The following is a 56592-nucleotide window of genomic DNA, read 5'->3' as shown; positions in this document are numbered from 1 at the left end:
GACGAACCCTCCCCAGCATCCGCCAATCGAATTGCCGCCTGGTTTCAGGCTGAGGGAAATGCCGCGTCCTAGCGCAATGTATCCACGCGGCTACTGGAAAATTGAGAACACTCAAGAGAGGCAATCGATCCCTCAACGATGAAGCCGCCTTCCAACGTCACAAGTGCGCAAGCGCGTTCAAGGACACATGTGGAATACCCAGAGTCATCGGCGAGGACAGATTCGTCGCCAGCTGAGACCGGTCAGAGATCTCGACCATCCACTCCCGCTGAACAGCGTGAAGACCAAGCCGCCGGTGTCCAAGAGGTCCCCGATAAGTAGCGCAACCGTGCGAGCAAGGAAGCTCAGTCGGCGCCGGAACGGTCTGACCCCAGTAGTGGGCACAACTCAGATCATGGCCACTCACATGACCGCGGGAGCAAGAAGACGAAGAAACAAAAGACAAGCAAGAAGCACCGCAAAGGACAGAAGTGACGAACTGCAGCCGTGTTAGTCGAACGACGCAGATTCGCGCACAATTTGATAGACCTGCCACGATCGCGGGTTTACATGCCTTCGAGTGTCTCGACCATGAGGCTCGGCCTAGCATAGACTTGATCGAGGATATTGGTGAGCGGCGACTCATTTCAATGATGCAATTAGACCGTGGGCGGGTGTGATGTTTGGTATTTCTTCTGACGAAAATTTCGATTTTCTTATCGGGAAACTGCTGCGACAGATGTGCTTTGGTGAAAACGAATTAGTTCTCCGATTTGATGATCCGACCATCGATCTCAAAGCGGTTTCTGACGCGCCCGATATTGCATGCGTCATCGAGGCTGATATCGAGATCATCACCCACGTTCGTGGGAGCAGATTAGCAGAAAGTGCGCTCTCGCTTGCCGGTGATCTCGTAAACCTGCTGGGCAAACATATCCTTGATGTAGAGACCAAACCTCGCGCCCTGTCCCTAAAGTTCGATAATGAGTACACGCTAGTACTGCACGATTCGGAAGATCATTACGAATCTTTCAATATCCAATATGGCGAACGCACGATCGTAGTCTGAGTAGTCCAGAGCCTTGATGCACGATCGCCCGCATCTTAGGTTCGGTTGGGTACGGATGTCACCGCATTCGTGCGGCCCCGGCCCATACTGTGATGCCAGCGGACACCGACGGCTACGTGGCGATCAACCGCGCCACCCCCGACGCCGAGAGGGTCAGCATGCCTGGAGGGACTGATCATTGATCGATCGAGAAGGCGTTGAACATGAATTCACGGGTTCGCGCGGTGAATCGTGTCGGCGCATGGCCTTCAACCTGCCGCTAGAGGACGATGATCCAGAGCACCCGTGGCCTCCGTACGCGGTTGAGACCATGTGGGTTGAAGCGCTGGGCGAGAATCGCTACCGGATCGACAACATTTTTCGTCAAACCTCTCGCCGTAAATGACATAGTGCGAGGACACCCCGGCGACCCCAATAGCGCCGTGGTTTGGTTTTCGGATCGACTCGAATGGTCACGGCGTTTGACAGTGCGCATCATCTTCTTTTCTGGTGAAGAACAAATATTGAACGCGCTGGTTGAGATGGGCTGTTGTTATGAGAGATTGCGCCAGATTGTCGCGGTCGATATCCCCGCCGGTTCAGTGGTCGATCATGTCCATGCATTTCTGTCGGACAAGCAGGCTAGCGGGGAGCTGGATCTTGAAGAAGCATGTCTACCTGACCGCTTACTGCACTAGTAAGGAAGGAGTTCTCCCACATGGCTCGCACACACTTGCACCAAGCGGCAGTCCGGGGAACTCAGGACAGTGTCCACGACACGATAGGCGAAGGTTACGACGTCAACGAACCCGACGCCGACGGACTCACCCCTCTGCACATGGCCGCCATCAACAACAATTACGGTGCTGCCAAGATCCTTCTCGAAGCCGGTGCTGGCGTCGATCCCCAAGACAAATGGGGCAATACGCCGCTCAATCGAGCTGTCTTCGAGGAGGACACGGACGATCTTGTGCGGCTTCTCGTCGACTACGGGTCAAATACCACCCTCGAGAATTACCACGGACACAGTCCCTTGAGCGAAGCTGAGCGCTACGGCAAGGCGGATTGCTTGTCCATGTTCAAAACGCCACGTAGCAATCAAACTCGCCTATGGCGTGCCATCACAACCCTGTCGAGAAGACAGTCGAGCAAGCTCACCGTGCCTAGTTCTGGACACGAGGTTGATCGTTTCCTGGTCGGCGACGGGGCTTGGCGCGCGGTTACTGCACGCGCAGCCCGGCGACCAAGAGTGCCACCAGTTGCTGAGCGTCGTAGCGATCGTCCCCATCGGGGCCCGCGCACAGGTTTCCGATACCGCGCAGCATGCCGTAGGCGTTGATGCCCGGACGGATCTCACCGGCGTCTTCGGCTGCGGCCAGTAACGCTGTGCCCACGAGAAGCAAACGCTCCAAGAAGGAGGCGTGCAGTGCCTCGAAGCGGGCGTTGCCCGATTGCAGTGCAGCGGCCAGTCCGTGTTTGGTGACCAGGAACTCGACGAACATGTCGATCCATTGCACGAGCGCGTCGTAGCCGGCCGTGCCGGTACGTCCCGTTCAGGAATCCGCGCAGCGTGCCCACTAGCCAAATGCTCGACACGGGAAGGCTGCTGGACCTAGGGGTCACGATGGAAGTTCATCGAAGAAGGGGGCTAGAAAGAAAGAGAGGCAGAAAGAGCAAAGCGAACCACCCGAAGCCCAGCAGCAAGTAAACAAGCACGTTCCGAACAGAAAGGATGCTGGTCCAACATGCCCGATGCCCGTATCGACATCCTCACCGAGGTCGCCGGCGTGGCCACACCTCCGCAGGGAGCCCTATCCATGCTGTTCAAAGTCGATACCGACGAACATCATTCGTGGCCCCCGGCGGATTGGGAGGCGTTGTGGGTGCGACCTGAATCTCACGGCCAAGGGTATCGAGTCCTCAGCACTCCTCTGCTTGTCTTCGGGATCGCGGTTGATGACATCGTTCTGGGTACCGCTGGTTCCGACGGCAACATGATCTTCGACCGCAAGGTCGAGTCGGGAGGACACTCCACCATCCGCATTTTCATTGACCATCAGGACGAGGAAGACGTAATCAGTCGCCGTATCGCAGCCATCATCGATGAAGTGCAAGCTGCGGGGTGCGTGGTGCGGCGCACTGGTTGGAATCTGGTCGTCGCCGTCGACATTCCCACCCTCGATGCCTACGAGCACGTCTACGACGACTGTCTCATTCCCCGAGGCGAAGCAGGCGAACTCACCGTCGAATCGGCCTGCATGACTTTCGACACCTAGGAACAACGAGCGTCTCGCATCTTCACCTGCCGGAATCCGCTGTCCGCCAGGTTCACTGAAGCCGCGGCCTCCGCGAGACGCCATGACGTTGCTAGATTCGAAGCGGGGGTTCCAATCGCCGGGGAGAGCGTATGTCTGACGCTGGTTGCAGGTGCATCGGCTGTGTCGATTACGGGAACCGCGACGCGTACGACGATGTCGACCGCAAGCTCATTGCTCACGTGGAGCGTCACGGTCACAGCTGCATCGGGATCGGACCGACCAATCCAGATGATCCGCCGCCGTACGTGTTCACTGCGGGACTGTGGCATTCGCACCGCCAGCCCGAGTTGGCGGTCTACGGTGTCGGCCGCATTAAGGCGATGGTAGACATCCTCAATGTGCTCGCCGATCGGGCGCAGGCCAGCGGTCTGCCGTTGCGCCCCAACGACAGGTTGCCGAATCTCATGATCGGGCTGGGCGACATCGAGCCGCAGGACTACTGGCTCAGGCTGATGCCGATCCATCCGAGCTGGTACGCCAGCCAATAAGAAGCACCGCAAAGGCCAGAAGTAGGCACAACACCACCAAGATCGGCAGCAGCACCAGCAGTGGGTGGCGATCCTCGACGATGCTGGGATCATCCCAGAGTTGGGAGGTGCTTGCATCGGTGTGACTCGATCAGGCTGGATGGACATCGATAGACAACGCCGAGGAGAGTTTTATATGAGCGGGGATTACCGGGAAGTCACGCACCCTCTAACTACGCAGATGCTTGCACCGCTCCCCGAAGACTGCCTCGGCATTCTCTTTGACCAGCCGCTCGCTGATGAGGAATACCGTGAGCTAGCTGCATTGCTGGAACGTCACCCGGGTAAGGAACTGTATGCGCTGCAACTTGCATCAGCTACGAACCCCATCGCCGATCTCAGGTTTCTACAGTATTTCCCTAGCCTGCAACACTTTTCATGCAACCTGCACCTACTGGAATCTTTCGAAGGCATCCAATCCCTGCGCAAACTAAAGAAATTGATGGTCTTTCGCCCCGATCGGAAGCTATCCGCAGCGCCCCTCAGCGACTTGATCACGCTGCGCCAGTTGTGGTTGGACGGAAGCTACTCCGACCTGGCGGCACTGAACTACCTTAACGCTGTTACGTACATCAAAATGGGGTACGCCGGGAAACTGTCCGATCTGTCCTTCCTGCCGCCCTCAGTCACCAAGTTCTCGATGAACCTTGGCAGCACCACTAATATCGACGCCCTGGGTGCACTGCCCAACCTGACCTGGCTCGCCTTCCACAAAGTCCGCAGTCTGGCCAACCTCACCCCGCTAGCCAAAGCCACCAGCCTGCAGTACCTCTACCTCGCCGGCCTCACCTCAGTAACCGAGCTGTTCGACATGTCAGCACTGACACACCTCGCAGAGCTACATGTCCATGACCTCGCTCACCTGCGTGAGCTGCACCCAGTCCTCACCGCCCCCAACCTTCGCAAGCTCTCGGTCACCGATCTGCCCGCATTACAGACCAACTCCTGGCATGAAACCTGCACCGGCTGGCTCGCCCAAGGAAAACCGCCCTTCTGGGAATAACCCAAGCAACCGCCCGTTACTTCCCGGAACTGCTTCCTGGTGGCCTTTTCGAGGTCGGGCTCATCAGCGGTTCACGTGAGGTATGCGGCTGGCTCGCACAGCGCGGGCTTCTGCGCTGTCCAAGGATTCGCCGAGGTAGGAGCTAGGTAGTGACGACGTCGTGGGCGGCGCGGTCCGCGTCGGCGCTCACGGACTACAAGCAGTCGAGGATGACCTCGAACCGGGGGCTTGGCAGACGATGTACTCGAGGGTGGCCCGCGGTGGGGTTGGTGTTGGATAGAAGATAACGCCAAGCCACACGAAGACCGCGGGTTCAGTGCGCACGGATGCAGCGCGCTCTAATTCGATTGCCAAGTCTTGTTTTTCGAAGTCTACTGGCACTACTGCAAATTGCGAGCTCGGCGTACTTGAGCTCTCGCAACCTACGGACGGGTGCTTGGGTCGATGCCGAGGTTCATCGCTAAGAGAACAGGTTCACTGCTCTCGGACGGTTAAGCCGATACAGTCCAAAATCCTTGGTGCTGAACGAGTCCGAATGCCTGGGCGCAGGCGCCCCAAAGGGCCTTCACCCTGAAGCAGCGACTCTGGTGCAAGGTATCGAGTTGTCCGCACCGTTCGGAGGTGATCGCCGAAGCGCATTCGGCGTCGTCGGTGATGGCATACATGGCGTCAAACAGTTGCGGGCGCGTCCCGTCGCTCCTGAGTCAGAAGTAGAAGCGCAGGCTGCCGATTCTCCTCAGTCTGAACAGCATTGACGCAATGGCAGCGGCGTGTCACAATCCGGCCATGTTCGATCGGCAGATCTATCGAGACCCTCCGGTCGCCCTGACCCAGGCCCAGCTTTGGGCGGCCGAGCGCGCCGCCGAGCGCGCTGCCCGCGCTGCTCGTCGATCGCTGCGCACCGCTCGCAGCCAGTACCGTCGTTATCGGTCCAAGGCTGCCGAAACATATCTGGACTGGCCGCGCTGGCACGCTGCCTACCTGCGCGAGTATCGAAAAAGTGGCGCGTTGGGCGGTGGAACGAACGACTCCTTCTCAAGCTACGGTGGCGGTTACCTGCTGTCGTGAGCGTCGCAACACTCGTAGTGGGTGCGATGCCGTGCCGGTCAGCCTGGGACGACAGATGCCAGAGCGCAACGGTGGCTCCGATGCAGAAGGCGCCGTGAAGATCGCGAAGTAGCGCAGAACCCGGCTGGACCGAGTGCTCACGGCTAGGGTGGCTTCCATATCGATAATTCGCTCTGCTTCAACAGCTTTGACATGAAACTCCTATCACCGGAGCCCAAGACCGCTTCGATAATTGCCTGAATCGTGGCTGCAACATCTGCCCCGTCGTCAGCGAGTACCAGTATGCGGGTGCATACCTGCGGCCGGACAGGCATGGGAGGAGTCTCGCTCAGCTGCGGCGACTACTTCCACATCTTGCGGCCTCAACGCCGGTAGACTTGCCGCACAATCGCAGTAGCACGACTGTGCCCATATCCAGTCGCTACCGCGAAAACCTTCTTGCCCGCCCCGTTAGTGGGCTCACCGAGCAACTGCGCACACAGGCAGTTTCGTAGGTTGTCCAGTCATCCAAATGCAGTGTTGGACTGATCTTTTCATGGGTTCACCCATGAAACGGCGCGCTTAGTGCGCGTCGAAGCCGGGTCTTCCCGGATTTTTTGTGCCCGGCCTCGGTCGGGCACTTTCTGTTGGTACACCTCGCAAGGAGGTCAATATGGTGGTCTTGGGCGCGTGGAATCTGGTCTGGATTCTGCCTGTGCTGGTGATGGTCTACCAAGCGGTGTTCTGCCGGCGCGATGAGCCGTCGGAACGCATCGTGGCCATCCTCGGTGGGTTCGCCGGGATCGTGGGCGCTGTCGCGGCTGCGCTTCGCGAGTGGTTCCGGTAGCCACCCTGGAATGAGCGTCCTTTCCGCCGGGAGAAACCTGCCGATGCCGCCGTAACCGCCTGCGCGCCGGACGGCCCCGTCAGCGGGCCCTACGCGCATACCAGGCTGGCTTTCGCCTCGCAGTCGTCGAATCTCGATTTCGACGCGCGAGGCTTTTTCATGCCCAGACACGGCCAGGCCACTCATCTGCGCGGTCACACAGGCCGTCACGTGGCGGACCAGCGGCCAGTCGTGGGCGCCTACTGCATCACTGGGCGGACCCATGTACCGAGCCGGGCATCGAGGCAGTGACCGGACCCAGGCTCTTCCGACACCAGAGGACGCCAGTCCTGCGCCGGATGCGGCCCCACCGTCCAGATCATTCCACGGCGTACCCAATCAATGATACCTGCAGTAGTCGGGCGGAGGCCTGAGGGAGTGTCTCGTTTGGTAGAGAACTTGGACGGCTCATTTCTTGTCTTGTTTGGTGGGCCGTTGTGGTTGCTCGATCGAGGGGCCGGGTCGGTGGGTCGAGGTTCTTCGGGCTAGCGCATGAAATGTTGCTTGACGTGCGGTGATGACGGCCGAGTCAGGTAAATGCGTCTTTGTGATCCCGCTGCTTATGGCCGTCCTTTCTGGGTTGACATCCGCCGACAATCGCACTGCCAATCGGCAGGGATTTGTAGCTGTGGGCTAGATCACCGTTCGGTTTCAGGGTTGGTTTTCGACTACACCTTGCAGATGCTCGTCGTAGCTGGCGGGTCGTGTTGATCTAGGTTAGGGAGTTTGGGGTCGTGGGGGATTTTCTGCCGGGTGATCGGCTGTGGTGGGGTGTCGGTCGGTGGTGGCAGGTCAGCTTCGCGTTGATTGTCACGGTGGCGCTCACCGCGGGTGGGGTGCACTGGCTGGCCCAGCGTGATCGGTCCGGCGCCAGCCAGGCCGCATCGCCCGTGTCATCCGCTCAGGACTTCGCCAACGCCGCGTTGGCCGCATTCGGTGGGTCGACCACCGTCAGCGCGACCGACTCGGCGCTGACCGCTGGGCAGCGTTCGGCGGGCCTGCCGGCCGACCCGGTTGCTGGCCTGACCTCGAACACCCCGGCGGGGCCGGTGCAGGTGGTGCTGCCCGGAGGTTTGGGATCTGCTCAGCACACCTCCGGTGGGCAGGCGGTCTACCCCGATACCGGTGCCGGGTTCGACATGCTGGCCGAGAACACCGGCACCGGCACCCGCACGGTGGCCCGCATCAACACTCCTGCTGGGGTGCGGATGGTCACCACCTTCGTACGCACTCCGGCCGATACGGTGATGCTGGCCCACACCAACGGCTACCTGACCATCAACCGCGCCACCCCGACCGCTGAGACCGTCGGCATGTTCTCTCCGGCCGAAACCCGCGACGCCACAGGAAGACTCGTCCCGTCGTCGTATGTGGTCAAGAAGGTTGCCCCGCAGCTGTATGCGTTGGCCGAGGTCATCGATCCACGCCCCGACACCGCCTGGCCGGTCTATGTGGACCCGCCCCTGCATGTCGGCAGCCTGGGTGGGGCGCCGCTGCCCGCCGGATTGTTCGACTCGATCACCTCTACGGTCAGTTCGGTCACCGACACGGTGGCTTCAGCGGCGTCGACGGCACTGTCGGCGACCGTGTCCGGCGCCAAGGCCGTGGGCACATTTGTCAAAGAAAACCCGCTCGAATCGGCGATGTTGGTCGGTGGGGTCGCGCTGGCTTTGACTGGTGTGGGCGGGCCCGCCAGTGCGGCCATGATCGCGTCGGCCACGGTCAATTTGACCTCGGCCGGGCTCGATATCGCGGCCGCGGCCATGCCCGACAACCAAACCTTGGCCAACGTCGCGACCGGGTTCGGCATCGCAAGCGCCCTGACACCTCAGGGTGCAGCCAAGAACGTCGTCAAAGAAGGCGCTGAGTTGGCCGCCGAACAACTCGCCAAGCACGCTGATGACCTCACCCACGCCGCCGCGGGCTTCGTGGATGTCGCCAAGGCCGCCCCGACCCCACCGACGCAACTTGTTGAGGACATCACGGCGAAGGCACCGGTGCCCGGCGTAGATGCGCCGAAAGCGCCCAACGCTCCACCCGTCAAGACCCCGCGCGATGTCCCGCCGGGGCACACGCTCGATTGCGGATGTGTCACCCAGCACCCTGCCGGTGTGTACGACGAGACCAAAATGGGCGGGCAGGGGCCCTTCATCGATCACTACGAGGCCGGGATTCTCGACCAGCCCAGCCCTTTCACGATCGCCGACGAGGCGACGCAGCTCGCCAATCGCACCGAAGCCATGAAAGGCTACCCGCTACGTTCAGGCTTCGCCCGCGATGAAAAACCCCTCGCTATGAGCGCTGATCGCGGTACCGGCCGTCCGGCCGTCCGCTACTTGAATCCGAAAGCCTCCAGCTACGAAGGCAACATCTGGTCAAACCTGCGCCAGAAGTACCAACTCAAGCCCGGTGACCGTGCTGAGATCGTCTTCAGGGATCGCTCCGGACAGATCAGCTGCCGCAGCTGCGCCCAACGCGACCTCCTCAACCGGCAGCCACAGCTACGGCCGTCCAGCCCCGCCCAACAGCGCGCCCTTGATCAGCAACGGGTGACTACGGTGACTAACCGTCAGCGCCTTACCGCCGTTCAGAAAGCGGGCACGATCTCCGCTCGCGAGAACCGCACTCACGACGACCAAGGATCATCGGCACACAAAAACCGCGATCAGAAGAAGAAAAAGAAGAAGAGCAGCCAGCACCACCCCAAACCCCACTGAACCGGAAAGGACGACACAAATGGCAGGGATGACCGGGAATGAACTCCTCGCCCAGGCCACCATGATCCCGACCTACCATCAAGTGCGTTTCGCCGCGCTGGGCTCGAGGACCGTTCCTGAATTCGATGATGATGCCGACGACTACCTTGCTGATGAATCCAGCATCCACGTCTACACCTTCGCCGATGACCAGGACGAGCACGCCGATCGCACCGTCGATATCCGCGTCTACCGAGGCACCGACACCGCCGGGCTGGGGCGACTCATCTTTGACGCCGCGCTGAAATTTCTTCAACCCGAATTGACATTCGGCAGCGCCCTGGAGACCGAGGACTCCCACCACCACGTGCCACTCAGCCGAGCAGGATCGATACCCATACGCGTGCTCACACGAGAATCCCAGCCTGGCAACGGCACTGATGAAATCAATATCCTCATCGACGATAGCTAGATGGCATGGGTGCTGACTTTCTCTAGAAACGAGACAGGCTCAGGGGAAGCCTCCCCCGTTGCATCGCCCCAGGTGGCGTTGTCTCATATCTCGTCTCACACCGCGTGTCTCGCATCTGCTTTGTCACTGCCAGGTGAGACAGTCGATGAATGACAGCCACCCTCGGCTGCGCCCGGATCAACACCACCCACCAGGACCTCACCGCCCAACAACAAACCGTCGGCGAGCGAGTTTTCACCGACGAACTCTCTCGAGCGGTCGGCACCGCCCGCCCCGGTCTCGCTGCGCTGCTCGAATACTCCCGGACCAGCGACTCCGTTGTGGTGGTCGCCATTGACCGCCTCAGACGCTCCACTGCCGAAGTCACTCGCACCATCGCCGACCTCGACAAGCGAGAAGTTGTGCTGCGCGCCCGCCGCGAGGGGATCAACGCCGCCACCCCCGCCGGCCGTGCTGTCGCAGCCATCATGGCCACCCTGGCTGAACTCGAACTCGGCCGAGAGCGACGCGCCGCATCACGTGAAGCCCGCCGCTCGCCCAACCTGCCAGCCACGAAGCCGCCGAGGCTCAGCGCCGCACGCCAGGAGCAGCTGTGTCGGCCAGCGGCCACCGGCGAACCGGTCGCCGAGCTTCCTACCGCATTCCGCATCGAGCGTGCGACCGCGTACCGATACTTGAGCCGGGAGCGCGCCACGTGAACGAGAGCTCGCCGCGGTCGACGCCAGGTGATGACCCCCGCATCGAGCTCATGAGCAAGGTTGCAAGGCTCGAATCCCGGTATGCCGATCAAGTGGACAAGACCGAGGCCACCTGGATGAGAGTGGTCCACGCAGCACTTGAGCGGTGGCGCACCTCGTGGCAGGAGCAGACGTCGACACCGACGTTAAATCCTGAGCTGAGCAGGAAGTTTCGGGTCTGCTTTCCGCTGGCCGCTCATGCGCTGAACCACGTCGAGGCCGCGGTAGCGCTCCAATCGTCATCACCCTGGGTGGCCATGTCATCCGTTCGGATCGCGTTCGAGCACGCGCTTACTGCGCAGTGGGTCCTGTGGACCAAAGACGGCGAGGACCTGCTTGCACAACAGATGGCACTGCAAGACCACCGACGATCGAGCGAGTTCGTTGACGCGGTCGTGCGAGCTGCCGCTGACACACCCGACCTGGCTGAGTCCGCTGCCCTGGCTGAGGAATTCGTTGAGTTTCTCGGCCAGAAGCCAGTCTCGGACTGGTCGGTCTTCAACCTTTGCGAGAGATTTTCATCCACTCGCTTGCTCTACGGGATTTACCGCGATCTCACGCAGGCAGTCCATCCGTCGTATGGACTCGTCCGCGCGCACTTTGACATCACGCCTCCCCCGGAAGTTGTCGTAGGTCCCATAAACCCGTTCGGAGCGAAACTGGATGCGCCCGAGTTGATTCGCGGCATGGCTGTTTCAAGCCTTTGGGCACTCTACGTCCTCGAAATATCGAAAGTGGAACATCCGGACGCTGTGGAGGTGCTCCGCTTAGGCGAAGAAGCCGGGTTGCCCGTTGACCTACGCGCCAGCGATCTCCAACCACACCTCCAGCCCGACTACGAGGCAGTCTTCATGTCAACTAACCGGCGACACCAGCCCACTCAGGATTGACTCGGCCGGTACTACAGGACCCGGCTGGCAGCCACCGCATTAAAGGACTACTTGCACCGAAAATTACTCAGGGAGAGTCTGATTCGCTAGTTCGGAGTTCACTCGTCGGCCACTATGTGGTCGATGGGGAACGAACGAAGCAAGTCGCTGACCGACCACATCGGTAGCGTCGACGGACAGTTCGGGAACGTCACCGAAATCGGTACCGCCCCCGGGAAGAGTGCCAGCAACGTGGAAATGAAGGTGAGGGATAGCCTGGTGAGCGGCGACACCATTGTTCTGCCACACAGCCACGCCCGGCCTTTTATGCGCGCTGTCGATAGTAATAGCGGCATCACGTACAGCGACCATCATTGCCTCAGCCTCTCCGTCAAATAAGTGCAGAAGCGAAGGGACGTGACGGTTGGGGAGAACGAGGAGGTGACCGATCCCACGTTGTTCTCGGGTGACGAGCACGGCGACCTGATCTTCTCTCCATAGCACCGTGTAGGGCCTACGGCCTGAGAGATAATCGCAGAACGCGCAGTCGTCACCCCCGGGTAGTTCGATGGCCGACTCACGGCGGATCATGAGGGCCTCAGAGAGTTTAGAAACGCCTGAATCTCAAGGTGATCGAGGGCGTCGTACTCGACCGGGGGTGCAACAATTATCAACTCGTCGCAGACCTTTGAGGTGCGGGAGGCAAGCATGAACGATAGTGCAATGAACCGTACCGAGTCCGCGGCAGGGAGAACGGGAGACAGCTTGGATTGACCTCCCCCGATCATGGGCACGCATACACGCCCGCCATTGCTATTGGCGCGTACCGCTTTCCACAGTTCACTCAGACTGTTCCATACCCCATCGGTGGTGGAGGAGGCGGTGCTTCCCTTGTCCATCAGCGTGTACGCCACAAGAAAGTACCTAACTGCGTTGGTGCGCAACGTGATTGTGGTGCCCAACGGGTACCGGGTGGTTTTCCCTTTCTTACCCTCCACCTCACCAGCGGGCAGAACGTGGGCCAACTCCTGGTCAATATCTGCGTCGAGTTGTCCGACATCGCCACCATAAACGCGCTGCAGGAATTGTCCTTGAACGCTCTTGGGGGCGATGTATGGGGCGGCGGTGTCGAAGGTGTCGCTAACACCGATGATCAGGTGAGCATCCTGTTGCTCGAATAGGTCCCCGCGAATCAGCTTGATCGTGGTGGCGGGCGCTTGATAGCTAGTTTCGACCGGCCGCGGCCACGCTCGCACGACCCCGTAGACGACGGCGGCAACCAGGGCGGGCCATATGAGCCACCCGCGACCGATGAAGAGATCGGGGATGAAGAGCGCCACCGCGCTGGCAATGGCGGCTAGGGCACCGAACAGCGCAAATGCTTGGGTGAGAAGAATTTTCCAGAAGCGCCGTGTACGGATGTCGCGACGCACCGACCCCATCACAAACCGAGCTCGGCGTAAATATGCTCTTTGTAGTAGTGCGGCCCAGTGGCATCACTAGATGCGAACTTAGGGGCATAGTTGTCGAGCGCGTACTTGATGATCGCCGCCTGGAACGCTACCGACAGGGTGTAGTAGTCCGCATCCAGCAGCGGCGTGGGAATGAAGTTGCGGTCGACGTTGCGGTCCCCGTCGAGATTGGCCACCACGACAGGCAAGTTGAACTCCGCCATCACCTTGACCTCGTGGGCAAGGAACGAGGTGCCGTCCGAGCCCTTCTTCTTCGCATCAGCGCTTCCCAGCAGAACGATCTGCTTCGCATTTTTCAGTCGCTCACGCAGGTTGCGTTTAATGGTCTCAGGCTGGCTGGTATCACGAGATATGTACAGGTCATGCGCATCGAAGAAGTCGAAGTCGATGTTCTTGTTCTCGCGCCACGCTTCCATCAGACGGTAGGACGAGATGTCCTCGCTCGCGAAAGCGACATATGTCTTGTTGCGATAGCTCATGGTTTCCCCCCGGGGCAAACGACGGTGTTATCGCCTCACTCATACCGTGTCCCCCCGACACCGTTGCAGCATTGTGGGGTCGCCTTGCCCTGAAAGCGCCGGAAGGCAGGCCCGCACTGGTGAGCTCCTGCCCGAACCCTTCGGTTTTGGGACGGTCGGTGATTTGAGGAAACTGTTTAGATGCTGTCAACTTTTCAGGCTCTGGCAGTCCTGCTGACTTCAGTCTTGCCCGGCGCACTCTTCACCTTCGAATACGAGCGTGAATACACCAGGGCTGTCTCAGGGGACTCCAGCGAGCGCCTGATCGTCTTCCTGACCACCTCGGCCGTGTTCGCGATGGCATCTGCACCCCTGCTGTATCAGGGATACCGCACGTACATCGTGACCGGCCGCCTCAAGGAAGGGGAACCGTTGCCATGGTGGATCTGGCTCATTGTGGCGGGCTATGTCATCGTTCCGCTGCTCGTGGGTTTCCTCGCCGGGAACGCAGCGCGCGAACGCAGACGCGGATCGCGATTCATCACGGGCCCGCGGCCACACCCGACCGCATGGGATGCGCTCTTTCGGACACCGAAACTTGGCGGCCTGCTACGTCTGACGTTGAAGGACGGAACGCTCATTGTCGGTGAATGGGCCACGGGGGACGCCGGCTCCAAGCTCCCCGACAGCTACGCCTCGGCCTTCCCTCACGCCCAGGATCTCTATCTACGAGAAACCTTCGCAATGAGAGACGACGGGTCTCTTGAGATAGACGCGAACGATGACACCGTTCCGAGAGGCGTCGCCGTACTTATCAGCTGGTCAGAGGTGGCGTACGCTGAATTCGAAGCACTGTAGTAGGTAGGGAGAAGCCGTAGTGACCGAGCGATCGCAGCGTCAGACTGGTCAGCCACGCCCCAGCACCGGCAATCGCGAAGAGCGGTACGGGGGGTATACACCCGGCAAGAGTTCCTCGGAGCTGAGCCGTCCGCAGGGTCTTCGCAACCCGCCCCCTTCGCGTCCCCAGCCGGCGAATCCGCCGCAAAACCAGACCAACAGCCCACCTTCGCAAAGCTGACTGCTTGCATCATATGAGATGGCGCACCCTTGATCTGTGGCCATATGACCACTGGCCTCATCTGTCAGTTCGTGCATCGGGAGTTTTGCTAACCCAGTAAAAGACCCTCAGTCCAGAGGTTTGAGACGCCCAGCGTCTACCCTCGCGTGCCAAGTATCCAGAACAAACTCTGCGACAGTGATCGTTGCGTTCAGCGCCAATCGTGCGTGCCTCGCAAGTGCCACGCTCCGGGTCGACTGCCCATGGCCAATTCCTAGCTCGTTGCGTAGCTCGGCCAACGACTGGATGGTGGTGACGAGCGTACGCAAGATCTGTTGCGAGGACTCACTCCCCTTAGCACTTTGCGGAACCGAATCTGCCTTCAGCTCAAGCAGATCGGCAACGTACCGATAGAGCTGAGGAATGTCGTCCCGCTGCCCGTAGGCCACGCCAGAGTGGTCAAGAATGATCCTGAACAAGCTCTCGACCAGATTCTTCGACGAAGAGATCGCTGCGGCCGGATCTGAGCTGAGATTGTCACGGATGCGTACAAGGTGCTCTTCTAGCACCTCCGGGTCGGTCAGGAGTTCACGTTCGCGGAGCCGAAGGTCCGGGCTTGCGCCGTGAAAGGAGTCGCGACGGCGCCATCCGTAGACAGCATGGCCACTGATCCAGTCAGCTGGGTACAGCTCGTAACCGTCTCTGGCGAGGGCTCCGTTGAAAGAGTTGAGAAGTCTGCCGACCTCCTCCTCATCGGGTCTCACCAACGGGTGCAGCATCTCAGCGAGGAATTGCAGCACGAGTTCGTCATCGCCGTGCTGCAACCCGAAGCGGCTGTCGGTAAACACCCAGTCGTCCGGCCAGTCTTCAGGGTTGTTCACGCGATGCTGCCGGATGTCGCCTACTGCTGACCTGTACCTCGAATCAGTGCTCGGCATTGAGTCCAAGTCGTAAATGCGCGCCAAGAACTCGGGCTCTTCCCAACCGCCCCTCCCACGGCACCTTCGACAGAGTGATCGTGTCAAAGATCCTTCGGCGCGTGACCGGGGTGATGAGCTTCGTCGGCACGCCTGCAACTCCTTAAGCCTGGACCGACTCATCATGGATGTGGAGTGGGTGCGCTTCCACGATTATGGGACTTACGCGACAAAGTCCCCACGGTGTCTGAGGTCGCACCAGCGGTCCGCCTCATCACCAAAACACAGAGGTCACGAACCATTTATGGTTCGTGACCTCTGTGTTCGCAGTTCGTAGAACCGCTCGTGGTGGGCGAAGGGGGACTTGAACCCCCACGTCCCGAAGGACACTGGCACCTGAAGCCAGCGCGTCTGCCATTCCGCCACTCGCCCGAATGACCGCGCAACCGTATCACCACAGCCCCACCGGACCCAAACCGCCAGATCGGAATCAAGATCACGCCCCCTGACCTGCCGCGACCCGATTCTCAGAGTTCTGTTGGTCACGCATCCCAGCACTCGGCCGATAACATGCGTGTGAGCAGTGTGGCCACAGCGACACGCGAACACGCGGGGGCACGGCACGACGACAACAGAAGGGGCGGTGCGATGGGTCTGGCAGACCGTATCGAACGTCGCCTCGAATCGAGTGTCGGCGATGCTTTCGCCCGGGTCTTCGGCGGATCACTCGTTCCGCAAGAGGTCGAAGCGCTGTTACGTCGTGAAGCCGAGGCCCATGCCCGTGAGGTCGGGGGTGGCCGCATTTTGGCCCCCAACGACTACGTCATTACGCTCAGCAACACTGATTACCAGAACGTGAGCGCCGATCCGGAACGGACGTCGTCGACATTTGCCAGACACCTGCAAGGTTTTATTCATGACCAGGGATGGCAAACGTATGGTGATGTGGTCGTCAGGTTCGAGGCCGCATCGACGCTGCACACCGGACAGTTTCGTGCCCGTGGAGCGGTCAACCCTGACTCGTCCACCGGCACGCCTGCCCCACCCCAGCACGACCGCCCGTCCACCGCACAACCAGGAGTACCAGCGATGACCGACAACCCGAGCTACCGCGGCCAGGGACAGGGGCGGCCCGGCGACGAACAGTACGACGAGCGCTACCGCCAGCAGGACGATCGTGGCGGCTACCCGCCCGAGCACGGCGCCCACCCGGACCAGGGTGGCTACCCGCCGCGCCAGGGCGGCTACCCCGACCAGGGTTATCCGCCGCCGGCCCCACCGTCCTACGAGCAGCGTCCGCCGGCCGGCTACGGCCAGCCGCCCGCCGGTTACCCCGACCAGGGCTACCGTCAGCAGCCGCCGGCCGGGTACCCGCAGCCGCCTGCCTCCCCACCGCCCGGCTACGGCGAGTACGACTACGGCCGCCCGCCGGCCCCGCCGCGCCCGGACGAGGGCTACGGACGCCCGCCCGCACCGCAGGCGCCGTCCTACGAGCCGCCGTCCTACCCGGATCAGGGCGGTTACCCCGACCAGGGCTACGGCCGCGATTACGGCCGCCAGGACTACGCCGCGCCCGCCGCACCGCAGGCACCGGACTACGGCCGCTACGGTGAGCCGCCCGCTGCGCCCGGCTACCCGGACACCGGCTATGGCGAGCCCGAGGGCTACGGCCAGGGTTACGGCCAACCGGCCGGAGCGGGCTACGGCCAGGACTACGGACAGGGCTACGGTGCCGAGCCCGCCGGTCCCGCTGCGTACGGCGGCTACGCCGGCGCCGGGGCGACAGTCACGCTGCAGCTCGACGACGGCAGCGGGCGCACCTACCAGCTGCGCGAGGGCGCCAACGTGATCGGCCGCGGGCAGGACGCCCAGTTCCGGCTGCCCGACACCGGGGTGTCCCGGCGTCATCTGGAGATCCGCTGGGACGGTCAGGTCGCGCTGCTGTCGGACCTGAACTCCACCAACGGCACCACGGTGAACAACGCCCCGGTGCAGGAGTGGCAGCTGGCCGACGGCGACGTCATCCGGCTGGGCCACTCCGAGATCATCGTCCGCGTCCACTGAGCGGCGCCGAGCTGGCACTTCGCCCTCGAGCCGATGGGCGCCCCAGTATCGTGACGGTGCCGATGATCGTGAGAGCAGGCGGGGAGGACGTCAGATGCAGGGGCTAGTACTGCAGCTGACACGGGTCGGTTTCCTGTTGCTGCTGTGGTTGTTCATCTGGTCGGTGCTGCGCATCCTGCGCACCGATATCTACGCCCCGACCGGGGCGGTGATGGTGCGCCGCGGACTGGCGCTGCGGGGATCGCTGCTGCCCAACCGGGAGCGGCGCCACATCGCCAGGCACATGGTGGTCACGGAGGGAGCGCTGGCCGGCACCCGGATCACCCTGGGCAGCCAACCGGTGCTGATCGGGCGAGCCGATGACTCGACGCTGGTGCTCACCGACGACTATGCGTCGACACGGCACGCCAGGCTGTCCCCACGGGGCTCGGAATGGTACGTCGAGGACCTAGGATCGACCAACGGTACATACCTTGACAGGGCGAAGGTGACGACGGCGGTAAGGGTTCCGATGGGAACGCCGGTACGAATCGGCAAGACGGTAATCGAGTTGCGGCCGTGACACTAGTTCTACGGTATGCGGCGCGCAGCGACCGCGGGCTGGTGCGCGCGAACAACGAGGACTCGGTGTACGCGGGTGCCCGGCTGTTGGCCTTGGCCGACGGCATGGGCGGTCACGCCGCGGGCGAGGTGGCCTCCCAGCTGGTGATCGCGGCGCTGGCCCACCTCGACGACGACGAGCCGGGCGGTGATCTGCTCAAGAAGCTCAACGACGCGGTGCACGAGGGCAACTCGGCCATCGCCGCGCACGTGGAGGCCGACCCGGAACTGGAGGGCATGGGCACCACGCTCACGGCGATCCTGTTCGCGGGCAGCCGGCTGGGCCTGGTGCACATCGGCGACTCCCGCGGCTACCTACTGCGCGACGGCGAGCTGACCCAGATCACCAAGGACGACACCTTCGTCCAGACCCTGGTGGACGAGGGCCGCATCACCGCCGAGGAGGCCCACAGCCATCCGCAGCGATCACTCATCATGCGCGCCCTCACCGGCCACGAGGTGGAGCCCACCCTGATCGTGCGGGAGGCCCGCGTCGGTGACCGGTATCTGCTGTGTTCGGACGGACTGTCCGACCCGGTCAGCCACGACACCATCCACGAGGCCCTGCAGATACCCGATGTGGTGGACAGCGCAGACCGGCTCATCGAGCTGGCTTTGCGCGGCGGGGGTCCAGACAACGTCACCGTGGTGGTGGCCGACGTCGTCGACTACGACTACGGCCAGACCCAGCCGATCCTGGCCGGGGCGGTGTCCGGGGAGGACGACGACACCCTCCCCCCTAATACCGCGGCGGGGCGGGCATCGGCGTTCAATCCCCGCCGCATCGCCCCGAAAAGGGTTGTGACGCAACAGGAGGAACTCCCAAAAGCACACCGCTCCAAGCGGCGTCTGGTGATAGCGGGAGTCGTGGTGTTGTTGGTCGTGCTGGCCGGCTTGGCGGTCGCACGGGAGATCATCCGCAACAACTACTACGTCGGTGAGCGGGACGGCACCGTTTCGATCATGCGCGGCGTGCAGGGCTCCTTTCTGGGGATGGCCCTGCAGGAACCGTTTCTGGTGGGCTGCCTCAACCCCCGAAACGAGTTGTCGCTGATCAGCTTTGGCCAGTCCAAAGACAACCTGAACTGTGAACTGTTCGGCGTCGACGACATCCGGGAATCCGAACGCGCCCAGGTGACGGCGGGCCTGCCCGCCGGCACCCTGGACGACGCGATCAACCAGATCAACGAATTGGTCCGCAGCTCGCTGCTGCCGATCTGCGCCCCGCCGGCCCCCGCACCGAAGCCGACCCCGAAACCCGCCCCGGCACCGGCAACCCCGGCGCCCACCACGTCGGGGGCAGCAGCGCCCAGCACGACGGGCACCTCACCGGCGCCCGCGCCGACGTCCACCCCGGCGCCGACTCCGACCACCAGCGCGGCTGCCCCGCCGACTCCCGCTGGGTCTCCCACGCCCGGCCCTGCGTCACCCCCGCCCAGTCCCACTGGGTCTCTTCCGCCCACCACTGTGTCTCTCCCGCCCACCACCCAGGCACCGACCGTCACGGCCCTGCCTCCCTCACCGCCGGAGCCGGGCACCACCTGCCGGACGGCGTCATGACCACCGCCCCCCAGTCGCCCGTCGCCGTCACACCGCCGCTGCCCAACCGGCGCAACGCCGAACTGGGATTGCTGGGCTTCGCCGCCGCCATCACCACCGTGGCCCTGCTGATCGTCGAGGCCAACCAAGAGCAGGGCCTGAGCTGGGATCTGCTGCAGTACACGGTGGCCTACCTGGCGCTGTTCGCCGGGGCACACCTGGCCATCCGCCGGTTCGCGCCATACGCCGACCCGCTGCTGCTGCCGGTGGTCGCCCTGCTGAATGGGTTGGGGCTGGTGATGATTCACCGCCTCGACCTGGCCGCGGCACCGATGAACCAGGACAGCCCGACCGCCAACCAGCAGATGTTGTGGACGCTGGTCGGCGTCATCGCGTTCTCGGTGATCGTGATCGCCGTGCCCGACCACCGGGTGCTGGCCCGTTACGGCTACCTCTGCGGACTCACCGGCCTTGCGCTGCTTGTCATTCCGGCGTTGCTACCCGCGCGGTTCTCCGAACAGAACGGCGCCAAGATCTGGATCCAGTTCCCGGGCTTCTCCATCCAGCCCGCGGAGTTCTCCAAGATCCTGCTGCTGATCTTCTTCTCCGCCGTCCTGGTGGACAAACGCGAACTGTTCATCAGCGCCGGAAAGCACGTCCTGGGAATGGATCTGCCGCGCCCGCGCGATCTGGCCCCCCTGCTGGTGGCCTGGATCGCCTCGGTCGGGGTGATGGTGTTCGAGAAGGACCTGGGCACCTCGCTGCTGCTGTACGCGTCGTTTCTGGTGCTGGTCTACGTGGCCACCGGCCGGCTGTCCTGGGTACTCATCGGTCTCGGCTTGTTCGCGGTGGGAAGCGTTGTGGCATACCACCTCTTCGGGCACGTCCGGGTCCGCGTGCAGAACTGGATCGACCCGTTCGCCGATCCGGACGGCGCCGGCTTCCAGATGGTGCAGTCGCTGTTCAGCTTCGCCACCGGCGGCATCTTCGGCACCGGGCTCGGCAACGGCCAGCCGGGCACCGTGCCCGCCGCCTCAACGGATTTCATCATCGCCGCCGTCGGTGAAGAACTCGGCCTGGTCGGGCTGGCCGGCGTGCTGATGCTCTACACGATCGTCGTGATCCGCGGGTTGCGCACCGCGATCGCCGTGCGCGACAGCTTCGGCAAGCTGCTGGCCGCCGGGCTGGCCTCCACGCTGGGCATCCAGCTGTTCATCGTCGTGGGCGGGGTGACCAAGCTGATCCCGCTGACCGGGTTGACCACACCGTGGATGTCCTACGGCGGTTCGTCGTTGGTGGCCAACTACATCCTGCTGGCCATCCTGGTGCGCATCTCGCACGCCGCACGCCGGCCCATCACCACCGGCCGCGGCCCCAACCCGAGCCCGATCGCATCGGCCAGCACCGAGGTGATCTCGAAAGCATGAACACCGCGCTACGCCGCCTGTCCGTCACGATCATGGTGCTGATCGTGCTGCTTCTCGCCAACGCCACCTTCACCCAGGTCTTCGCCGCCGACGCCTACCGCGCCGACCCCCGCAACCAGCGGGTGCTGCTCGATGAATACTCACGCCAGCGCGGCCAGATCTCGGCAGGCGGCCAGCTGCTGGCCTACTCGGTCTCCACCAACGGCCGCTTCCGCTTCCTGCGGGTCTACCCGAACCCGCAGACCTACGCCCCGGTCACCGGCTTCTACTCGCTGCAGTACTCGAGCACCGGTCTGGAACGGGCCGAGGACGCCATCCTCAACGGTTCCGACGAACGGTTGTTCGGGCGGCGGCTGGCCGACTTCTTCACCGGCCGCGATCCCCGCGGCGGCAATGTCTCGACCACCATCAACCCGCAGGTGCAGCAGGCCGCCTGGGACGCCATGCAGCGCGGCTGCGACGGTGCCTGCAAGGGCGCGGTGGTGGCGCTGGAACCGTCCAGCGGCAAGATCCTTGCCATGGTGTCCGCCCCGTCGTACGACCCCAACGAGCTGGCCAGCCATGACGGCAGCGTGCAGTCCGCGGCCTGGCAGCGGCTGCGCGACAACCCGGACAACCCGCTGGTGAACCGCGCCATCTCGGAGACCTACCCGCCGGGGTCGACGTTCAAGGTGATCACCACCGCGGCCGCGCTGCAGGCCGGCACCACCCCGGACACCCCGCTGACGGCGGCCGCCCGCATCCCGCTGCCGAACAGCACCGCAACCCTGGAGAACTACGGCGGGTCCACCTGCGGCAACGGCCCCACCGCGACGCTGCGTGAGGCGTTCGCGCGGTCCTGCAACACCGCCTTCGTCCAGCTCGGCATCGACACCGGCGCCGACCGGCTGCGCGGGGCCGCCCGCGCGTTCGGCCTGGACGATGCGCCGGTCCAGATCCCGCTGCAGGTCGCCGATTCCACCGTCGGTCCGATCGACGACGCCGCCGCGCTGGGCATGTCGAGCATCGGACAGAAGGACGTCGCGATGACACCCTTGCAGAACGCGATGGTGGCGGCCACCATCGCCAATGACGGCGTCACCATGACGCCCTACCTCGTCGATGGCCTCAAGGGCCCTGACCTCTCGAATATCGCCACCACCGCCCCGCAGGAGCTGCGGCGGGCAGTGTCGCCGCAGGTCGCGGCTACACTGACTGATCTGATGGTCGGCGCCGAGCAGGTGACACAGCAGAAGGGAGCCATCGCCGGCGTGCAGATCGCATCGAAGACGGGCACCGCCGAACATGGGACGGATCCCCGCAACACCCCACCCCACGCCTGGTACATCGCGTTCGCCCCGGCACAGGCCCCCAAGGTGGCCGTCGCCGTACTCGTGGAGAATGGTGGGGACCGATTGTCCGCCACCGGCGGCGCGGTGGCCGCCCCGATCGGGCGAGCGACCATCGCCGCTGCTCTGCGGGAGGCATCATGACGGCCCGGGTGGGTGTGACGCTGTCCGGACGCTACCGGCTGCAGCGTCTGATCGCGACCGGCGGCATGGGCCAGGTGTGGGAGGGTTTGGACACCCGGCTCGGCCGCCAGGTGGCCATCAAGGTGCTCAAGGCCGAGTTCTCCACCGACGCCGAGTTCGTCGACCGGTTCCGCGGCGAGGCCCGCACCGTGGCCATGCTCAACCATCCCGGCATCGCCAGCGTCTACGACTACGGCGAGACCGAGCTGGAGGCCGGTGAAGGCCGCACCGCCTATCTGGTGATGGAACTCGTCAACGGCGAGCCGCTGAACTCCGTCATCAAACGCACCGGCCGCTTGTCGCTGCGCCACGCACTGGACATGCTCGAGCAGACCGGTCGCGCCCTGCAGGTCGCGCACACCGCCGGGCTGGTGCACCGCGACGTGAAACCCGGCAACATCCTGATCACCCCGACCGGGCAGGTGAAGCTGACCGACTTCGGAATCGCCAAGGCGGTCGACGCCGCGCCGGTCACCCAGACCGGCATGGTGATGGGCACGGCGCAATACATCGCACCGGAGCAGGCGCTGGGCCGCGACGCCACCGCCGCAAGCGACGTGTACTCGCTGGGAGTCGTTGGCTACGAATCACTTTCGGGCAAGCGGCCGTTCACCGGGGACGGCGCCCTTACCGTCGCGATGAAGCACATCAAGGAGCAGCCCGCCCCGCTGCCGGCCGACCTGCCGCCCAACGTGCGCGAGCTCATCGAGATCACGCTGGCCAAGGAGCCCAACCACCGGTACCGCTCCGGCGGCCCGTTCGCCGACGCCGTCGCGGCGGTGCGCGCCGGCCGGCGCCCGCCCCGGCCCAACCACGCGCCCACCATCGGCCGCGCCACCCCGGCGGCCATCCCGTCGACCACGCAGGTCCGGGCCGCCGCGGCCGCCGAGTACCGGCCACCGGCCACCGCCGCGCGGCCCCGCCCGGCCACCGGCAGCCATCGCACGCCGCCGCCGCGGCGCACCTTCTCACCCGGTCAGCGGGCCCTGCTCTGGGCCGCCGGCGTGCTCGGCGCGCTGGCGATCATCATCGCCGTCTTGATCGTGCTGAATGCGCAGGACAAAAAGGACCGCCCGGTGCAGCAGCAGACGTCGACCAGCACCACCGTCATTCCCGTGCCGCCGTCCTCGCCGCCCAGTGGGTCCCCGTGACCACCCCCCAGCACCTCTCCGACCGCTACGAGCTGGGTGAGATCCTCGGCTTCGGCGGCATGTCGGAGGTTCACATCGCGCGGGATGTGCGCCTGCACCGTGATGTCGCGGTCAAGGTGCTGCGCGCGGACCTGGCGCGCGACCCCAGCTTCTATCTGCGGTTCCGTCGGGAAGCCCAGAACGCGGCCGCGCTGAACCACCCGGCGATCGTGGCCGTCTACGACACCGGTGAGGCCGAGACGCCCAACGGGCCGTTGCCCTACATCGTCATGGAGTACGTCGACGGCGTCACACTGCGCGACATCGTGCACACCGACGGTCCGATGGAGCCCAAGCGCGCCATCGAGATCATCGCCGACGCCTGCCAGGCCCTGAACTTCAGCCACCAGCACGGCATCATCCACCGCGACGTCAAACCCGCGAACATCATGATCAGCAACAGCGGCGCGGTGAAGGTGATGGACTTCGGCATCGCCCGCGCGCTGGCCGATGTCGGCAACAGCGTCACCCAGACGGCCGCGGTGATCGGCACCGCGCAGTATCTGTCGCCCGAGCAGGCCCGCGGTGAGCCGGTGGACGCCCGCTCCGACGTGTACTCGCTGGGCTGCGTTCTCTACGAAATCCTCACCGGTGAGCCACCTTTCGTCGGTGATTCGCCGGTGGCGGTGGCATATCAGCATGTCCGCGAGGACGCCGACCCGCCGTCCAAGCGGCACGCGGGAATCTCACCGGAGCTGGACGCGGTGGTGCTCAAGGCACTGACCAAGAACCCGGAGAACCGGTATCAGAGTGCGGCCGAGATGCGCACCGACCTGATCCGGGTGCACAGCGGCGAGGCGCCCGAGGCACCCAAGGTGCTGACCGACGCCGAGCGCACCCACATCCTGACCGCACCCCAGCCGCACGCGCGGGCCCTGCCGACCGAACACATCCCGGCCGCCGGCGGTTACGCCCCACCTGGCAACAGCGGGTCGGTCGGCCGCTGGCTGATCGCGGTCGCGGTGCTGGCGGTGCTGACCGTAGTGGTGACCATCGCAATCAACGCGATCGGTGGCAAGCCGCGCGATGTGCAGGTGCCCGACGTGTCCGGGCAAGCCTCGGCCGATGCCATTGCCGCGCTGCAGAACCGTGGCTTCAAGACCAATATCGCGCGCAACCCGGACTCGAAGGTGCCACCCGACCACGTCATCGGCACCGACCCGAGCGCCAGCGCCTCGGTGAGCGCCGGGGACGAGATCACCGTCAACGTGTCCACCGGGCCCGAGCAGCGCGAGGTGCCCGACGTGTCCGGCCTGAGCTACGCCGACGCGGTCCGCAAGCTCACCTCGGCCGGGTTCGGCAAGTTCAAGCAGGCGCCGTCGTCCTCGGCGCCCGAGCTCAAGGACCGGGTGGTCAGCACCGTGCCGCCGGCCAACTCGACATCGGCCATCACCAACGAGATCACCGTCGTGGTGGGCACCGGACCGCAGACCAAGGCGGTCCCGGACGTCACCGGCCAGCCCGAACAGGGGGCGCGCAACAACCTGCAGATCCTGGGCTTCACCGCCGTACTCACGGCCCCGATCGCCAGCCCGCGCCCGGCGGGGGAGGTGGTGGCCACCGACCCGGTCGCCGGCACGGTGGTGCCGCTGGACGCCCCGATCACGCTGAAGGTGTCGCTGGGCAATCAGTTCGTGATGCCCAACCTGGTGGGCCAGTTCTGGGTGGACGCCGAGCCGAATCTGCGGGCACTGGGCTGGACCGGTGTACTGATCAAGGGTGCCAACGTGGACAACAGCGGGCTGCGGTCCAATGCGGTGGTGACGCAGAGTCCCTCACCGGGTAGCGGTGTGGGTTACGGCGACTCGATCACGCTGAGCTTTGCGTCGTAGCGACCGGCTCAGCCGACTGTCGTAGCGGCCGCCACGGTATCGGCGACTTCCTGCTCGAGGCGGCGGACCAGCTGCTCGTCGGGGGCCTGCCCGCAGAAGCCCAGCCAGTTGGCCAGCATCCGGTGCCCGCCCTCGGTGAGGATGGATTCCGGATGGAACTGCACGCCGTGGATGGGTAGCTCGGTGTGCCGGACGGCCATGATGACGCCGGAGTCGGTGTGCCCGATGGCCTCCAACACGTCCGGTTTGGTCTCCGGCAGGATGGTCAGCGAGTGGTACCGCGTGGCGGTGAAGGGATCCGGAAGGCCTTGCAGCACACCGACATCGGAGTGGTGCACCAGGCTGGTCTTACCGTGTAACAGTTCCGGCGCGCGGTCCACCGTGCCCCCGAACGCCACCCCGATGGCCTGGTGTCCCAGGCACACGCCGAGCAGCGCAGTGCCGGTATCGGCGGCGGCATGCACCAGCGGGATGGACGCCCCGGCGCGTTCCGGGGTGCCGGGGCCGGGGGAGAGCAGGATGCCGTCGAACTGCTCGGCGATGGCGCGTGGATCGGCCAGCCGCTCGTCGTCATTGCGCCAGACCTGCGCGTGCACGCCGAGCTGACCCAGGTACTGGACCAGGTTGAATACGAAGCTGTCGTAGTTGTCGACGACCAGAACCTGCATGCGACCAGGCTACTGCGACGAACCAACCGGTTAATACCCGAGCGGTCCGGCGGGCTTGGCGTACTTCATCCGGACCGGCGCGGTGTATCCGGCCAGCTCCACCGACGGTTGCGCCACCTCGCTGTAGCCCAGGCCGAACCGCACGACGTACTGCTTGTAGAGGGTCACCAGCGGGGCGGCGGCCAATGCGGCCTGCATGGCCGGCACGTCACCGATCGCGGTGATGACATACGGCGGGCTGTAGGTGCGTCCGCCCAGCAGCAACGTGTTGCCGACGCAGCGCGGCACCGACGTGCCGATGATCCGCTGATCCTGGACCTGGATGCCGTCGGCGCCGGCGCTCCACAGCGCGTTGAGGACGGCCACGATGTCCTGCTGGTGCACCACCAGGTCGTCCGGCGCGGCGTCGCGCGGGAAGCGGCCCTCCGCGTCGCGTTGCGCGTCGTTGAGGGTGATCACCAGCCCGGGCCCGCGTTCGGGGTTCAGCCCGGCCTGTTCGGCCAGCCGATCGGAACGCGTGGTGATGGCGTGTAGGGCGGCGTCGGCGCCGGGGGAGCCGCCGTGGTGATTGTCGATGGCGGTGACCAGCTGATCACGCTGCGCAGCGAGCCGATCCACCCCGATCTGCGCCTCACGCACCAGGTCCACCAACCGCGGCGCGTCACTGCGCCGGATCTCACCGCCGCCGGACACGCCATGCGTCGCCGCCAACAGCAGACCCGCGAGCAGACACACCACCGGCACGCCGAAACGCCAGGCCGAGCGCGGTCTCCCAGAATTCTCGGCGGGGGCGGACGCTGCGTTAGGCTCAGTGGTCAATGCCGGCATCCCATCCGGCCACGTGTTCCATCGTCTCCAAAGGTAACCATGCCCAAGTCCAAAGTTCGCAAGAAGAACGACTTCACCATCAACCCGGTGAGCCGGACCCCGGTGAAGGTGAAGGCCGGGCCGTCGAGCGTGTGGTTCGTGGTGCTGTTCGTGGGGTTGATGCTGATCGGGCTGTTCTGGCTGCTGGTGTTCCAGCTGGGCGCCACCGGCCTGAACGCTCCGACGTGGCTGCACTGGATGGCCGACCTCGGCCCGTGGAACTACGCGATCGCCTTTGCTTTCATGATCACAGGGTTGTTGCTCACCATGCGGTGGCGCTGAGGTGGCACTCCGCCGGAATGAATTCATTCTGGCTTCGAACTGTTACCCAGCTGGCTACCGCGGCGTCACCCAATCACAACGTTGTGATTCATCCCCATTGGGGATAGCGCCTGTGGATAACTGCAAACCCCGCGGTAGGACCGGGTTCTGACGCCATGCAGCAAACAATGTGGGGGCCTAAGCCCGCAGGGATTCTTGGCATCGGATTTGCCGGAGCTGTGATGGCCGTAGCCGTTGTGACTGTGGTCACAGACGGCCCCGGACGTGTCCTGGGCGGTGTTGCCGCGGTGGGGTTGCTGGCCTTTGCAACGATGTCGTGGGTGAGCCGGCCGAAGCTGGCAATCTCCGGTGAGGGTGTGGTGGTCCGCGGTTGGTGGCGCAGCCGGACGTTGCGCCGGGCCGATATCGCGACCATCCGGATCACCGAATTCCGCCGGCTGGCCCGCAAGGTCCGGCTACTCGAGATCGACACCGCCGACGATCGGCTCTACGTGTTCACCCGCTGGGATCTGGGCACCAGCCCGCTGGACGTGCTCGACGCGCTCACCGATGCCGGGTACGCGGGCCGCTGACCCAGCCTTCAATACAAAAGTGCGGTTCCATACGCGACGCGCGGGGCGAGGCGTATGGAACCGCACAAATGGTGAAGCTCAGGAGATGGTGACGGACTCGATCACCACCGGCTCGGTGGGCCGGTCGCTGCGGTCGGTCGCCGTGGTGGCGATGGCGTCGACGACCTTCTGCGAGGCCTCGTCGACGACCTCACCGAAGATGGTGTGCCGGCGGTTCAGGTGCGGGGTCTTGCCGACGGTGATGAAGAACTGCGAGCCGTTGGTGCCCGGCCCGGCGTTGGCCATGGCCAGCAGGTACGGCTTGTCGAACTGCAGTTCCGGGTGGAACTCGTCGGCGAACTGGTAGCCGGGGCCGCCGCGCCCGGTGCCGGTCGGGTCACCGCCCTGGATCATGAATCCGTCGATGACACGGTGGAACACGGCGCCGTCGTAGAACGGGCCGGAGGTGCTGCCCGAGGCGTTCTCGGTGCTGTAGTCCTTGGTGCCCTGCGCGAGGCCGACGAAGTTGGCGACCGTCTTGGGGGCGTGGTTACCGAACAGGGCGATCTTGATGTCGCCGCGGTTGGTGTGCAGCGTCGCGGTGGCTGTCTGAATGGGGCTCGTCACGGATTGCAGTCTGCCATCCGGTCTTGTGGGCGCCTTTCGAGGCCCCTCCGGCAGCGCACCCGTACCGCGTCGGCAGGGTTTGGTGGCAGGCTGGGGAGGCGTTTTCCCGCCCGCCTGCGAAAGAGGTGCCCATGAGTTCCAACACGGATGTCCGGCTGACGTCGGGACAACGGCTCGCGCGTGGTCTGAAGTACTCCGTGGTGGGCCCGGCGGACCTCACCCGGGGCGCCTTGGGCGTGGGTGTGAGCTCGGCGTTGTCGTCGGTGTCGTGGCTGGGGCGCAAGCTCCGCAAGGAGGACGTGGTGCCCGAGCCGCGCCGGCGCAAGCCGCTGCTGTGGATCGCGATCGGGGCCGTGGTGCTCGCCGGTGGGGCGGCGACGTTCTCCATCGTGCGCCGGTCGACCCGCCCGGAGCCGTCGTCGCTGCCGCCCAGTGTCGAGGTCACGCCCAAGCCGTAGGGCGTCAGCCCAGCGGGCTGCTGGGCAGCCCCGTGATGGGCAATCCGGCCGGCAACCCGGCACTGGGCAGCCCGGTGCTCGGCAACGCCGGGATGTTCAGTCCGGCAGTGTTGGTCACGCCGGACAGCGTCTGCAGTGGATCGGTCGCCGCGCCGGTGACACTCTGCATCGGGTTGATGGCCGACGCCGCGCCCGTGAGGGCTCCTGGCAAGTGCCCGTTAGCAAGTGAGTTGATCCAGGACGGGCACTGGTTCTGGATGACGAGGTTGGTGACGCCACCGGCCACCGCGCCACCGAGGCCGTTGCCGTTGGCGCTGTAGGAGTTGTTGGCGAAGTTGCTGCCGGCCTGCGCGATCAGCGGGCAGAACATCTCGCCCAGTTGCGCGATCATCGAGCTGATGGGCCCGTTGTTGCCCACGCCGACATCGCTGAGGACGGTGTTGACGGGATCGGCTGCGGCCTTGGGCATGGACCACCACATCGCGGCGATCATGATGGCCACCGCGACGAGCACCGGGCGCAGCACCGTGGCGAGCACGTCGCCGATGCGCACCACCGCGCGGCCGAGTGTCCGGCGGGAGGCCCAGTCCGGCAGGGTCTGGTGGTACAGCGCAATCGTCATGTCGTTCCCCTTGTTCCCCGACGGCATCGTCCGCGTCGCGCGGCAATGTCACTTTGGTAACGGTGGGCTACAAAGGTCACGTTTTTAACACGGGACGGTCACCATTCGAACCCTATGCGTTTCGCTGCACCGCCCTGTGGCGGTTTGGTGAGAGCATGGCCGGTTTACTAAACGGCTACTAAGAGATTGCGCGGTTACCTTAACGAAAATTGGGCGCGCGCAACCGAATCCGCGAAGCGGTCGATGGGGAGATTCCGGCGCGCGCCGAGAGAAGAGCGGTTGTGGAGCCTAGGAGATTCGAACTCCTGACATCTGCCTTGCAAAGGCAGCGCTCTACCAACTGAGCTAAGGCCCCTTAGGGGTTCGCAGGGTCTGCGGCGGTGTGCCAGACTTCGGCGCCGTGTCGCGATCGCCACACGACGGCTGCGGCCAGAACTGCCGCGAGCACTACCACCAGCTTCATGGTGTAACCCTTCCGTGGGCCTAGGAGGACTCGAACCTCCGACCTCTTCGTTATCAGCGAAGCGCTCTAACCGCCTGAGCTATAGGCCCGTGTGACCACTCGATTTCTCTGACCGGCCGAGCGACGAGATTACCGTAACGGGCCCCGTCTTCCCAAACCGCGTGAAATCAATCCCGATCCGCCAGCGTCACCTCGACCCCGCCCACCAGGTCGGTGGTGAGGTTGTAGATGAAAGCACCGGCGGTCGCCATCGCGGTCAGCAGCACGATGTTCACCAGACCGATCAGTGCGGCACCGCCGAAAATCGTTCCGCTGGAGACCAATTCGCCGCCGGTGCCGCTGTTGCTGGTGAGCAGATCGCCGACGTTGCTGTTCAGCTTGCTCCACACGCCCATGCCGCCGAGCACCAGGTACAGGAACGCCACGGCGATCATCCAGACGAAGAACAGCGCAGCCGAGAGCACCAGCGAAACCTTCAGCGTGCTCCACGGATCGATGCGCCGGATCTGCATGCTGGCCCGCACCGGACCCTGTTTGCGGTTGGCCACCTGTACCCGCCCGGGCGGGGGAGCGGGCCGAGATTCGGCCGCCGCGGCGCGCGCCGGGCGCGGTGGCGGGCCGGACAGGTCCGGCAGCTCACTGGCGTAGTTCTCCGACCGGGTGGGCTCCGGCCGCTCGGTGCGGGCGGGCAACACCTCGGTCTCCCGCGGCGCGTTCTGCGGGGGACCGGCGGGCGTCTCCCGGGCCGGTGCACTGCCCCCGGCGATGAACCGGTTCAGCCTGGCATCGACCCCTTGGGGATGCGCCGGACGGTTCCCGCCCTCGGTGGGACGGGCGCCTTCGGCCGGACGCGGGGCATTGGTGCCCTCAGCCGGCCTGCCGGCGGGAGCCGAATCAGCCGGCCTGCCGGCCCCAGCCGAATCTGCCGGCCTGCCGGCTCCAGCCGAATCTGCCGGCCTGCCGGCCGAAGCCCGGGCCGCCGGCCCGCGCTGCCACGGGGGCACTTCACCCTCGGGGACCGCACCCGGCACCCCGGCCGCGCCGTTGGCGCTACCGGGGCCCTCGCTGGGCCGCGAGTGGCCGGGTTCCTTCGGTGACGTCACCTGAGGTGCTCCTTAGCTCAAAGCCCCGGAGGGCTGGGTGCTGGCGGTACTGCCGCAGTGGCATCCGGCAGTCACGCTACGCGTCCGTCGACTCATCGCCAGCGGCCTGATCGCCTTCGGCCTCGACCGCTTCGCCCTCGGAGGCTTCCACGCCGCCTGCTTCGACCTCGGCTGTTTCGACGTCGCCGCCTTCCACGTCGACAGCATCGGCCTCGTCGGATTCCTCCGCGTTGTGTGCGATGGCAATCAGTGTGTCGCCCTCACCGAGGTTCATCAAGCGCACACCCTTGGTCTGCCGGCCGGCCTTGCGCACCTGACGTGCCGCCGTGCGGATCACACCACCACCGGAGGTGATGGCGTACAGCTCGGTGTCATCGTCGACGATCAGCGCACCCACCAAACTGCCGCGGCGCCGGTCGTACTGGATGGTCAAGATGCCCTTACCACCGCGGCCCTGCACCGTGTACTCCTCGATGTCGGTGCGCTTGGCGTACCCGCCGGCCGTCGCGACGAGTAGGTAAGTGCCCTCCCGGACCACGTTGAGCGACAACAACCGGTCATCCTCGTTGAACCGCATGCCCTGCACACCCGAGGTGGCCCGGCCCATCGGCCGCAGCGCCTCGTCGGTGGCCGAGAACCGGATGGACTGCCCGTTGGCCGAGACCAGCAGCAGGTCGTCCTCGGCCGAGCAGAGCACGGCGCCGACCAGTTCGTCGCCTTCACGCAGGTTGATCGCGACGATGCCGCCCGAGCGGTTCGAATCGAAATCGATCAGCTTGGACTTCTTCACCAGACCGTTGCGGGTGGCCAGCACCAGATACGGCGCGTCCTCGTAGCTCTTGATCTGGATGACCTGAGCGATACGTTCCTCGGGCTGGAAGGCCAACAGGTTGGCCACATGCTGGCCCCGCGCCGTGCGTGACGCCTCCGGCAGGTCATATGCCTTGGCCCGGTACACCCGGCCCTGGGTGGTGAAGAACAGGATCCAGTCATGCGTCGAGCACACGAAGAAGTGGTTGACGATGTCGTCCTGCTTGAGACCCGCGCCCTGCACACCCTTACCGCCGCGCTTCTGGCTGCGGTACAGATCGGTCTTGGTGCGCTTGGCGTATCCGGTCTCGGTGATGGTGACGACGACGTCCTCACGCTGGATGAGGTCTTCGTCGGTGACGTCACCGTCCGCGGCGATGATCCGGGTACGACGTTCGTCACCGTGCTTCTCGACGATCTCCTTGAGCTCGTCGCGCACGATGGCGCGCTGACGCTCCGGCTTGGCCAGGATGTCCTCGAGGTCGGCGATCTCGGCTTCGATCTTGGCCAGGTCGTCGACGATGCGCTGGCGTTCCAGGGCGGCCAGCCGGCGCAGCTGCATGTCGAGGATGGCTTGGGCCTGGATCTCGTCGACGTCGAGCAGTTCCATCAACCCGCTGCGCGCGACATCGGCATTGGCCGACGCCCGGATCAACGCGATGACCTCGTCGAGGGCGTCGAGCGCCTTGACCAGACCACGCAGGATGTGGGCGCGTTCGTTGGCCTTGCGCAGCCGGTACCGGGTGCGCCGGATGATCACATCGAGTTGGTGCGCAACGTAATACCGGATCATCTGATCCAGCCGCAGGGTGCGCGGCACGCCGTCGACGATGGACAACATGTTGGCACCGAAGCTGGTCTGCAGCTGGGTGTGCTTGTAGAGGTTGTTCAGCACCACCTTGGCGACCGCATCGCGCTTGAGCTCCACCACGATCCGCAGACCCACCCGGTCACTGGACTGGTCCTCGATATTGGAGATCCCGGTCAGCTTGGCGTCGCGGACCTGTTCGGCGATCGAGGTGATGAAGTTGTCGTGGTTGACCTGGTAGGGCAGTTCGGTGATGACGATCGAGGTGCGCCCGCGCGAGTCCTCCTCGATCTCGACCACGCCGCGCATCCGGATCGATCCGCGGCCCGTGGTGTAGGTGTCGTTGATGCCCTGGGTACCGACGATCAGACCGCTGGTGGGGAAATCGGGGCCCTTGACGCGCTCACACACCGCGGCCAGGGTGGCCTCTTCGTCGGCCTCATGGTTCTCCAGGCACCAGTACACGGCCTCGGCGAGCTCGTTGAGGTTGTGCGGCGGGATGTTGGTGGCCATCCCGACGGCGATACCGCCGGAACCGTTGGCCAGCAGGTTGGGGAACCGGCTGGGCAGAACCGTCGGCTCCTGCACCCGGCCGTCGTAGTTGGGGATGAAATCGACTGTCTCCTCGTCGATTTCGCGCAACATCTCCATGGCCAGCGGGGTGAGCCTGGCCTCGGTGTACCGCATGGCGGCGGCGGGGTCGTTGCCCGGTGAGCCGAAGTTGCCCTGGCCGTCGACCAGCGGGTAGCGCAGCGACCACGGCTGGGCCATCCGGACCAGGGTGTCGTAGATCGACGCGTCGCCGTGCGGGTGGTAGTTACCCATCGTCTCGGCCACCGAGCGCGCCGATTTGGCATGGCTGCGGTCCGGCCGGAAACCGGAGTCGTACATGGCGTAGAGCACCCGCCGGTGTACCGGCTTAAGGCCGTCGCGGACCTCGGGCAGCGCGCGGCCGACGATGACGCTCATCGCGTAATCGATGTAGCTGCGCTGCATCTCGTGCTGGATATCGACCGGTTCGATGCGGTCGGACGTGCCGTCGCCGGGGGGCAACGTGGTGTCAGTCATGAAATTTCCTCAGTGGGTCAGACGACTAAACGTCAAGGAATCGAACGTCTTTGGCATTTCGGGTGATGAAGCTGCGGCGCGCCTCGACGTCCTCGCCCATCAGGATGGAGAACAGTTCGTCGGCCGCGGCGGCGTCGTCGAGGGTGACCTGGCGCAGCACCCGCACCGACGGGTCCATGGTGGTCTCCCACAGTTCCTTGGCGTCCATCTCACCGAGACCCTTGTACCGCTGGATACCGTCGTCGGTGTTGATCCGCTTGCCGGCCTTCTTGCCTGCCTCGAGCAGACCGTCACGCTCGCGGTCGGAGTAGGCGAATTCCGGTTCGCTGCGTTGCCATTTCAGCTTGTACAGCGGCGGCTGCGCCAGGAAGATGTGCCCGTTCTCCACCAGCGGCTTCATGAACCGGAACAGCAGTGTCAGCAGCAGGGTGGAGATGTGCTGGCCGTCGACGTCGGCGTCGGCCATCAGCACGATCTTGTGGTAGCGCAGTTTCGTGATGTCGAACTCGTCGTGGATACCGGTACCCAGCGCGGTGATGATCGCCTGGACTTCGGTGTTCTTCAGCACGCGGTCGATGCGGGCCTTCTCGACGTTGATGATCTTGCCGCGCAGCGGCAGGATGGCCTGGAACATCGAGTCCCGGCCGCTCTTGGCCGAGCCACCGGCCGAGTCACCCTCCACCACATAGAGTTCGGATTTGCTCGGGTCGGTGGACCGGCAGTCGGCCAGCTTGCCGGGCAACCCGCCGATGTCGGTGGCACTCTTGCGCCGCACCAGCTCCCGCGCCTTACGCGCGGCGATGCGGGCTTGTGCTGACGAAACCGCTTTGTTGACAACGGTTTTGGCTTCAGCAGGGTTGGCGTCGAACCAGTGCTGCAGTTCTTCGTTGCAGATTTTCTGGACGAAGGACTTCACCTCGGTGTTGCCGAGCTTGGTCTTGGTCTGACCCTCGAACTGGGGCTGGGCCACCTTCACCGAGATGACGGCGGCCAGGCCTTCGCGGATGTCGTCACCGGTGAGGTTGGGGTCCTTGTCCTTGAGGAGCTTCTTGTCCTTGGCGTACTTGTTCACCACGGTGGTCAGCGCCGCGCGGAAACCCTCTTCGTGGGTGCCGCCCTCGTGGGTGTTGATGGTGTTGGCGAAGGTGTGTACCGACTCCGAGTAGCCGGCGTTCCACTGCATCGCGACCTCGACCTCGTGGCCGGGGCCCTTACCGTCGAAATCGATGACGCTGGGCTGGATCGCGGTCTTGGTGCGGTTGATGTGCTTGACGAAATCCACCAGGCCGCCGGGGTAGTGGAAGGTCCGGTGCTTGACCTTGTGCGGTGCCGCGGCTTCCGCGGCCTTCTCCTCCGCGGACTTCGGCGCCTCGGCGGTATCGCCGACCACCTCGTCGACCACTTCTTCCGGGGTGACCCGCTCATCGGTGAGCTCGATGGTCAGGCCCTTGTTCAGGAAGGCCATCTCCTGCAGGCGCCGGGCAATGGTCTCGAAGTCATAGGTGGTGGTCTCGAAGATGTCCGGGTCAGCCCAGAACCGGATGGTGGTACCGGTCTTCTTGGTCTTCTCACCCTGGCGCAGGGTGCCGGGCACCGACCGGTCGTAGGTCTGGAACCATTCGTGGCCGTCGGTGCGCACGTCGGCTTCCAGTCGGGTGGACAGCGCGTTGACCACCGAGACGCCGACGCCGTGCAGACCACCGGACACCTGGTAGGCGCCCTCTTCGAACTTGCCGCCGGCGTGCAGCACGGTCATCACCACGTCGATGGTGGGGATGCCGGTGGCGTGCATGGCCACCGGGATGCCGCGGCCGTCGTCGGTGACCTGGACGCCGCCGTCCTCGAGCAGGCGTACGTCCACCTTGGTAGCGAAACCGGCCATCGCCTCGTCTACGGCGTTGTCGACGACTTCCCAGACCAGGTGGTGCAGACCTCGCTCACCGGTGGAACCGATGTACATGCCAGGACGTTTGCGGACCGCTTCGAGGCCTTCGAGCACTTTGATCGAATCGGCACCGTACTCATTCTGGGCAGCCACGTTGGACGCGTCTCCTTGGGGTTCGCGGGGGGCGGTAGCGACTACCACCCACAGATCTGGTCACAGTCTACCGGCACATTCGCACGGCACTGAATCTGTGGCGGCGTTTCCACGCACCTAAACGCGGCGTCTGTGGAATTTCTCGGTCCTGGGTGCGTCCTGACGCCTGAGGAAGTCCTTCGCGGGGTTCTGGCGGCTTTCAGCGACCCACGCCGGCAGCTATCCGTACGTGTCTCGTGGACCCCGGCCGGCGATGTGATAGCGGCCCTTTTTCCAGGACGGGGCCTGGGGTCCGAGGATCTTCACCGAGGTCACCACCCCATCCCCGACGGCCGCAGCAATCTTGGCCAGAATCTGCGCCTGCATCATCCGCAGCTGCGTGGCCCACGCGGTGGACTCAGCGGCGACGGTGAGCACCCCGTCGCGCAGGCCGGTCGGGACGGCGTGGTCGGCGATATCCGGACCGACCACCACCTTCCACTGACCCAACACCGAACCTTCGGCCACCTGTTTGGACCAGCCGCGGGATTGCGCCAGGTCCCTCGTCGCCGTCCCGAACGGCTGCGGATCACGTACATCGGGTCCTGGTCCGGACCAGCTGCGTCGCTTGCCGGCTTGTCCGGTCCGCCGGGCCGGTGACGTCCGGCCGCGTCCCACGTCCTTGCCCTGGCTGCGCGCGGCACCGCGGGCCTCCTCGAGCACCCGGCGCACCATGTCGCGCGGATCCTCCGGTGACGTCTCTCCTACCGGGTCGCTCACTCCAGCACCTCCGATATCCGTCCCGTGTCATCGTCGCGCATCCCCACCAGTATCCGCCGGGCATCCCAATTGTCCGGCAGGTCGTCGGGTACCGCCGCGGTGACCAGAACCTGTTCGGCTGATGCCGCGACCTTGGCCAACGCTTGGCGGCGGGCGCTGTCCAGCTCGGCGAACACGTCGTCGAGCAGCAGCACCGGATCGGTTCCGTCGGTGCGCAGCAATTCGTAGGACGCCAGCCGTAAACCCAGCGCCATGGACCACGACTCTCCGTGACTCGCAAAACCTTTGGCGGGTTGATCACCGAGGCGCAGCTCGAGGTCGTCGCGGTGCGGCCCCACCAGACAGACGCCGCGTTCCAGCTCGGCCGAGCGGCGCCGACCCAGTTCCTCGAGTAGCGCTGCCTCGTACACCGCCGGGTCGACGGTGCCGGCCGCCGCCGCGCCCTCCACCGCTTCGGTGCCACTGCGGTACCGGATGGACGCCGGCCGCGAGGCCGGGGCCAACAACTGATAGGCCTTCTCGACTTCAGGTCCCAGCTCGTTGACCAGTTCCGCGCGAGCCGAAAGAAGTTGTGCCCCATGGGATGCCAGGTGTCCATCCCACACCTCGAGGGTGTCCAGCATGCCGGAGTCGCCGCGGTAGCGTGCGGGTCCTGCGGTTTTCAGCAGGGCGGTCCGCTGCCGCACGACCTTGTCGTAGTCGGCCCGCACGCCGGCGATCCGCGGACGCCGCGTGGTGGCGACCTCGTCCAGATAGCGGCGCCGCTCCCCGGGGTCGCCGCGCACCAGCGCGAGGTCCTCGGGGGCGAACAACACCGCCCGCAGCACACCGAGCACCTCACGCGGAGTGCGCACCGGTGAGCGGTTCAGCCGAGCCTTGTTGGCCCGACCGGCGGTGATCTCCAGATCGACGGCAAGCTCCCGACCATCGTTGGCAACGATCGCCGACACCACCGCCCGATCCGCACCGGACCGGATCAACGGCGCATCGGTGGCCACCCGGTGTGACCCGAGCGTCGCCAAATACCAGAGCGCCTCAACGAGATTCGTCTTCCCGTAGCCATTCGGCGCGACGAACACCGTCTGACCGGGACCCAGCTCGAGATCGGCCCGCGGCCACGAACGGAAATCCGTCAACACCACATGACGTACGTACAAATCGTCTTCCCGGCGTCAGCCCGACTCGTGAACCCGTTGCACGGCATGCCCGCCGAACTGGTTGCGCAACGCAGCCACGGCCTTCATGGTCGGTGAATCTTCTTGGCGGGAAAGGAATCTGGCGAACAACGACGCAGCGATGCCAGGCACCGGTACGCGCAACCGGATGGCTTCTTCCACGGTCCACCGGCCCTCACCCGAATCATCGGTGTAGCCGGTGATATTGGCCAGGCCGGGATCTTCCTTGAGCGCCTTGGCCAACAACTCCTGTAACCACGATCGCACCACGGTGCCGTTGGACCAGGCCTGGTAGACCGCGGCCGGGTCTTTGACCAACGGCTCCGCCGCCAGCAGTTCGTACCCTTCGGCATAGGCGGTCATCAGTGCGTACTCGACGCCGTTGTGCACCATCTTGGTGAAATGACCGGCACCGACCGGCCCGGCGTGCACGAATCCGTCCGCGGCCTCGCCCGCCGGCCGCAGGGTGTCGAAGATGGGCATGGCGCGCGCGATATCCTCGTCGCTGCCGCCGACCATCAGGCCGTAGCCTTCTGTCAATCCCCAGATGCCACCCGACACACCCGCATCGATGAAGGCGATTCCCTTGTCGCCCAACAGTTTCGCGTGTGGAGCATCCTCCGTGTAGCGCGAGTTGCCACCATCGATTACCAGATCGCCCGGCTCGAGATGTTCGGCTAGTTCCACGATGGTCTGGTGGGTGATGTCACCGGACGGGACCATGACCCAGACGGTGCGCGGTGCGGCGAGCGCCTCGGCCAACCCGGCCAGGCTCGGCACGTCGGTGACCTCGGGGCGGGGGTCGTACCCGACCACCTCATGGCCACCGCCACGCAGCCGCTCCCGCATGTTGAAACCCATTTTTCCCAGGCCGACCAACCCGAGCTGCATATGCGTCCCCTTTACGCGACGTAGGACCGGTCAGCCAGGAAGACGAACCGGCATCAACAGATAGACATAGTCGGTATCGGCGGCCGGGAACGGTCCGGACGATCCGACGGTCTCATCATTGTCGCCCGCCGGCCGCAACACCGCGGGACGGCTCGGTGTCGTGAAGCCGAACGTCACACGCTCGGAGTGCAACGAACTCAACCCGTCGGTGAGATATCCGGGGTTGAAGGCAATGGTCAACGGCTCACCGGCGAACTGCACCGGCAGGTCTTCCTCGGCCCGACCGACATCGTCGGCACCGGCGGACAGCCGCACCACATCGGTGTCGAATTCCATCCGCACCTGCGCGCCACGGTCGGCAACCAGTGCCACACGCTTGATCGCCTCGGTCAATTCGGCGACCCCGACGGTTGCGATCGCGGTGTGCTCGGTGGGCAGCAATTGGCGGAACTTCGGGAACTCGGCGTCCAACAGCCGGGTGGTGGTCCGTTTGCCGTTGGACCGAATTCCCAGCAGCCCCTCTTTGCCGACGGCCGCGCCGGCTCCGAGCGCCAGGTGCACCTCGGTGCCCGCGGTACCAGCTTTCGCCGCATCGGCCAGAGTCTTGGCCGGTACCAGCACCGCGGCCTCGACCCCGGCGACCGCCGTCGACCAGGTCAGTTCACGAACCGCGAGGCGGAACCGGTCCGTCGCGGCCAAGACCACCTTTTCACCCGAGATCTCGACGCGGATGCCGGTCAGCATGGGCAGCGTGTCGTCTCGCCCGGCCGCCACCGCGACCTGGCCGATGGCCTGAGCGAACAGGTCGGCCGACACCACACCGGTCTCGTCCGGCAGTGCCGGCAACGACGGGTAGTCCTCCACCGCCATCGTCGGCAGCGAGAAGCGGGCGCTGCCGCAGCTCAGCGACACGCGGGTGCCCTCGACACTGACGTCGACCGGCTTGGCAGGCAACGACCGGGTGATCTCCGAGAGCAGCCGTCCGGACACCAAAACGCTTCCGGGAGAAGCGATCTCGGCGGGAACACGAATCTCGGCGGAAGTCTCGTAGTCGTATCCGGAGATCGTCAGTCCGTCGTCGGAGCCGGTGAGCAGCACGCCGGCCAGCACCGGGACGGTGGGACGGCTCGGCAGGTTACGGGCGACCCAGGCAACAGCGTCGGCAAAATCTTCGCGTACCAGGCGGAACTTCAAATCGGTGAGACCAACATTCGTCGTCACCACGTCCATAACGTCCCTTCGATCTACCGCATCAACAAGCACACGAGCGCACGGCTCAGTGTCGTTCCGAGCCTAGTCGCGAAGTGATCGGCGACCGTGCCGGTTATCGAATCACCACCGTAGAGCGTTCGACGCGAAGTTGAAAGCCATCCGCTCGCTAAGACCGCAGGCCCGCAGCCGTGCCTGTGATGCTGTGTCCCCAACAGCCTTCTTCTGAAGAAAGAACTAGGTAGAGATACAAGCAACAGTAATAGGTCCTGTGCAGGTTGGGGATAGTCGCCCGCGGCCGCTGGTCGGAACCGCTATGGGCATGTGTGCAGGCTGTGGAATCCCGGGGCGGTTGTTGGGTACGGATGTGGATAACTTCGCGGGTGTGGAGTGAACGGCGGTTGTCCAGCCGGTTGCGCGCAGTTTCTCCACAGCATCATCCACACCGATTTCGTGTGACAAACGATGCGATAGTGGCCAAAGTTTTTTTCAAGTTTCACGGCGCCGGCAGGACTCGGCGCCGACTCCGGGCGCACGTCGAGGGGCCGAGTTGCGCGGTGATCCGCACGCACTCGAGCGGGGGAGAGCGAGAAAAGAAGGTGTCAGCCCTTGGAACGCTGACGGATCCGGGTGGTGAGTTCCTTGACGTGATCGAAGATTTCGCGGCGCTCGGCCATTCCGTCGCGGATCTTGCGTTCGGCATACATCACGGTGGTGTGGTCACGGCCGAACGCCTCACCGATCTTGGGCAGGGAGAGGTCGGTGAGCTCGCGGCACAGATACATGGCGATCTGGCGGGCCTGGGCCAGTGCCCTGGTCTTGCCGGGGCCGCGGAGTTCCTCGAGGGAGGTTTCGAAGTACTCGGCGGTGACGGCCATGATCGTCGCAGTGCTGATCTGCACCGTGCTGGCGTCGGCGATGAGATCGCGCAGCACGATCTCGGCCAGGGACTTGTCGATGGCGGTATTGCTCAACGACGCGAAGGCGGTGACGCGGATCAACGCGCCCTCGAGCTCGCGGATGTTGCGTTCGATGCGGCTGGCGATCAGTTCCAGGACGTCACCGGGTACGTCGAGGCGGTCCATCTGCGCTTTCTTGCGCAGGATGGCGATGCGGGTTTCCAGCTCGGGCGGCTGGACATCGGTGATCAGGCCCCACTCGAAGCGGGTGCGCAGCCGGTCCTCGAGGGTTGCCAGCTTTTTCGGCGGCCGGTCCGAGGAGATGACGATCTGCTTGTTGGCGTTGTGCAGGGTGTTGAAGGTGTGGAAGAACTCTTCCTGGATACCTTCCTTGCCCTCGATGAACTGGATGTCGTCGACCAGCAGCACGTCGATGTCCCGGTAGCTGCGCTTGAACGACGCCTTGCGGTCATCGCGCAGTGAGTTGATGAAGTCGTTGGTGAATTCCTCGGTGGAGACGTACTTCACCCGCATCCCCGGGAACAGCTTCTGCGCGTAATTGCCTGCAGCGTGCAGCAGATGCGTCTTGCCCAGACCGGATTCACCCCAGATGAACAACGGGTTGTAGGCCCGGGCCGGGGCCTCGGCGATGGCCAGGGTGGCGGCGTGGGCGAAGCGGTTCGACGCCCCGATGACGAACGTCTCGAAGGTGTAGCGCCGGTTGAGGCTGACGTCGTCGGGTTCCGGGCTGGCCGGTTGGGGCCGGTTGAAGAAGGTCGGCCAACTCTGTTCGGCGCTGGTGCGGGCCGCCAGGTCGTCGTCGACCTCTTCGGTGTCGACGATGGGAGGAGGGTCGGCGGGCGCCGTCTCGGGCTCGGGTTCCGGGGTGGAGATCCGGACGGCCAACTCGACCCGCTGCCCGAGCTGACGGCTGAGCGAGGCGACGATCGGCTCACGCAGATGGCGTTCGATCTCGTTCTGGACGAAGGGCGTGGGCACCGACAGCAGGGCGAACCCCTCGGTGATGACCAGTGGCTGCACCATCCGGAGCCAGGCCCGCTGCTGCGGCGTCAGGGCTGAGGTGAGTTCGGCGACGACGTTGTTCCAGATCGTCCCGAAGGAAGCATCGGGGTCCGCGGCCAACGACGCTTACCCCCTTGCAGCTGGCCCGGGCATCGCCCAGGAGCGACGACGACAAACTGTCCACATAGTTATCCACAGTCTGTGGATAGTGGTCAGTCGTGGTTATCGCGTTGTGTGTTAGGCGTGGAAAACGTGGGTGTCGGAGCTCGTCACGTGCCTGGCGGCGTGTGGGCTCTCGGCCGGTGGTTGTCCTCGCTCTGGTGTCCGGCGCCGCCTCGGTGTCGAAACGGCATTGCCAGAAGCTAACAGTTTTCTCTCGCACTGCCAACCGTTCTGCAACATTGCCGGGAGGGACCTGCGCGGCACCGTAAAGTTGGTGACGCGTGTGACTTTTGTGATTGCACAGGCGATTCCGGGTGGGTAGTTCCACGGGGAGGAACCGGCGGGGTACATGGTCGTGCGCAGCCGCAGATCCGCTGCGGGGCCGAGGTTTGACCCAGGGAAAACTCGTCAGTACCCTCGAGCAGTCGCCCGCACGTGGTGATACGGCTGCGACCCGGGTAACTGGGGACCGCGCCGGTTAGTACATGAGATCGACGAGCTTACCCATGGTGGCCGTGGTCGCATCGGCACGGGATTCTCGTGGCGGTGTGGTTGTGGTCACCCCATATGTAACAAGGAGAAACAGCCGTGGCCAAGGGCAAGCGGACTTTCCAGCCGAACAACCGCCGTCGGGCCCGTGTGCACGGTTTCCGTCTGCGGATGCGTACCCGTGCCGGGCGCGCCATCGTGTCGGCTCGGCGCGGCAAGGGTCGCCGTTCTCTGACTGCCTGATTCGATCAGGGTTCAGGGCGGTGCTACCGGCCCGAAACCGGATGACCCGGTCGACTGATTTCGGTGTCACGGTTCGTCAAGGAGCGCGGGCATCTCAGCCCGACCTCGTCGTGCATGCATTGCACGGTGGGGTCGGTGTCGCCTCTGGTTCGGAATCTGACGGCCCCAAGATCGGTTTCGTCGTCTCGAAGTCCGTCGGGAACGCGGTGCAACGGCATCAGGTGTCCCGGCGGCTTCGTCATGTCGTGCGCACGATGCTCGACGATCTGGATGCCGCCGATCGCGTGGTCATCCGCGCGCTGCCGGGGAGCCGGGACGCGCAGTCCGCACGCCTCGAGTCGGAGGTGCGTGCGGCGCTCAAGCGCACTCGGAACGCGGCGGGGGCCCGATCGTGACGGGTCGCGCCGCCCGGAGTGTCATCTTCGTCATCCAGCTGTACCGCACGATGGTGTCGCCACTGCGACTACCCACGTGCCGTTTCACCCCGACGTGTAGTGCGTACGCCGTCGAAGCCTTGACCGAATGGGGCCTGATCCGCGGCGGATGGTTGGCCGTGGTGCGGCTGGCCAAATGTGGGCCATGGCATCGCGGCGGATGGGATCCGATCCCCGAGCGGTGCCAACATTCCGCCGGGGCAACCTCAGCGGAAGTCGTCAGGAGCGATTCTCTTGTTTAACTGGTTCAGCCTCGACATCATCTACTACCCGGTGTCGGGCATCATGTGGCTCTGGTACAAGCTGTTCGCGCTGGTGCTCGGCCCCTCGAACTTCTTCGCCTGGGCGTTGTCGGTGATGTTCCTGGTGTTCTCGCTCCGTGCGATCCTCTACAAACCGTTCGTTCGGCAGATCCGCACCACGCGGCAGATGCAGGAGCTGCAGCCACAGATCAAGGCCCTGCAGAAGAAGTACGGCAAGGACCGCCAGAAGATGGCGCTGGAGATGCAGAAGCTCCAGAAGGAACACGGGTTCAACCCCATCCTGGGCTGTCTGCCGATGCTGGCGCAGATCCCGGTGTTCCTCGGACTGTTCCACGTGCTGCGGTCGTTCAACCGGACCCAGGGTGGTTTCGGCCAGATCCATCTGACGGTCGAGCAGAACCGGGCCACCGGCAACTACTTCTTCAGCCCGGCCGACGTCGCGCACTTCCTGGACGCAAACCTGTTCGGTGCACCGCTGGGCGCCACCATGATCCAGACGACCGGTCTGGACGCGTTCACCGAATTCAACCGGGCTGCGGTCATCGGCGTGGGCCTGCCGGTGATGATCATGGCCGGCATCGCCACCTACTTCAACAGTCGCGCCTCGGTGGCCCGGCAGAGTCCGGAAGCGGCCGCGAATCCGCAGACCGCGATGATGAACAAGCTGGCGCTGTACGTCTTCCCGCTGGGTGTCGTGGTGGGTGGTCCGTTCCTGCCGCTGGCCATCATCCTGTACTGGTTCGCCAACAACATCTGGACCTTCGGTCAGCAGCACTACGTGTTCGGCATGATCGAGAAGGAAGAAGAGGCCAAGAAGCAGGAGGCGATCGCGCGCCGCGCGGCGAACGCCCCCGCGCCGGGTAAGAAGCCGAATCGGGCCAAGAAGGCCGCGCAGGAGATCACGAAGTCCGATGCCATTGTGGACGGGGCGGACGCCGATGGTGCGGTGGACGACTCGGTCGAGGATTCACCGTCCAAGACAGACGGCGGCAGTGCCGGTGGCAGCGCCTCGAACAAGACGCCGCGACCGGGTGCCCGGCCGACCCGAAAACCCAAGCGCTGACCCAGCTGCGCGAATCGACGCGAACAAGCCAAGCCGGACGGCCAGAGACGACGGGACGAGTGGTTCCGGGTGCCGGATCGGCAGAGTAAGGAGAAGACGATATGACTGATGCTGAAATCACCGAGCGCACCGAGGAGACGGTTGCGGCGGACGCCGACACCGTGGACGCCGGCACGGGGGGCTCGGACGATCTCGAGGAGCGACTCGTCGCCGAGGGTGAGATCGCGGGTGACTATCTGGAGGAGCTGCTGGACCTCCTGGACTTCGACGGCGACATCGACCTCGACGTGGAGGGGGACCGGGCCGTGGTGAGCATCGACGGCGGCAGCGACCTGAACAAGTTGGTCGGCCGTAAGGGCGAGGTGCTCGATGCGTTGCAGGAGTTGACCCGACTGGCGGTGCACCAGAAGACGGGCGAGCGTAGCAGGCTGATGCTCGACATCGCGCGCTGGCGTCGTCGCCGCCGGGATGAACTGGCGGCGCTGGGCGACAAGGTGGCGCGCCGGGTGGCGTCCTCGGGTGAGCGCGAGGAGTTGTCGCCGATGACGCCGTTCGAGCGCAAGATCGTGCACGATGCGGTGGCCGCTGTGGACGGGGTGCGCAGCGAGAGCGAGGGTGCAGAGCCCTCCCGCCGCGTCGTCGTACTGCCGGCCTGAATTACAGGGATGTAGTTCTCAAGCCACACAATCAAGGCCGTCGGCCTGGGTCATCCGGAGGATGTTTCACGTGAAACATGGCGAACTGAGTCCGGCTCCCCAGTCGGCGGCCTTGTGCTTTGGGGAGCGCGTCGATCTGGCGCACCGGTACGGCGAGATCCTCGCCGGCGCCGGGATCGAATGGGGTTTGATCGGTCCGTCCGAGATGGACCGGCTATGGGACCGGCACCTTCTCAATAGCGGCGCCGTCGCCGAGTTGATGCACCCGGGGGAGCGCGTCGGTGATATCGGCAGCGGGGCCGGATTGCCCGGCATCCCGTTGGCGATAGCGCGTCCCGATGTACGGGTGGTCCTGGTGGAGCCGCTGCTGCGCCGGAGCGAGTTTCTCCGCGAGGTCGTCGACGAGCTCGGGCTGGACGTCACCGTCGTACGCGGTCGCGCGGAGGATCCGGCGGTGCGCGACGAGGTGGGGGAGTTGGACACGGTGACCTCGCGAGCGGTCGCCTCTTTGGACAAGTTGACTCGGTGGAGCATGCCGCTGTTGCGTGTCGGCGGTCGCATGCTGGCGCTCAAGGGCGAGCGCGCCGAGTCGGAGATCAACGAGCACGAGCGGACGCTGCGTTCGCTTGGTGCCACCGACGTAAGGGTGGTGAGATGTGGCGTGGACTATTTGAATCCACCCGCAACCGTGGTCGCGGCGACGCGCGGTCAGCGAGCGGATCGCCCGGCACGATCCGGCAGGAGGAAACGATGACAGCGGGACCGGTACAGCCGCCCGAGGGCGCCGATGTTTCACGTGAAACGTGGACCCCCGACGGCGCCGGCACCTGGCGGGGTGACCCGGGCATCGATACCCCGATCGCCGCCGAGGCCGAGCGGGCCACCCGGCTGCTGCACAACCGCGAGGGCGGATTGCCGAAGCCTCAACGCCAGCGCGTCTTCACCATCGCGAACCAGAAGGGCGGCGTCGGCAAGACGACCACCGCGGTGAACATCGCCGCCGCACTGGCTCGGCAAGGACTGCAGACATTGGTGATCGATCTCGATCCGCAGGGCAATGCGAGCACCGCCCTGGGGATCGAGCACCGGCAGGGCACCCCGTCGTCGTACGAGGTGTTGATCGGTGAGATCCCGCTGCACACCGCGCTGCAGCGCAGCCCGCACAACGATCGGCTGTTCTGCGTGCCGGCCACCATCGATCTCGCCGGCGCGGAGATCGAGCTCGTCAGCATGGTGGCTCGGGAAGGCCGGCTGCGCACCGCTCTGGCCGAACTGAAGCAGCACAGTTTCGACTACGTCTTCATCGATTGCCCGCCGTCGCTGGGCCTGCTCACCATCAACGCACTCGTCGCCGCCCCGGAGGTGCTGATCCCAATCCAGTGCGAGTACTACGCGCTGGAAGGGGTGGGCCAGCTGCTCCGCAATATCGAGATGGTGAAGGCCCACCTGAATCCTGAACTGGACGTCACCACCGTGGTGCTGACCATGTACGACGGACGCACCCGATTGGCCGATCAGGTGGCCGAAGACGTTCGAGCACACTTCGGCGACAAGGTCCTCAAGACGGTCATCCCGCGCAGCGTGAAGGTGTCCGAAGCTCCCGGGTACGGGATGACCATCCTCGATTACGATCCCGGTTCACGCGGCGCGATGAGCTATCTCGACGCCAGTCGCGAGATTGCGCGGCGCGGGCAGGACAGCGAGCAGCGGAAGGCACAAGGATGAATCAACCGGCCAAGAAGCGCAGCGGGCTGGGCCGTGGTCTGGCGTCGCTGATCCCGACTGGTCCCGCCGACGGTGACCCGTTGGGCACCAAGATGGGCAGCGCGGCCGCCGATGTACTGCTGGGTGGGCCGAGCGCAGGCACGGCACCCAGCGCCCCGCCGGCCGCCGTCTCGGAGTTCGGCGCGGTGTACCGGGAGATCGATCCGAAACTGATCGAGCCCAACCCACGCCAGCCACGCCAGGTGTTCGACGAGGAAGCGCTCGCCGAGATGGTGCACTCCATCAAGGAGTTCGGCGTCATGCAGCCGATCGTGGTGCGCGAGTTGTCCGACGTTTCGGACGGGGAACGCGGCCCCCGGTACCAGCTGGTGATGGGGGAGCGGCGGTGGCGGGCATCCCAGGAAGCCGGGTTATCCGTCATCCCGGCCATCGTCCGGGAGACCGCCGACGGCGATATGTTGCGCGATGCGTTGCTGGAGAACATCCACCGGGCGCAGCTGAATCCGTTGGAAGAGGCGGCGGCCTACCAGCAGCTGCTGGAGGAGTTCGGGGTGACGCACGACGAACTGGCGGTCCGGATCGGGCGCTCCCGCCCGCTCATCTCCAACATGATCCGGTTGCTACGACTGCCGATCGCGGTGCAGCGTCGAGTGGCGGCCGGCGTGCTGTCGGCCGGTCATGCCCGCGCGTTGCTGGCGCTGGAAGGCGGGCCGGAGCAGCAGGAAGAACTCGCGGCCAGGATCGTCGCCGAGGGATTGTCGGTGCGTGCCACCGAAGAGGCCGTCACCCTGGCCAACCGCAACGGTCCGATCGAGCCGTCGGCCCCGCGCCGCAAGCCGATCCAGATGCCGGGCCTGCAGGACGTCGCCGAGCAACTGTCGACGGCCTTCGATACCCGGGTGACGGTGAGCCTGGGTAAGCGCAAGGGCAAGATCGTCGTCGAATTCGGCTCGGTGGACGATTTGCAGCGCATCGTCGATCTGATGAACGCCGCGAAGTCGTGATCGGTCGAAATGAGCGCTGCAGTGCCTGACCCAGGTACACCGGCGAATTACGTCACTGTGACACTTGATCATCGGATGATTGAGGTGCGCGCGTTGCAAAGCGGGGATCCCTTGTCTGGCAGCGGATTTCGCGATCGAGGCGGTTCCCGGCGGCAAACCGGCCGGATCTGGGCCGCGAGTGGCGCGCTCTCGTATTCTGGAAGAGCAGCCGAGCCGGACATGCCATCGTGTGCCGGATGTTTGTGAGAGTCGGGGGTCGAAGTGTCATCGCGAATCACGCCGCTGCGGCTGGAGGCGTTCGATCAGCTGCCCAAGCATGCCCGGCGGTGCGTGTTCTGGGAGGTCGATCCGTCGACCCTCGGTGGTGACGATCACCTCGCCGATCCGGAATTCGAGAAGGAAGCCTGGCTGTCCATGGTCATGCTCGAGTGGGGCTCGTGCGGGCAGATCGCCGTCGAGTGCGCACCGGAGCCCGGCCAACGGGAGGCGGCACCCGCCGAACTGTTGGGGGAGTCGGCCTGTCTGGGCTACGCCTTCTACGCCCCGCCGCGGGCGGTGCCGCGGGCGCGGAGGTTTCCCACCGGACCGGTCAGTGCCGACGCCGTCCTGCTCACCTCGCTGGGTGTCGACGCCGGTGACGAGGCCGGCGTCCTTCCGCGCGGCTTGATCGCAGCCGTCGTCGCCGATCTGGTACGTCGCGGTGTGCGCGCGCTGGAAGCCTTCGGCCGGACGTCGGCGATGCTGTCCATCGAGCCGGCGGCAGTCCCCCCGGACCTGCAGCCCGTCCTCGAGGTACTCGGCGACTGTAGCCCCGAACAGTGCATCATCGATGTCGAGCTGTTGGCCGAGGCCGGTTTCGAAGTGGTGTCCCCACACCCGTACGTGCCGCGCCTCCGGCTGGAACTCGAGCAGGGACTCGGCTGGAAGGCCGATGTGGAGGCCGCGCTGGAACGACTGCTGGAATCGGCCCGCATCGAGGTACCCGTCGGGGCGGTGCCGTGCGGGTGACCCGCGGTCGTGGCTAGCTAGCTGGGGGAGACGCGGCCGGCCTGTTCGACCGAGAGTTCGTGCGCGAGCAGTTCGGCGAACGTGAAGGTGCCGGTGGGTCGGTCGTTCTTGCCCAGCAGATACAGCCGCTTGACCGCAGCCAACATACCTTCGGCGATGGCATCGCGAGTTGCGCTGGAAGCCAATAATTTTCGGTCGTGAACGTTGGTGATGTAGCCCAAATCGACCTGCACGGTAGGCATTCTGGTCAACCGAAGCAGATCCCACGTTCGACCATGGGTACGGCAGTCACGTAAACCCGTGCGCGCCACCACTTCCCGCTGAATGAAGTCGGCGAGGTTGCGCCCGATGGTGGACACCGAGCCATGCGAATTGCCGAAGTGGAACGAGGCTACCCCGTTGGCAGCCGGGCTGACGTGGCTGGTGCAACGCAGGCTGATCATCAGATCGGCGCCGACGGTGTTGGCGGTGCCCGCGCGCTCGGCATCCGATGGGCTGCGACCGACCGGCCGGGACAGGAAAGTGTCCATCCCGATCGCCGTCATCCGGCCTTCCAGGCGACTTGCCAAGTCCCACAAGATGTCCGCTTCGCTGATCGGGCCGTCGGGGCCCTGCAGGATCAGCCCGTGGTCGTCACCGCCACGCCCCGGATCGATGATGATGCGCTTACCGGACAGTTGGGGGCCGGACCGGCGGACCAGCTCCTCCTCGCGGATCGCGTGAATCGAGCCGCCGGTGACCCGGGAGCCGAGAAAGTACAAGGACCGCAACGTTTCCGGGCCACAGATCCCGTCCGGGAACAGCCCGTACTCGCGCTGGTAGGACATCAGGGCATTGTGGGTTTGCAGGCCGAAATGGCCGTCCACCAGGCCGGTGTAGAAGCCGAGATCCTGGAGCCGGGCCTGGAGTGTCGCCACGTCGTCGCCGTACATCGGGGCGCCGAACTGGTGGGCCAGGGTGCGCGCACCCAGCTGATAGGACGCCTCCTTGAGCGCGCGGAACGTCGCCTCGCCGACCATGCCGTCGACCAGCAGACCGCGGTGCTGCTGGAACGCACGCACGGCGTGGTCGAGCTCGTCGTCGAACACGTCCGCGGCAATGTGCTTGCCGGTGGACAGATCCGCATCGGGACTGTCCAAGAGCCCCAGCGCAGCCAACGCCGCCCTGATCTCGGTGACCGCAGCACCCCGGTCACCTCGACGCAGTATCGACATACCTGGCCTTTCGATGGGCTACAGCCGGACACGTGCCGACGACCGCTGGATGGACTGACAGCATTGTCGCAGATACGCGGGTAAATCCGGAAAACCCCGGGGTGCAGAAAGACTGCGCGTTACCTGTTAGATGTGCTCGGCAATCTCCCGGAGCAGGGCGGCCTTGCCCTTCGCCCCGACGATACGCTTCACCGGTTCGCCACCCTTGAACAAGATCATTGTGGGGATGGACACCACCTGGAAATCACGCGCGGTCTCCGGGTTGGCATCCACGTCGAGCTTGACCACCCGCAGATCGCCGGTCTTCTCCTTGGCGATCTCCTCGAGAACCGGGGCGACCATCTTGCACGGACCGCACCAAGTGGCCCAGAAGTCCACCAGCACCGGGGTGGAGCTGGACAGCACATCCTGACCGAACGAGGCGTCGGTGACGGTGCTGGTCGCGGAATCTTCGCTCATGTGATCCTCCTGATCGAGTTGGGAACGTCTATACGGTTGCGGCAGCGTGGTTTTCGGCCAGCCAGCGCTCGGTGTCGATGGCGGCCGAACAGCCCGAACCGGCGGCGGTGATGGCCTGCCGGTAGGTGTGATCCACCAAATCGCCTGCGGCAAAGACACCTTCGACCGACGTCGCGGTGGTGCGTCCGATCACCTTGACGTAGCCCTCGTCGTCCAGTTCGACCTGACCGCGGACCAGCTCCGAGCGCGGGTCGTGCCCGATCGCGACGAACACACCGGTCACCGGCAGTTTGGATTCCTCACCGGTCACCGTGTCCCGCAACCGGATTCCGGTGACCTTGGGGTCGCCCTCGATCTCGGTGACCGCAGTGTTGGTCAGGAACGTGATCTTCTCGTTGGCCTGGGCGCGCTCGAGCATGATCTTGGAGGCACGGAACTCGTCGCGCCGGTGGATCAGCGTGACGCTGCGCGCGAACCTGGTCAGGAAGGTGGCTTCCTCCATCGCCGAGTCGCCGCCGCCGATCACGGCGATGTCCTGGTCGCGGAAGAAGAACCCGTCACAGGTAGCACAGGTGCTCACGCCGAGACCGATGCGCTCCTGCTCGCCGGGCGTGCCGAGGTGGCGGGCCGCCGCGCCCATGGCGAGGATCACCGCGCGGGCCTGGTGAGTCTCGTCACCGACGGTCACCTTCTTGATCGGGCCGGACAGGTCGACCGCGTCGACGTCCTCCATGCGCAGGTCGGCGCCGAACCGCAGCGCCTGCTCGCGCATCTCGTCCATGAGGTTTGGGCCGGTGATGCCCTCCCGGAAACCGGGATAGTTCTCCACCTCGGTGGTCGTCATCAACGCGCCGCCGAACTGGATGCCTTCGAACACCACTGGCTTCAGTTGTGCGCGGGCGGTGTACACCGCGGCCGTGTAGCCGGCCGGTCCCGAGCCGATGATGATCACGTCGTGGATCTCGGATGAGCTTGACATCGTGGGTGCGAGGCCTTTCTGCCGCGTGAAACCGGCGTGAGTTCAAACATCAGGGTAGGCCCAGCTGTTCCCGGTGGCACCAGTCAGGGCCGGGGCAGAGTGGTCTCGGCCAGGGTGGCGTCGTGTGCAGCGTCGCAGCTGGTGTCCAACGTGACGGCCTGCACGTCGGCGGGATGGTTCCCGGGAAACACCACCACCACGGCAGGCCGCCCGGTCGCCGTCACGGGGGTGGCCCCGAGCACCGGCATCGCCGGATCCCGCCGCAGCCCGCGCAGGCAGGCCGCCCAGCGCTGCGGCTCGGCCAGGGGGCCGAGGTCTGCGGGCCGGCCCAGCAGCGCCAGGATGTCGGCCCGGGAGAGTGGCATCGGCGCCGGCCGGTGCGCGACGGTGATCTGCTGGGCCGTCGGCCCGCTCACCCGGGCCGGTGCCGAGGTGTCGCTCAGCGCTGCGACTCCCACGCCCAAGCCGGCTACGGCCGCCGCGACGCCGCAGACCAGGGCGGTGCGCCGCCAGTGCAGCGGGCGCGCGGCATGCGCCGGCCCGTCCGGCTTACCGGAGTCGGCTTGACCTGACTGAGCATCGTGCACCCGTCCATCATGGCGCGGCAGGCACGGTGCGTTCGGCCAGCACGTGGGCCAGTGTCGCGCGGGCCCTGGCTCGCCTGCTCTTCACGGTGCCTTCGGCGACGCCCAGCATGTTGGCCGTCTCGGCCACCGAGAAACCCTGCATGTCCACCGCGACGACGGCGGCCCGCTGGTCGACGGGCAGGCGCATCAGGGCGCGCTCCACCACGATCGCGGTGTCGACCTGCGCCGTCTCGTCGTCCACCGGCCAGACGTCATCCTCAAGCGGTGCCGTGGGGCGGGCCTTGCGCCGCCGCAGCCGGTCCAGGCAGGCGTTGAGCACGATGCGGTGCAGCCAGCTACTGACCGACGACCCGTGCCGGAACGTCGCGGCGGCGCAGTGCGCGGACAGCATGGCCTCCTGCAGCGCGTCCCCGGCGTCCTCGGGACTGCGGGTGGTGAAGCGGGCCAGCCGGTACAGCGGCCGCCGATAGCGGATGAACAGCTCCTCGAACGCGAAGCGGTCACCGGCGACGTGCGCGGCGAGCAGCTGTGCGTCGGTGCGCTGCGGGCCGGAATTCCCCCCGAAACTCTCCACAGCCGAACCCTATGAAGGCCGCCGAACCCTCCCATACAGTTCTTCTGGCACCTGTGTCAAAAAGGCGCTGACCAGCGCCTCAGGTATGCACAGGCTGGGGATAACCGTCAGGACTTGGCCTTCAGGGTGATCTCGGAGATGTCGCTGCGGTTCTTCCCGTCGACCGTGCCCAGCGTCGAGATCCATACCAACACATACGACGTCGGGGACGCGTTCGGGATGGTGATGGTGTTGGACCCCTTCTTCAGCGGGGTGGCCGGGGCCAGCACGGTGGTGTCCTCCAGCTTGGCCGGATTCGCCGACTGCGCCGACCGGATCTGCACGGCGGTGCCGGTGCTGGAGACGTCGACGGTCACCGACGCCAGCGTGGTGGGCTGGGACAGCTGCAGCATCAGGCCCACCCCGTTCTTGAAGTTCGGGAACGGGTTCGGATCGGAATAGGTGTCGGTCGGCCAGGCCGTCGCCGGGTTGCCGTCGATCGCCAGCCCGGCCAAGGTCGGTTCATCGGCTTCACCCTCGGGCGAGTAGACCGTCGCGCGCACCGGCTTCACCACGTCACCGGCCGCCGAACTCGACGAACTGCTGGGCGCGTTCAGTCCGAGTTCCTGCTTGTCCAGGGACCCACCGACATCGCCGAAGATCCGATTGAGCACCGAGGCGAGCACGACGAGGGCGATCACCACGACCACGCCGGCCGCGGACAGACCGATGATCAGGCCCTTCCGGCGGCGGGCCACGGTGTCCGGGTCGCTGGCGGCCACCGCGCTGAACTGCCGCGCGGGTGCGGGCGCGCCGGCACCGTCGACCGGCGCGATGTAATCGGTGCGGTCGGCGACGGCGGTTGCCTGCTGCAGCAGGTTCAGCAGGGTGGGTGCGCTGCGGATGCCGCCGCCCTCCTGCACGGCGCGTGCGGCGGCCGCCGAGATCTGGAACGGAATGTCGCGGTCGACCGAGCGCGGTTCGACGGGCTGCCCGGTGCCGTCCACATCGGCCGGGGCCAGGCCGCTGTGCACCCCGGCTTCCGGCAGCGGCCAGCGGTTGATCAGCAGCGCATACAGCGCCGCGCCGATCCCGCGGATGTCGTCCTCGGGCGTGGCAGACGGCAGCGTCGCGGGGAACGCCAGCGCCACATCACCCTCGATGCTGACCCGAACCCGACTCGGGTCGTCGATCGAGAGCGACACCCCGGACCGGTGCGCCGCTTCGGCCGCGGCCGCCAGCGACTGGATGGCCCGGGCCCCGCCGATCGGCGACGGCGAGGTCTCGGCCACCTCGGCCAGCGAGCCGCCACGGATCCATTCCGCGACCACGAGCCCACCCGATGCGGTGCGCGCGACGTCGAGTATCTGGGCGATGCCGGGGGAGGTGATCTGGCTGAGCTTGGAGGTGCGGCTGAGGATGTCCTGCACTTCGCTGTCGGGTAGTTGACCGTCGGGATCGATGAAGGTCAACGCGACCTGCCGGTCCAGCGCGGTGTCCAGGGCGTGCCAGAACTGCAGGTGCGGGGGTCCGCCGTGGAAGACCAGCAGCCGATACCGGCCGCCGGCGATGATGGCGCCGGGGATCAGGTGGACATCGTCGTCGCCGGGCAGCCGAGACCCGGGTGTGGCGGTTTCGATGGCCGGCTCGCGGGGCGGATCGAACGGCAACTGCTCGCGGGTGGGGTCGCCGCCGTAGTCGGCGGCCGGCCGTGCGGGGATGTCCGGCTGGAAATCACCGGCATCGGGCCGAGGAATCCGCGTGGTGGGACCGGCACCGGTACCCGCCTCGGCAGGTCCTTCGGCGCCAGGCGGGAACCCGCTTCCGGGTTGGTCGGCCACCATGTGTCCTTTCCGCGTGCCCGTCCCGGCGGGGCGCTGCGATGTGTACGAATTCCTCTGGTCAGCGTAATTGACGCGCTGGACCGGCCGCTGGGAGATAACGCGCGCAGGCGGCGGGACGGGTGCGGCCGGTGCGCGTCCCAGCCGGCGGCGCACCGCGCGCAGCGCGGCCTGGGCATCGGGGACCCGGGCGGCCAGCAGCACCCCGGCGATGATCGGCAGCATGATCACACCGAGGATGAGCAGCCGCAGCAGCGAGCCCGCCGCACCAGCGTGCTCGGTCAGTTTCTCGACGCCGAGCAGTTGGTCCACCACGTGTGCGACCAGCCCCGCGACCATGGACCCGGCGATGGTCACCAGGATGGTGCGAACCACGTCGACGCTGATCAGCCCGCCCGCCCTGGGCGGCAGCAGCGGTGCGAGGTTGGCCCGCAGCACCACATATCCGATGGTGGCCCCGGCCAGGAAACCCAGCCCGTTGGCCAGTCCGAGATAACCGGCGACCAGCTCGGGGTCGGTCACCAGGTGGCCGACCAGCACCGACGCCACGATCTTGACCGCGGTGATCACCAGGATCAGCACGATCGGGATCCACGGCTGCTCCCTGGCGTAGAACACGCGCAGCTGCAGCAGCACCAGTGCGTAGGGGATCAGGGTGAACGCGGACAGGGTGATCGCCATGCCGAGGTATCCGGCGTCGGTCGCGCCGAAATTGCCGTACGCGAACAGCGCCGAACCGATGGCCGGTCCGGCGACGGTCATGAACGCCACGATCGGAATCAGGGTGATCATGGTCAGCCGGGTGGCCAGCGACAGGTCGGCCAGGATCGCCGGGCCGTTCTCGGCGGCCGCGTTGCGCGACAGCCGGGGCATCACCACGGTCAGCACGGTGACGCCGATCATCCCGAACGGCAGCTGTAGCACCAGCCAGGTGTAGTTGTAGATCGCCGGCCCGGAGGCGGCGGCCGCGCTGGCGATCTGGTTGCCGACGATCAAGCCGATCTGACTGATCAGCACGTAGAGCACCATCGCGGCGGCCATGGTGCCGAACTTCTTGAGCCGGTCGTCCACACCCCACAACGGCCGCAGGCTGATCCGTTGGCGCCGGATGGCAACGAGCAACACGGCGGCCTGCGCGACGACGCCCAGCGTGGTGCCGATGCCCAGGACGAGCAGCTTGGCATTGCCCATCTCGACGGGGTCCAGCGACAATTCACCGGGCACCAGGAGATACAGCCCGAGGGTGGCGATGGCGACGACGTTGTTGACCACCGGAGCCCAGGCGGGCGGCCCGAACACGTTGCGGGTGTTCAGGATTGCCATGTACACCGACGTCAGACCGTAGAAGATGACCTGCGGCAGCAGCAGATAGGCGAATGCGGTGGTCAGCGGCCGGTTCACCTGCGGATCGCCGCCGAGCATCAGGTCGACCAGCAGGGGAGCGGCCGCCACCGAGACGATGGTGGCGATCAGCAGCAGGGTGGTGGCCAGGGTGACCAGCCGGCGCACGAACGCCGTTCCGCCGTCGGCGTCGTCGCGTTCGGCGCGGGCCAGCACCGGCACGAAGATCGCGGTGAACGTGGCCTCCAGCACCAGGGCGGCCACCAGGTTGGGCAGCTGATTGGCCACGGTGAAGGAGCTCGACAGCGCCGCGCCCAGGATCGCGGCCAGCAGCACGATGCGGAAGAAGCCGGTGATCCGGCTGATCAGGGTGGCGAACGCCATGCCCCAGGACCGCGACACCACGGCCGAATCCGACAGTTCTTTGCGCGGGGCAGCAGTGGACCGCTGGGAGGCGCGTTGCGGGGCGTTCATCGGTCGTCGTCGGGGGCGTGGGCCAGCGCGGTGTCGAGCGGATCGGGCCGGTGGGCCTGGGCCGGTCGGGTCGGCGGCACCAGATCGGCGCGGTCGGGCTGGCCGCGGAACCGGTGCCAGAGGCGCC

56 protein-coding genes, 3 tRNA genes and 2 pseudogenes (1 of these 61 only partly in view) are annotated in these 56592 nt (G+C 65.4%); 33 read left to right on the top strand and 28 right to left on the bottom strand.

The features are described from left to right. The first annotated feature begins 655 nt into the window (after positions 1-655). The 4 genes from SBI67_RS14845 (at position 656) to SBI67_RS29135 (ending at position 2366) form a co-directional block, all read left to right on the top strand. The gene (locus SBI67_RS14845) at positions 656-1048 is read left to right on the top strand and encodes a hypothetical protein (protein WP_318981259.1); all 393 of its coding nucleotides are present in this window, start codon (positions 656-658) and stop codon (positions 1046-1048) included. Positions 1049-1289: 241 nt separating this feature from the next. After that, the gene (locus tag SBI67_RS14840) at positions 1290-1433 is read left to right on the top strand and encodes a hypothetical protein (protein WP_318981351.1); all 144 of its coding nucleotides are present in this window, start codon (positions 1290-1292) and stop codon (positions 1431-1433) included. A 4-nt stretch (positions 1434-1437) separates the two neighbouring features. Next, positions 1438-1725 carry a hypothetical protein gene (locus SBI67_RS14835; RefSeq protein ID WP_318981348.1) on the top strand — a complete coding sequence of 96 codons (288 nt, stop codon included), beginning with the start codon at positions 1438-1440 and terminating at the stop codon, positions 1723-1725. 20 nt (positions 1726-1745) lie between these two features. Next, the gene (locus SBI67_RS29135) at positions 1746-2366 is read left to right on the top strand and encodes an ankyrin repeat domain-containing protein (protein ID WP_413232477.1); all 621 of its coding nucleotides are present in this window, start codon (positions 1746-1748) and stop codon (positions 2364-2366) included. On the opposite strand, the gene SBI67_RS14830 is transcribed toward SBI67_RS29135, so the two are convergent. Then, a complete protein-coding gene (locus tag SBI67_RS14830; protein WP_318981258.1) occupies positions 2248-2544 on the bottom strand; it encodes an SbtR family transcriptional regulator in 297 nt (98 codons plus the stop codon). The genes SBI67_RS29135 and SBI67_RS14830 overlap by 119 nt on opposite strands. A gap of 228 nt (positions 2545-2772) precedes the next feature. On the opposite strand from SBI67_RS14830, the gene SBI67_RS14825 reads away from it, so the two are divergent. The 3 genes from SBI67_RS14825 to SBI67_RS14815 all read left to right on the top strand — a co-directional run bounded on the left by SBI67_RS14825 (position 2773) and on the right by SBI67_RS14815 (position 4875). Further along, on the top strand, positions 2773-3303 hold the full coding sequence (locus tag SBI67_RS14825) for a DUF4265 domain-containing protein (RefSeq protein ID WP_318981257.1): 531 nt from the start codon (positions 2773-2775) through the stop codon (positions 3301-3303). A 131-nt stretch (positions 3304-3434) separates the two neighbouring features. Continuing rightward, the gene (locus SBI67_RS14820) at positions 3435-3833 is read left to right on the top strand and encodes a DUF4262 domain-containing protein (protein ID WP_318981256.1); all 399 of its coding nucleotides are present in this window, start codon (positions 3435-3437) and stop codon (positions 3831-3833) included. A 64-nt stretch (positions 3834-3897) separates the two neighbouring features. After that, complete coding sequence (locus tag SBI67_RS14815) at positions 3898-4875, top strand: leucine-rich repeat domain-containing protein (RefSeq protein WP_318981255.1); 978 nt, start codon at positions 3898-3900, stop codon at positions 4873-4875. A gap of 186 nt (positions 4876-5061) precedes the next feature. Here the strand turns inward: SBI67_RS14815 and SBI67_RS29130 are convergent. Continuing rightward, positions 5062-5271: pseudogene (locus SBI67_RS29130) on the bottom strand (class I SAM-dependent methyltransferase); the annotation flags it as partial. Between the two features lie 390 nt (positions 5272-5661). Here SBI67_RS29130 and SBI67_RS14810 point away from each other — a divergent pair. The 6 genes from SBI67_RS14810 to SBI67_RS14785 all read left to right on the top strand — a co-directional run bounded on the left by SBI67_RS14810 (position 5662) and on the right by SBI67_RS14785 (position 11603). After that, positions 5662-5943 carry a hypothetical protein gene (locus tag SBI67_RS14810; RefSeq protein ID WP_318981254.1) on the top strand — a complete coding sequence of 94 codons (282 nt, stop codon included), beginning with the start codon at positions 5662-5664 and terminating at the stop codon, positions 5941-5943. 652 nt (positions 5944-6595) lie between these two features. Beyond that, on the top strand, positions 6596-6769 hold the full coding sequence (locus SBI67_RS14805; RefSeq protein ID WP_318981253.1) for a hypothetical protein: 174 nt from the start codon (positions 6596-6598) through the stop codon (positions 6767-6769). Positions 6770-7857: 1088 nt separating this feature from the next. Continuing rightward, positions 7858-9525 (top strand): hypothetical protein, encoded by a 1668-nt coding sequence (locus SBI67_RS14800; RefSeq protein ID WP_318981252.1) that lies wholly within the window; start codon positions 7858-7860, stop codon positions 9523-9525. 19 nt (positions 9526-9544) lie between these two features. Then, complete coding sequence (locus tag SBI67_RS14795) at positions 9545-9976, top strand: hypothetical protein (RefSeq protein ID WP_318981251.1); 432 nt, start codon at positions 9545-9547, stop codon at positions 9974-9976. A 149-nt stretch (positions 9977-10125) separates the two neighbouring features. Next, the gene (locus SBI67_RS14790; RefSeq protein ID WP_318981250.1) at positions 10126-10674 is read left to right on the top strand and encodes a recombinase family protein; all 549 of its coding nucleotides are present in this window, start codon (positions 10126-10128) and stop codon (positions 10672-10674) included. Positions 10675-10724: 50 nt separating this feature from the next. Continuing rightward, the gene (locus SBI67_RS14785) at positions 10725-11603 is read left to right on the top strand and encodes a DUF5677 domain-containing protein (RefSeq protein WP_318981249.1); all 879 of its coding nucleotides are present in this window, start codon (positions 10725-10727) and stop codon (positions 11601-11603) included. Between the two features lie 63 nt (positions 11604-11666). On the opposite strand, the gene SBI67_RS14780 is transcribed toward SBI67_RS14785, so the two are convergent. Genes SBI67_RS14780 through SBI67_RS14770 form a run of 3 tightly spaced genes read right to left on the bottom strand, consistent with a single transcriptional unit; the run spans position 11667 to position 13533 of the window. Then, positions 11667-12173: an HIT family protein gene (locus tag SBI67_RS14780; RefSeq protein ID WP_318981248.1), complete on the bottom strand. Its 507-nt coding sequence runs from the start codon at positions 12171-12173 to the stop codon at positions 11667-11669. After that, the gene (locus tag SBI67_RS14775; protein ID WP_318981247.1) at positions 12170-13015 is read right to left on the bottom strand and encodes a macro domain-containing protein; all 846 of its coding nucleotides are present in this window, start codon (positions 13013-13015) and stop codon (positions 12170-12172) included. Before SBI67_RS14775 ends, SBI67_RS14780 begins: the two co-directional genes overlap by 4 nt. Before the next feature lie 8 nt (positions 13016-13023). Further along, positions 13024-13533 carry a TIR domain-containing protein gene (locus SBI67_RS14770; RefSeq protein WP_318981246.1) on the bottom strand — a complete coding sequence of 170 codons (510 nt, stop codon included), beginning with the start codon at positions 13531-13533 and terminating at the stop codon, positions 13024-13026. Positions 13534-13713: 180 nt separating this feature from the next. Here SBI67_RS14770 and SBI67_RS14765 point away from each other — a divergent pair, with 180 nt between their 5' ends. Then, positions 13714-14370, top strand: a complete 657-nt coding sequence (locus tag SBI67_RS14765; RefSeq protein ID WP_318981245.1) for a DUF6338 family protein — start codon at positions 13714-13716, stop codon at positions 14368-14370. Positions 14371-14697: 327 nt separating this feature from the next. Here the strand turns inward: SBI67_RS14765 and SBI67_RS14760 are convergent, their stop codons facing one another. Then, positions 14698-15669: an abortive infection family protein gene (locus tag SBI67_RS14760; protein WP_318981347.1), complete on the bottom strand. Its 972-nt coding sequence runs from the start codon at positions 15667-15669 to the stop codon at positions 14698-14700. A gap of 163 nt (positions 15670-15832) precedes the next feature. Beyond that, positions 15833-15918: transfer RNA gene (locus tag SBI67_RS14755), tRNA-Leu, on the bottom strand. Between the two features lie 216 nt (positions 15919-16134). Between SBI67_RS14755 and SBI67_RS14750 the strand changes: the two genes are divergently transcribed. From SBI67_RS14750 to pknB, 7 genes are all read left to right on the top strand, one after another. Then, positions 16135-17550: an FhaA domain-containing protein gene (locus SBI67_RS14750; protein WP_318981244.1), complete on the top strand. Its 1416-nt coding sequence runs from the start codon at positions 16135-16137 to the stop codon at positions 17548-17550. A gap of 94 nt (positions 17551-17644) precedes the next feature. Then, positions 17645-18112: an FHA domain-containing protein FhaB/FipA gene (locus SBI67_RS14745; protein ID WP_318981243.1), complete on the top strand. Its 468-nt coding sequence runs from the start codon at positions 17645-17647 to the stop codon at positions 18110-18112. Beyond that, positions 18109-19710, top strand: coding sequence for a PP2C family protein-serine/threonine phosphatase (locus SBI67_RS14740; protein ID WP_318981242.1), 1602 nt, complete (start codon positions 18109-18111; stop codon positions 19708-19710). The genes SBI67_RS14745 and SBI67_RS14740 overlap by 4 nt, the downstream gene beginning before the upstream one ends. Continuing rightward, on the top strand, positions 19707-21116 hold the full coding sequence (locus SBI67_RS14735; RefSeq protein WP_318981241.1) for a peptidoglycan glycosyltransferase RodA: 1410 nt from the start codon (positions 19707-19709) through the stop codon (positions 21114-21116). Before SBI67_RS14740 ends, SBI67_RS14735 begins: the two co-directional genes overlap by 4 nt. Continuing rightward, complete coding sequence (gene pbpA, locus SBI67_RS14730; protein ID WP_318981240.1) at positions 21113-22588, top strand: D,D-transpeptidase PbpA; 1476 nt, start codon at positions 21113-21115, stop codon at positions 22586-22588. The genes SBI67_RS14735 and pbpA overlap by 4 nt, the downstream gene beginning before the upstream one ends. Then, on the top strand, positions 22585-23778 hold the full coding sequence (locus SBI67_RS14725; protein ID WP_318981239.1) for a protein kinase domain-containing protein: 1194 nt from the start codon (positions 22585-22587) through the stop codon (positions 23776-23778). Before pbpA ends, SBI67_RS14725 begins: the two co-directional genes overlap by 4 nt. Next, complete coding sequence (gene pknB / locus SBI67_RS14720; RefSeq protein ID WP_318981238.1) at positions 23775-25649, top strand: Stk1 family PASTA domain-containing Ser/Thr kinase; 1875 nt, start codon at positions 23775-23777, stop codon at positions 25647-25649. The genes SBI67_RS14725 and pknB overlap by 4 nt, the downstream gene beginning before the upstream one ends. A gap of 8 nt (positions 25650-25657) precedes the next feature. Here the strand turns inward: pknB and SBI67_RS14715 are convergent, their stop codons facing one another. Both SBI67_RS14715 and SBI67_RS14710 read right to left on the bottom strand, forming a co-directional pair. Continuing rightward, positions 25658-26317 carry an aminodeoxychorismate/anthranilate synthase component II gene (locus tag SBI67_RS14715; RefSeq protein WP_318981237.1) on the bottom strand — a complete coding sequence of 220 codons (660 nt, stop codon included), beginning with the start codon at positions 26315-26317 and terminating at the stop codon, positions 25658-25660. A gap of 30 nt (positions 26318-26347) precedes the next feature. Then, positions 26348-27145 carry a DUF881 domain-containing protein gene (locus SBI67_RS14710; RefSeq protein ID WP_318981236.1) on the bottom strand — a complete coding sequence of 266 codons (798 nt, stop codon included), beginning with the start codon at positions 27143-27145 and terminating at the stop codon, positions 26348-26350. A 39-nt stretch (positions 27146-27184) separates the two neighbouring features. On the opposite strand from SBI67_RS14710, the gene crgA reads away from it, so the two are divergent. Both crgA and SBI67_RS14700 read left to right on the top strand, forming a co-directional pair. Further along, on the top strand, positions 27185-27466 hold the full coding sequence (gene crgA / locus SBI67_RS14705; protein ID WP_266047949.1) for a cell division protein CrgA: 282 nt from the start codon (positions 27185-27187) through the stop codon (positions 27464-27466). 155 nt (positions 27467-27621) lie between these two features. Beyond that, positions 27622-28038 carry a PH domain-containing protein gene (locus tag SBI67_RS14700; protein WP_318981235.1) on the top strand — a complete coding sequence of 139 codons (417 nt, stop codon included), beginning with the start codon at positions 27622-27624 and terminating at the stop codon, positions 28036-28038. 78 nt (positions 28039-28116) lie between these two features. Here the strand turns inward: SBI67_RS14700 and SBI67_RS14695 are convergent, their stop codons facing one another. Next, positions 28117-28644 (bottom strand): peptidylprolyl isomerase, encoded by a 528-nt coding sequence (locus tag SBI67_RS14695; RefSeq protein WP_024452499.1) that lies wholly within the window; start codon positions 28642-28644, stop codon positions 28117-28119. Positions 28645-28775: 131 nt separating this feature from the next. Here SBI67_RS14695 and cwsA point away from each other — a divergent pair, with 131 nt between their 5' ends. Further along, entirely contained in the window at positions 28776-29102 is a 327-nt protein-coding gene (gene cwsA, locus SBI67_RS14690; protein ID WP_318981234.1) for a cell wall synthesis protein CwsA, read from the top strand. Positions 29103-29106: 4 nt separating this feature from the next. On the opposite strand, the gene SBI67_RS14685 is transcribed toward cwsA, so the two are convergent. From SBI67_RS14685 to dnaA, 11 genes and pseudogenes are all read right to left on the bottom strand, one after another. Continuing rightward, the gene (locus SBI67_RS14685) at positions 29107-29724 is read right to left on the bottom strand and encodes a hypothetical protein (protein WP_318981233.1); all 618 of its coding nucleotides are present in this window, start codon (positions 29722-29724) and stop codon (positions 29107-29109) included. 282 nt (positions 29725-30006) lie between these two features. After that, positions 30007-30079 (bottom strand) — tRNA-Ala (locus SBI67_RS14680). 123 nt (positions 30080-30202) lie between these two features. Further along, positions 30203-30276, bottom strand: a tRNA-Ile gene (locus tag SBI67_RS14675). Between the two features lie 78 nt (positions 30277-30354). After that, complete coding sequence (locus tag SBI67_RS14670) at positions 30355-31290, bottom strand: DUF3566 domain-containing protein (protein ID WP_318981232.1); 936 nt, start codon at positions 31288-31290, stop codon at positions 30355-30357. A gap of 166 nt (positions 31291-31456) precedes the next feature. Beyond that, a pseudogene (gyrA, locus tag SBI67_RS14665) lies at positions 31457-33976 on the bottom strand (DNA gyrase subunit A); the annotation flags it as partial. Between the two features lie 25 nt (positions 33977-34001). Next, entirely contained in the window at positions 34002-36014 is a 2013-nt protein-coding gene (gyrB, locus tag SBI67_RS14660) for a DNA topoisomerase (ATP-hydrolyzing) subunit B (RefSeq protein ID WP_318981230.1), read from the bottom strand. Positions 36015-36233: 219 nt separating this feature from the next. After that, a complete protein-coding gene (locus SBI67_RS14655; RefSeq protein WP_318981346.1) occupies positions 36234-36728 on the bottom strand; it encodes a DUF721 family protein in 495 nt (164 codons plus the stop codon). Positions 36729-36769: 41 nt separating this feature from the next. Next, positions 36770-37930, bottom strand: a complete 1161-nt coding sequence (gene recF, locus SBI67_RS14650) for a DNA replication/repair protein RecF (RefSeq protein ID WP_318981229.1) — start codon at positions 37928-37930, stop codon at positions 36770-36772. 15 nt (positions 37931-37945) lie between these two features. Further along, the gene (gene gnd, locus SBI67_RS14645; RefSeq protein WP_318981228.1) at positions 37946-38839 is read right to left on the bottom strand and encodes a phosphogluconate dehydrogenase (NAD(+)-dependent, decarboxylating); all 894 of its coding nucleotides are present in this window, start codon (positions 38837-38839) and stop codon (positions 37946-37948) included. A gap of 30 nt (positions 38840-38869) precedes the next feature. Continuing rightward, on the bottom strand, positions 38870-40063 hold the full coding sequence (gene dnaN / locus SBI67_RS14640) for a DNA polymerase III subunit beta (protein WP_318981227.1): 1194 nt from the start codon (positions 40061-40063) through the stop codon (positions 38870-38872). Positions 40064-40650: 587 nt separating this feature from the next. Further along, the gene (gene dnaA, locus SBI67_RS14635; RefSeq protein WP_318981226.1) at positions 40651-42090 is read right to left on the bottom strand and encodes a chromosomal replication initiator protein DnaA; all 1440 of its coding nucleotides are present in this window, start codon (positions 42088-42090) and stop codon (positions 40651-40653) included. Positions 42091-42720: 630 nt separating this feature from the next. Between dnaA and rpmH the strand changes: the two genes are divergently transcribed. The 9 genes from rpmH to SBI67_RS14590 all read left to right on the top strand — a co-directional run bounded on the left by rpmH (position 42721) and on the right by SBI67_RS14590 (position 49017). Beyond that, positions 42721-42864 (top strand): 50S ribosomal protein L34, encoded by a 144-nt coding sequence (gene rpmH / locus SBI67_RS14630; RefSeq protein ID WP_073695092.1) that lies wholly within the window; start codon positions 42721-42723, stop codon positions 42862-42864. Positions 42865-42884: 20 nt separating this feature from the next. Then, positions 42885-43259, top strand: coding sequence for a ribonuclease P protein component (rnpA, locus tag SBI67_RS14625; protein WP_318981225.1), 375 nt, complete (start codon positions 42885-42887; stop codon positions 43257-43259). After that, positions 43256-43540, top strand: coding sequence for a membrane protein insertion efficiency factor YidD (gene yidD / locus SBI67_RS14620; protein WP_413232476.1), 285 nt, complete (start codon positions 43256-43258; stop codon positions 43538-43540). Before rnpA ends, yidD begins: the two co-directional genes overlap by 4 nt. A gap of 43 nt (positions 43541-43583) precedes the next feature. Continuing rightward, positions 43584-44624, top strand: coding sequence for a membrane protein insertase YidC (gene yidC, locus SBI67_RS14615; RefSeq protein ID WP_318981344.1), 1041 nt, complete (start codon positions 43584-43586; stop codon positions 44622-44624). A 101-nt stretch (positions 44625-44725) separates the two neighbouring features. Beyond that, positions 44726-45280 carry a Jag family protein gene (locus SBI67_RS14610; RefSeq protein ID WP_318981224.1) on the top strand — a complete coding sequence of 185 codons (555 nt, stop codon included), beginning with the start codon at positions 44726-44728 and terminating at the stop codon, positions 45278-45280. A gap of 61 nt (positions 45281-45341) precedes the next feature. Beyond that, the gene (gene rsmG / locus SBI67_RS14605; protein WP_318981223.1) at positions 45342-46034 is read left to right on the top strand and encodes a 16S rRNA (guanine(527)-N(7))-methyltransferase RsmG; all 693 of its coding nucleotides are present in this window, start codon (positions 45342-45344) and stop codon (positions 46032-46034) included. Next, entirely contained in the window at positions 45935-47005 is a 1071-nt protein-coding gene (locus SBI67_RS14600) for a ParA family protein (protein ID WP_413232475.1), read from the top strand. Before rsmG ends, SBI67_RS14600 begins: the two co-directional genes overlap by 100 nt. Then, positions 47002-48009: a ParB/RepB/Spo0J family partition protein gene (locus SBI67_RS14595; protein ID WP_318981221.1), complete on the top strand. Its 1008-nt coding sequence runs from the start codon at positions 47002-47004 to the stop codon at positions 48007-48009. The genes SBI67_RS14600 and SBI67_RS14595 overlap by 4 nt, the downstream gene beginning before the upstream one ends. Positions 48010-48270: 261 nt before the next feature. Continuing rightward, positions 48271-49017 (top strand): acetyltransferase, encoded by a 747-nt coding sequence (locus tag SBI67_RS14590; RefSeq protein WP_318981220.1) that lies wholly within the window; start codon positions 48271-48273, stop codon positions 49015-49017. A gap of 17 nt (positions 49018-49034) precedes the next feature. On the opposite strand, the gene SBI67_RS14585 is transcribed toward SBI67_RS14590, so the two are convergent. The 7 genes from SBI67_RS14585 to SBI67_RS14555 form a co-directional block, all read right to left on the bottom strand. Further along, positions 49035-50231: an N-acetylmuramoyl-L-alanine amidase gene (locus SBI67_RS14585; protein ID WP_318981219.1), complete on the bottom strand. Its 1197-nt coding sequence runs from the start codon at positions 50229-50231 to the stop codon at positions 49035-49037. A gap of 126 nt (positions 50232-50357) precedes the next feature. Further along, positions 50358-50690, bottom strand: a complete 333-nt coding sequence (gene trxA, locus SBI67_RS14580; RefSeq protein WP_318981218.1) for a thioredoxin — start codon at positions 50688-50690, stop codon at positions 50358-50360. A 28-nt stretch (positions 50691-50718) separates the two neighbouring features. After that, a complete protein-coding gene (gene trxB / locus SBI67_RS14575) occupies positions 50719-51669 on the bottom strand; it encodes a thioredoxin-disulfide reductase (protein ID WP_266047969.1) in 951 nt (316 codons plus the stop codon). A gap of 83 nt (positions 51670-51752) precedes the next feature. Then, on the bottom strand, positions 51753-52256 hold the full coding sequence (locus SBI67_RS14570) for an RsmA family anti-sigma factor (protein ID WP_318981217.1): 504 nt from the start codon (positions 52254-52256) through the stop codon (positions 51753-51755). A 7-nt stretch (positions 52257-52263) separates the two neighbouring features. Beyond that, positions 52264-52830 (bottom strand): RNA polymerase sigma factor SigM, encoded by a 567-nt coding sequence (gene sigM, locus SBI67_RS14565; protein ID WP_318981216.1) that lies wholly within the window; start codon positions 52828-52830, stop codon positions 52264-52266. A 107-nt stretch (positions 52831-52937) separates the two neighbouring features. Then, entirely contained in the window at positions 52938-56465 is a 3528-nt protein-coding gene (locus SBI67_RS14560; protein ID WP_318981215.1) for a lipid II flippase MurJ, read from the bottom strand. Continuing rightward, positions 56462-56592 carry the 3' portion of a DUF6049 family protein gene (locus SBI67_RS14555; protein WP_318981214.1) on the bottom strand. It continues 2260 nt past the right edge of the window, so only the last 131 of its 2391 coding nucleotides appear in the window; its start codon lies off the right edge, out of view; its stop codon occupies positions 56462-56464. Before SBI67_RS14555 ends, SBI67_RS14560 begins: the two co-directional genes overlap by 4 nt.

The organism is Mycolicibacterium chengduense, assembly GCF_033741155.1.
GTDB lineage: Bacteria > Actinomycetota > Actinomycetes > Mycobacteriales > Mycobacteriaceae > Mycobacterium.
The sequence above is the reverse complement of the archived record's forward strand: the minus strand, read 5'-3'. Positions and strand labels throughout refer to the sequence as shown.

Excerpts from the sequence above, each read along its gene's own strand:
- SBI67_RS14760 (WP_318981347.1), bottom strand. The coding sequence starts at position 15,669 with ATGAGTCGGTCCAGGCTTAAGGAGTTGCAGGCGTGCCGACGAAGCTCA.
- crgA (WP_266047949.1), top strand. The coding sequence starts at position 27,185 with ATGCCCAAGTCCAAAGTTCGCAAGAAGAACGACTTCACCATCAACCCG.
- SBI67_RS14685 (WP_318981233.1), bottom strand. The coding sequence starts at position 29,724 with ATGACGATTGCGCTGTACCACCAGACCCTGCCGGACTGGGCCTCCCGC.
- SBI67_RS14790 (WP_318981250.1), top strand. The coding sequence starts at position 10,126 with ATGACAGCCACCCTCGGCTGCGCCCGGATCAACACCACCCACCAGGAC.
- SBI67_RS14745 (WP_318981243.1), top strand. The coding sequence starts at position 17,645 with ATGCAGGGGCTAGTACTGCAGCTGACACGGGTCGGTTTCCTGTTGCTG.
- SBI67_RS14805 (WP_318981253.1), top strand. The coding sequence starts at position 6,596 with ATGGTGGTCTTGGGCGCGTGGAATCTGGTCTGGATTCTGCCTGTGCTG.
- pbpA (WP_318981240.1), top strand. The coding sequence starts at position 21,113 with ATGAACACCGCGCTACGCCGCCTGTCCGTCACGATCATGGTGCTGATC.
- SBI67_RS14715 (WP_318981237.1), bottom strand. The coding sequence starts at position 26,317 with ATGCAGGTTCTGGTCGTCGACAACTACGACAGCTTCGTATTCAACCTG.
- gnd (WP_318981228.1), bottom strand. The coding sequence starts at position 38,839 with ATGCAGCTCGGGTTGGTCGGCCTGGGAAAAATGGGTTTCAACATGCGG.
- SBI67_RS14810 (WP_318981254.1), top strand. The coding sequence starts at position 5,662 with ATGTTCGATCGGCAGATCTATCGAGACCCTCCGGTCGCCCTGACCCAG.
- rsmG (WP_318981223.1), top strand. The coding sequence starts at position 45,342 with ATGTTTCACGTGAAACATGGCGAACTGAGTCCGGCTCCCCAGTCGGCG.
- SBI67_RS14770 (WP_318981246.1), bottom strand. The coding sequence starts at position 13,533 with ATGAGCTATCGCAACAAGACATATGTCGCTTTCGCGAGCGAGGACATC.
- SBI67_RS14795 (WP_318981251.1), top strand. The coding sequence starts at position 9,545 with ATGGCAGGGATGACCGGGAATGAACTCCTCGCCCAGGCCACCATGATC.
- SBI67_RS14765 (WP_318981245.1), top strand. The coding sequence starts at position 13,714 with ATGCTGTCAACTTTTCAGGCTCTGGCAGTCCTGCTGACTTCAGTCTTG.
- SBI67_RS14655 (WP_318981346.1), bottom strand. The coding sequence starts at position 36,728 with ATGGTGCGCCGGGTGCTCGAGGAGGCCCGCGGTGCCGCGCGCAGCCAG.
- SBI67_RS14585 (WP_318981219.1), bottom strand. The coding sequence starts at position 50,231 with ATGTCGATACTGCGTCGAGGTGACCGGGGTGCTGCGGTCACCGAGATC.
- SBI67_RS14750 (WP_318981244.1), top strand. The coding sequence starts at position 16,135 with ATGGGTCTGGCAGACCGTATCGAACGTCGCCTCGAATCGAGTGTCGGC.
- SBI67_RS14610 (WP_318981224.1), top strand. The coding sequence starts at position 44,726 with ATGACTGATGCTGAAATCACCGAGCGCACCGAGGAGACGGTTGCGGCG.
- SBI67_RS14820 (WP_318981256.1), top strand. The coding sequence starts at position 3,435 with ATGTCTGACGCTGGTTGCAGGTGCATCGGCTGTGTCGATTACGGGAAC.
- cwsA (WP_318981234.1), top strand. The coding sequence starts at position 28,776 with ATGAGTTCCAACACGGATGTCCGGCTGACGTCGGGACAACGGCTCGCG.
- SBI67_RS14735 (WP_318981241.1), top strand. The coding sequence starts at position 19,707 with ATGACCACCGCCCCCCAGTCGCCCGTCGCCGTCACACCGCCGCTGCCC.
- trxA (WP_318981218.1), bottom strand. The coding sequence starts at position 50,690 with ATGAGCGAAGATTCCGCGACCAGCACCGTCACCGACGCCTCGTTCGGT.
- SBI67_RS14725 (WP_318981239.1), top strand. The coding sequence starts at position 22,585 with ATGACGGCCCGGGTGGGTGTGACGCTGTCCGGACGCTACCGGCTGCAG.
- yidC (WP_318981344.1), top strand. The coding sequence starts at position 43,584 with ATGTGGCTCTGGTACAAGCTGTTCGCGCTGGTGCTCGGCCCCTCGAAC.
- SBI67_RS14840 (WP_318981351.1), top strand. The coding sequence starts at position 1,290 with ATGGCCTTCAACCTGCCGCTAGAGGACGATGATCCAGAGCACCCGTGG.
- trxB (WP_266047969.1), bottom strand. The coding sequence starts at position 51,669 with ATGTCAAGCTCATCCGAGATCCACGACGTGATCATCATCGGCTCGGGA.
- SBI67_RS14700 (WP_318981235.1), top strand. The coding sequence starts at position 27,622 with ATGCAGCAAACAATGTGGGGGCCTAAGCCCGCAGGGATTCTTGGCATC.
- SBI67_RS14710 (WP_318981236.1), bottom strand. The coding sequence starts at position 27,145 with ATGCCGGCATTGACCACTGAGCCTAACGCAGCGTCCGCCCCCGCCGAG.
- SBI67_RS14780 (WP_318981248.1), bottom strand. The coding sequence starts at position 12,173 with ATGATCCGCCGTGAGTCGGCCATCGAACTACCCGGGGGTGACGACTGC.
- SBI67_RS14785 (WP_318981249.1), top strand. The coding sequence starts at position 10,725 with ATGAGCAAGGTTGCAAGGCTCGAATCCCGGTATGCCGATCAAGTGGAC.
- SBI67_RS14600 (WP_413232475.1), top strand. The coding sequence starts at position 45,935 with ATGTGGCGTGGACTATTTGAATCCACCCGCAACCGTGGTCGCGGCGAC.
- SBI67_RS14560 (WP_318981215.1), bottom strand. The coding sequence starts at position 56,465 with ATGAACGCCCCGCAACGCGCCTCCCAGCGGTCCACTGCTGCCCCGCGC.
- SBI67_RS29135 (WP_413232477.1), top strand. The coding sequence starts at position 1,746 with ATGGCTCGCACACACTTGCACCAAGCGGCAGTCCGGGGAACTCAGGAC.
- SBI67_RS14825 (WP_318981257.1), top strand. The coding sequence starts at position 2,773 with ATGCCCGATGCCCGTATCGACATCCTCACCGAGGTCGCCGGCGTGGCC.
- SBI67_RS14595 (WP_318981221.1), top strand. The coding sequence starts at position 47,002 with ATGAATCAACCGGCCAAGAAGCGCAGCGGGCTGGGCCGTGGTCTGGCG.